Annotated in this window: 46 protein-coding genes (1 of these 46 running past the window's edge); 18 read left to right on the forward strand and 28 right to left on the reverse strand. The window is 64.5% G+C overall.

Features of this window, described 5'->3' with window-relative positions:
- Nucleotides 1-362 (forward strand): hypothetical protein (locus RFA01S_RS23130; protein WP_169879470.1); only part of this gene is annotated, 362 nt, incomplete at its 5' end.
- Nucleotides 363-399: 37 nt separating this feature from the next.
- On the opposite strand, the gene RFA01S_RS23135 is transcribed toward RFA01S_RS23130, so the two are convergent.
- Nucleotides 400-1,050, reverse strand: a complete 651-nt coding sequence (locus RFA01S_RS23135) for a M48 family metalloprotease (RefSeq protein ID WP_032406404.1) — start codon at nucleotides 1,048-1,050, stop codon at nucleotides 400-402.
- Complete coding sequence (locus RFA01S_RS23140) at nucleotides 1,050-1,337, reverse strand: hypothetical protein (RefSeq protein WP_139278519.1); 288 nt, start codon at nucleotides 1,335-1,337, stop codon at nucleotides 1,050-1,052. Before RFA01S_RS23140 ends, RFA01S_RS23135 begins: the two co-directional genes overlap by 1 nt.
- Nucleotides 1,338-1,512: 175 nt before the next feature.
- On the opposite strand from RFA01S_RS23140, the gene mobF reads away from it, so the two are divergent.
- Nucleotides 1,513-7,314: a MobF family relaxase gene (mobF, locus tag RFA01S_RS23145; RefSeq protein WP_162182871.1), complete on the forward strand. Its 5,802-nt coding sequence runs from the start codon at nucleotides 1,513-1,515 to the stop codon at nucleotides 7,312-7,314.
- A gap of 650 nt (nucleotides 7,315-7,964) precedes the next feature.
- Complete coding sequence (locus RFA01S_RS28660; protein ID WP_052060483.1) at nucleotides 7,965-15,344, forward strand: helicase-like domain-containing protein; 7,380 nt, start codon at nucleotides 7,965-7,967, stop codon at nucleotides 15,342-15,344.
- A gap of 20 nt (nucleotides 15,345-15,364) precedes the next feature.
- On the opposite strand, the gene RFA01S_RS23160 is transcribed toward RFA01S_RS28660, so the two are convergent.
- Together RFA01S_RS23160 and RFA01S_RS23165 are read right to left on the reverse strand one after the other, a co-directional pair.
- Nucleotides 15,365-16,441 carry a toll/interleukin-1 receptor domain-containing protein gene (locus RFA01S_RS23160; RefSeq protein ID WP_032406407.1) on the reverse strand — a complete coding sequence of 359 codons (1,077 nt, stop codon included), beginning with the start codon at nucleotides 16,439-16,441 and terminating at the stop codon, nucleotides 15,365-15,367.
- A 35-nt stretch (nucleotides 16,442-16,476) separates the two neighbouring features.
- A complete protein-coding gene (locus tag RFA01S_RS23165) occupies nucleotides 16,477-17,247 on the reverse strand; it encodes a hypothetical protein (protein ID WP_032406408.1) in 771 nt (256 codons plus the stop codon).
- Between the two features lie 119 nt (nucleotides 17,248-17,366).
- Between RFA01S_RS23165 and RFA01S_RS23170 the strand changes: the two genes are divergently transcribed.
- The 3 genes from RFA01S_RS23170 (at nucleotide 17,367) to RFA01S_RS23180 (ending at nucleotide 20,859) form a co-directional block, all read left to right on the forward strand.
- Complete coding sequence (locus RFA01S_RS23170; protein WP_081371410.1) at nucleotides 17,367-17,888, forward strand: hypothetical protein; 522 nt, start codon at nucleotides 17,367-17,369, stop codon at nucleotides 17,886-17,888.
- Between the two features lie 96 nt (nucleotides 17,889-17,984).
- Nucleotides 17,985-19,010: a hypothetical protein gene (locus tag RFA01S_RS23175; RefSeq protein ID WP_139278520.1), complete on the forward strand. Its 1,026-nt coding sequence runs from the start codon at nucleotides 17,985-17,987 to the stop codon at nucleotides 19,008-19,010.
- 430 nt (nucleotides 19,011-19,440) lie between these two features.
- Nucleotides 19,441-20,859 carry a hypothetical protein gene (locus RFA01S_RS23180; RefSeq protein WP_032406411.1) on the forward strand — a complete coding sequence of 473 codons (1,419 nt, stop codon included), beginning with the start codon at nucleotides 19,441-19,443 and terminating at the stop codon, nucleotides 20,857-20,859.
- 4 nt (nucleotides 20,860-20,863) lie between these two features.
- Here the strand turns inward: RFA01S_RS23180 and RFA01S_RS23185 are convergent, their stop codons facing one another.
- From RFA01S_RS23185 to RFA01S_RS27915, 22 genes are all read right to left on the reverse strand, one after another.
- Nucleotides 20,864-21,256, reverse strand: a complete 393-nt coding sequence (locus RFA01S_RS23185) for a thermonuclease family protein (protein WP_238325048.1) — start codon at nucleotides 21,254-21,256, stop codon at nucleotides 20,864-20,866.
- A gap of 188 nt (nucleotides 21,257-21,444) precedes the next feature.
- On the reverse strand, nucleotides 21,445-22,140 hold the full coding sequence (locus RFA01S_RS23190) for a hypothetical protein (protein WP_139278521.1): 696 nt from the start codon (nucleotides 22,138-22,140) through the stop codon (nucleotides 21,445-21,447).
- Nucleotides 22,141-22,187: 47 nt separating this feature from the next.
- A complete protein-coding gene (locus tag RFA01S_RS23195; protein WP_032406413.1) occupies nucleotides 22,188-22,583 on the reverse strand; it encodes a hypothetical protein in 396 nt (131 codons plus the stop codon).
- A 31-nt stretch (nucleotides 22,584-22,614) separates the two neighbouring features.
- Nucleotides 22,615-23,454, reverse strand: coding sequence for a DUF4913 domain-containing protein (locus RFA01S_RS27910; RefSeq protein ID WP_052060484.1), 840 nt, complete (start codon nucleotides 23,452-23,454; stop codon nucleotides 22,615-22,617).
- Nucleotides 23,444-25,408 (reverse strand): TraM recognition domain-containing protein, encoded by a 1,965-nt coding sequence (locus RFA01S_RS23205; protein WP_052060485.1) that lies wholly within the window; start codon nucleotides 25,406-25,408, stop codon nucleotides 23,444-23,446. Before RFA01S_RS23205 ends, RFA01S_RS27910 begins: the two co-directional genes overlap by 11 nt.
- Nucleotides 25,408-25,806 (reverse strand): hypothetical protein, encoded by a 399-nt coding sequence (locus tag RFA01S_RS23210; RefSeq protein ID WP_139278522.1) that lies wholly within the window; start codon nucleotides 25,804-25,806, stop codon nucleotides 25,408-25,410. Before RFA01S_RS23210 ends, RFA01S_RS23205 begins: the two co-directional genes overlap by 1 nt.
- Before the next feature lie 11 nt (nucleotides 25,807-25,817).
- Entirely contained in the window at nucleotides 25,818-26,366 is a 549-nt protein-coding gene (locus tag RFA01S_RS23215) for a hypothetical protein (protein ID WP_052060486.1), read from the reverse strand.
- The gene (locus RFA01S_RS23220; RefSeq protein ID WP_032406415.1) at nucleotides 26,363-27,046 is read right to left on the reverse strand and encodes a hypothetical protein; all 684 of its coding nucleotides are present in this window, start codon (nucleotides 27,044-27,046) and stop codon (nucleotides 26,363-26,365) included. The genes RFA01S_RS23215 and RFA01S_RS23220 overlap by 4 nt, the downstream gene beginning before the upstream one ends.
- A 42-nt stretch (nucleotides 27,047-27,088) precedes the next feature.
- A complete protein-coding gene (locus RFA01S_RS23225; RefSeq protein WP_032406416.1) occupies nucleotides 27,089-28,711 on the reverse strand; it encodes a M23 family metallopeptidase in 1,623 nt (540 codons plus the stop codon).
- Nucleotides 28,712-28,715: 4 nt separating this feature from the next.
- A complete protein-coding gene (locus tag RFA01S_RS23230) occupies nucleotides 28,716-28,985 on the reverse strand; it encodes a hypothetical protein (RefSeq protein WP_032406417.1) in 270 nt (89 codons plus the stop codon).
- A 1-nt stretch (nucleotide 28,986) separates the two neighbouring features.
- The gene (locus RFA01S_RS23235) at nucleotides 28,987-30,762 is read right to left on the reverse strand and encodes a putative type IV secretion/conjugal transfer ATPase (RefSeq protein ID WP_052060487.1); all 1,776 of its coding nucleotides are present in this window, start codon (nucleotides 30,760-30,762) and stop codon (nucleotides 28,987-28,989) included.
- Between the two features lies 1 nt (nucleotide 30,763).
- On the reverse strand, nucleotides 30,764-32,281 hold the full coding sequence (locus tag RFA01S_RS23240) for an SCO6880 family protein (RefSeq protein WP_052058295.1): 1,518 nt from the start codon (nucleotides 32,279-32,281) through the stop codon (nucleotides 30,764-30,766).
- Nucleotides 32,278-34,074, reverse strand: coding sequence for a hypothetical protein (locus tag RFA01S_RS28025; protein ID WP_176580241.1), 1,797 nt, complete (start codon nucleotides 34,072-34,074; stop codon nucleotides 32,278-32,280). The genes RFA01S_RS23240 and RFA01S_RS28025 overlap by 4 nt, the downstream gene beginning before the upstream one ends.
- On the reverse strand, nucleotides 34,068-34,949 hold the full coding sequence (locus RFA01S_RS23250) for a DUF8175 domain-containg protein (protein ID WP_052060488.1): 882 nt from the start codon (nucleotides 34,947-34,949) through the stop codon (nucleotides 34,068-34,070). Before RFA01S_RS23250 ends, RFA01S_RS28025 begins: the two co-directional genes overlap by 7 nt.
- Nucleotides 34,946-35,578: a DUF8175 domain-containg protein gene (locus RFA01S_RS23255; RefSeq protein WP_032406419.1), complete on the reverse strand. Its 633-nt coding sequence runs from the start codon at nucleotides 35,576-35,578 to the stop codon at nucleotides 34,946-34,948. The genes RFA01S_RS23250 and RFA01S_RS23255 overlap by 4 nt, the downstream gene beginning before the upstream one ends.
- Before the next feature lie 26 nt (nucleotides 35,579-35,604).
- The gene (locus tag RFA01S_RS23260; RefSeq protein ID WP_139278523.1) at nucleotides 35,605-35,874 is read right to left on the reverse strand and encodes a hypothetical protein; all 270 of its coding nucleotides are present in this window, start codon (nucleotides 35,872-35,874) and stop codon (nucleotides 35,605-35,607) included.
- On the reverse strand, nucleotides 35,871-36,164 hold the full coding sequence (locus RFA01S_RS23265; protein ID WP_052058297.1) for a hypothetical protein: 294 nt from the start codon (nucleotides 36,162-36,164) through the stop codon (nucleotides 35,871-35,873). The genes RFA01S_RS23260 and RFA01S_RS23265 overlap by 4 nt, the downstream gene beginning before the upstream one ends.
- A gap of 14 nt (nucleotides 36,165-36,178) precedes the next feature.
- Nucleotides 36,179-36,820, reverse strand: coding sequence for a hypothetical protein (locus RFA01S_RS23270; RefSeq protein WP_072692215.1), 642 nt, complete (start codon nucleotides 36,818-36,820; stop codon nucleotides 36,179-36,181).
- Nucleotides 36,817-37,956 (reverse strand): MinD/ParA family ATP-binding protein, encoded by a 1,140-nt coding sequence (locus tag RFA01S_RS23275; RefSeq protein WP_081371413.1) that lies wholly within the window; start codon nucleotides 37,954-37,956, stop codon nucleotides 36,817-36,819. The genes RFA01S_RS23270 and RFA01S_RS23275 overlap by 4 nt, the downstream gene beginning before the upstream one ends.
- Before the next feature lie 25 nt (nucleotides 37,957-37,981).
- Nucleotides 37,982-39,721 carry a cutinase family protein gene (locus RFA01S_RS23280; protein WP_052060490.1) on the reverse strand — a complete coding sequence of 580 codons (1,740 nt, stop codon included), beginning with the start codon at nucleotides 39,719-39,721 and terminating at the stop codon, nucleotides 37,982-37,984.
- A complete protein-coding gene (locus RFA01S_RS23285; RefSeq protein WP_052060491.1) occupies nucleotides 39,721-40,551 on the reverse strand; it encodes a DUF8176 domain-containing protein in 831 nt (276 codons plus the stop codon). The genes RFA01S_RS23280 and RFA01S_RS23285 overlap by 1 nt, the downstream gene beginning before the upstream one ends.
- Nucleotides 40,552-40,610: 59 nt before the next feature.
- On the reverse strand, nucleotides 40,611-41,882 hold the full coding sequence (locus RFA01S_RS27915; RefSeq protein ID WP_155290478.1) for a hypothetical protein: 1,272 nt from the start codon (nucleotides 41,880-41,882) through the stop codon (nucleotides 40,611-40,613).
- Nucleotides 41,883-42,931: 1,049 nt separating this feature from the next.
- Here RFA01S_RS27915 and RFA01S_RS28580 point away from each other — a divergent pair.
- The 5 genes from RFA01S_RS28580 to RFA01S_RS23320 all read left to right on the forward strand — a co-directional run bounded on the left by RFA01S_RS28580 (nucleotide 42,932) and on the right by RFA01S_RS23320 (nucleotide 46,573).
- Nucleotides 42,932-43,375 carry a helix-turn-helix domain-containing protein gene (locus RFA01S_RS28580; RefSeq protein ID WP_032406423.1) on the forward strand — a complete coding sequence of 148 codons (444 nt, stop codon included), beginning with the start codon at nucleotides 42,932-42,934 and terminating at the stop codon, nucleotides 43,373-43,375.
- A gap of 415 nt (nucleotides 43,376-43,790) precedes the next feature.
- Nucleotides 43,791-44,357, forward strand: a complete 567-nt coding sequence (locus RFA01S_RS23305; RefSeq protein WP_139278524.1) for a hypothetical protein — start codon at nucleotides 43,791-43,793, stop codon at nucleotides 44,355-44,357.
- Between the two features lie 18 nt (nucleotides 44,358-44,375).
- Nucleotides 44,376-44,819: a hypothetical protein gene (locus RFA01S_RS23310; RefSeq protein WP_032406424.1), complete on the forward strand. Its 444-nt coding sequence runs from the start codon at nucleotides 44,376-44,378 to the stop codon at nucleotides 44,817-44,819.
- A 48-nt stretch (nucleotides 44,820-44,867) separates the two neighbouring features.
- A complete protein-coding gene (locus RFA01S_RS23315) occupies nucleotides 44,868-45,383 on the forward strand; it encodes a hypothetical protein (RefSeq protein WP_072692217.1) in 516 nt (171 codons plus the stop codon).
- Nucleotides 45,380-46,573 (forward strand): MAB_1171c family putative transporter, encoded by a 1,194-nt coding sequence (locus tag RFA01S_RS23320; protein ID WP_306437492.1) that lies wholly within the window; start codon nucleotides 45,380-45,382, stop codon nucleotides 46,571-46,573. The genes RFA01S_RS23315 and RFA01S_RS23320 overlap by 4 nt, the downstream gene beginning before the upstream one ends.
- Nucleotides 46,574-46,604: 31 nt before the next feature.
- Here the strand turns inward: RFA01S_RS23320 and RFA01S_RS23325 are convergent, their stop codons facing one another.
- Nucleotides 46,605-47,288: a class I SAM-dependent methyltransferase gene (locus RFA01S_RS23325; RefSeq protein ID WP_032406426.1), complete on the reverse strand. Its 684-nt coding sequence runs from the start codon at nucleotides 47,286-47,288 to the stop codon at nucleotides 46,605-46,607.
- Between the two features lie 1,044 nt (nucleotides 47,289-48,332).
- Here RFA01S_RS23325 and RFA01S_RS23335 point away from each other — a divergent pair.
- From RFA01S_RS23335 to RFA01S_RS23350, 4 genes are all read left to right on the forward strand, one after another.
- A complete protein-coding gene (locus tag RFA01S_RS23335; protein WP_139278525.1) occupies nucleotides 48,333-49,913 on the forward strand; it encodes a hypothetical protein in 1,581 nt (526 codons plus the stop codon).
- A 100-nt stretch (nucleotides 49,914-50,013) separates the two neighbouring features.
- A complete protein-coding gene (locus tag RFA01S_RS23340; protein WP_032406428.1) occupies nucleotides 50,014-50,502 on the forward strand; it encodes a hypothetical protein in 489 nt (162 codons plus the stop codon).
- 438 nt (nucleotides 50,503-50,940) lie between these two features.
- Nucleotides 50,941-51,711: a ParA family protein gene (locus RFA01S_RS23345; RefSeq protein ID WP_032406388.1), complete on the forward strand. Its 771-nt coding sequence runs from the start codon at nucleotides 50,941-50,943 to the stop codon at nucleotides 51,709-51,711.
- 440 nt (nucleotides 51,712-52,151) lie between these two features.
- Nucleotides 52,152-53,054, forward strand: coding sequence for a DUF2637 domain-containing protein (locus RFA01S_RS23350; RefSeq protein WP_052060478.1), 903 nt, complete (start codon nucleotides 52,152-52,154; stop codon nucleotides 53,052-53,054).
- A gap of 1,045 nt (nucleotides 53,055-54,099) precedes the next feature.
- Here RFA01S_RS23350 and RFA01S_RS23360 read toward each other — a convergent pair.
- A complete protein-coding gene (locus RFA01S_RS23360) occupies nucleotides 54,100-54,381 on the reverse strand; it encodes a hypothetical protein (protein WP_052060479.1) in 282 nt (93 codons plus the stop codon).
- Nucleotides 54,382-54,581: 200 nt separating this feature from the next.
- Between RFA01S_RS23360 and RFA01S_RS23365 the strand changes: the two genes are divergently transcribed.
- From RFA01S_RS23365 to RFA01S_RS23375, 3 genes are all read left to right on the forward strand, one after another.
- Nucleotides 54,582-55,778, forward strand: a complete 1,197-nt coding sequence (locus RFA01S_RS23365; RefSeq protein ID WP_032406390.1) for a TRAFAC clade GTPase domain-containing protein — start codon at nucleotides 54,582-54,584, stop codon at nucleotides 55,776-55,778.
- On the forward strand, nucleotides 55,775-56,134 hold the full coding sequence (locus tag RFA01S_RS23370; RefSeq protein ID WP_052060480.1) for a hypothetical protein: 360 nt from the start codon (nucleotides 55,775-55,777) through the stop codon (nucleotides 56,132-56,134). Before RFA01S_RS23365 ends, RFA01S_RS23370 begins: the two co-directional genes overlap by 4 nt.
- 316 nt (nucleotides 56,135-56,450) lie before the next feature.
- A protein-coding gene (locus RFA01S_RS23375) for a site-specific DNA-methyltransferase (protein WP_032406391.1) crosses the window boundary here: on the forward strand, nucleotides 56,451-57,671 show its 5' portion. Its footprint extends 798 nt past the window's final position; the window shows 1,221 of its 2,019 coding nt (coding positions 1-1,221); it begins with the start codon at nucleotides 56,451-56,453; the stop codon falls past the right edge of the window.

A 57,671-nucleotide genomic window follows, 5' to 3' on the forward strand; every position in this document is an offset into this window, starting at 1 on the left:
CCCCCGTCTCGCCGCCCGGACAGCCATTGTTCGACACGTATCTGCCTCCTCCGGTGACGGACTACCGCAAAGGCTTGCAACTGGCGGACGCGCCCCTTGAGTGGGACAACACAGATGCCGAGACGATCGTCATCACAATCGACCTGCCACACCTCCGTCCTGATCAGACATGGACCAGCGATAACGAACTGCTGATCCTGCGCGCGATCGATCACACCGCGTCCTCTCTGACTGCCGAGTGGACAGTGACCGCGCAAACCTACGGCGAGTCCTACAGCGGAGTGCCACTCAGCATCCCGGTCCAGGCCGAAAATCTCGGTGACAGCTACCGAGCGGCGGTCACCCGGTCCGATCAGACCTGATGGACACACACGTAGACAGCTTCTCGTCCCGAGCAACCTAACGTCTCTGGGCTTCGCGGCGACGTTGGCGCGCGATCCGCATCCGGTGTGAGGGGTGCGTGTGCGACGGCCAGACGGTCGAACGAGGACCGTTCGCGGCGTACACCGCCAAGCACGCCGCAACACCGTCACTGCCGAACAGACGCGCCGCGACACCGTCGGCGTAGTACTCACGCGGCCAACTCATCACCATGAGCGAGACCACTATGGCAACACCCATCGACGGAATGAACAAGGGGAACCACACCGACCCGGCCAACCCGCCGTTCGCATCCCGCGTCGACGACACGAACGCTGCGGCGCAGCCACCGAGCAGGATCACCACCAGAACGACGTACGCCACGTAGTAGAGCCGGCGGGCGCGACGAAGCTTGGTCAAGTCCTCACGGTGCCCCAATTCGTGGGCCAGTAATGCCGACGACGGCAACGACTGCGGATCCGGCTGTGCACTGATCCATCCGTCCGTGACACCCAACGTGTCGGTGCCGTGGTGGTAGCGAGCACCCATACCCAACGGACCGGGGAGGAACTCGACGGACGGGGGAGGGGACTGACCGAGTAGAGCCGCGATTTCCCCAACACGAGCCACCCACATCTCGCGCTGCTCGGCGCTCGTCGTCGACTGCGGCACCGGTCGACGCACGGCCATCACCCACCCTCGCGTTCAGCGCCATCGGCAGCCACACGCGAGACCAGAGCGCGGGCCGCTCCCGCGTCCAGGCCCACCATCTCCGCCGCCACATCGAGACCGCCGACATGGGCCTGCAACTCGATCAACGCCGCCACCATCGCCCGCTCCGCTGCGACCACCTGAGCTTGCGCAGCCAGAAACGATGCCACCGCCGGACGGGCCGAGCTGGCCGCGCCGGCCACCTTCGCCGCCGCCGCCGCGCGGAGCTGAGTCCGCGTGGAGATCCGATCACCCGACCTACTCACCGCAGTACCCACCTCCACACAGACACGCCAGTCAGCACTCGTCACGACCCACAGGCCCTCTCCTACAGCCCAGTTCTCGCTGCCACACCATTTCACCTCACGAACCCAAGATCAAGCCCTACAGACCTCTTGCATTAAGGATAACGAAAAGATAACAGCAGCTATGATCTGTTTCGTGACCGCGACGATGCACAAGCTGACGGCCGGGGACGGGTACATGTACCTGATCCGGCAGGTCGCTGCGCACGACGCCACCGCACGTGGACGCGACACTCTCGCGGACTACTACTCCTCGAAAGGCGAGTCGCCCGGCCTCTGGATGGGATCGGGGCTACCCACGCTGCGCACCATCGGCGCAGGCGACGAGGTCACCGAAGCGCACATGCTCGCGCTGTTCGGCGAAGGCAAACACCCCGACGCCACCGCCATCGAAGGCAGGCACGCCACCGCCCTCGTCGCCGACGGTGCCAGCAAGAAAGACGCCGCCGCGCTCGCACTGCGAGAGAGCAAGCTGGGCAACCCCTTTCGGATTCACTCCGGCGTCACCGAGTTCCGCAAGGCGGTCGGCGAAGCGTTCACCGAACACAACGCCGCCCTCGGTCTGCCCTCCCACGCGCCGGTCGACGACGACGTCCGCGCGCAGATCCGCACCCGAATCGCCCGCGAGATGTTCGAGACCGAACTCGGCCGCGCACCGCTCGACGACCGCGAACTCAGCGGCTGGGTGGCCAAGAACTCTCGCGCCAAGACCACCGCCGTCGCCGGATACGACGTCACCTTCAGCCCGGTGAAGTCGGTCAGTGCCCTGTGGGCGCTGGCCCCGCGAGAGATGTCCGAAGCGATCGAAGCCGCCCACCATGACGCGGTCAAAGACGCGCTCGACTGGTTCGAGAACAACGCCCTGCTCACTCGGCTCGGCACCGATGGTGTGCAGCAGGTCGACACCGAAGGAATGCTCGCCGCCGCCTTCACCCACCGCGACTCCCGCGCGGGCGAGCCCGACCTGCACACCCACGTCGCGATCTCGAACAAGGTGAAAGTCAAAGGGCAGAACAAGTGGCTCGCCATCGACGGCCGGCCACTGCACAAAGCGATGGTCGCGATCTCCGAGACCTACAACACCCGCCTCGAGGGATACCTCCGAGACCGTCTCGGCGTCGACTTCGCCGAGCGCGCCGGCACTGACCCCGGCAAACGCCCGATCCGCGAAATCGTAGGCGTCGACGCCGATCTGGCCGCCCGCTGGTCCTCCCGCGCCGGGATGATCGACCTGCGCCGCGGAGAACTCGCCGCCGAGTTCCAACGCGAACTCGGCCGCGAACCCACACCCGCCGAAGCCCGCAAACTCAACCAACGCGCCAACCTCGAAACCCGCGAAGCCAAACACGAACCACGCTCGCTGGCAGAACAACGCACTGCCTGGCGCGCCGAAGCAATCGAAGTCCTCGGAAACGAACGCGCTCTCTCGGAAATGATCCGACGCACCACCCACGACCACGGGCCCGTACGCGAACCCGTCACCGTGGACGCACAGTGGATCGCCGAAAGCGCCGACCACGCCCTGTCGGTGGTCGGGCAGAGCCGCGCCCGCTGGCAGGAGTGGCATGTGCGCGCCGAAGCGGCCCGCATCGTGCGCGCGCACTCGGTCCCGAGCGAGCAGATGGAATACGCCATCACCGCCATCACCGATGCTGCTCTGGACCCGCAGCGATCGGTCGCGTTGGGACCGGACGACGACCTGGACGAGCCCGGGGTATTGCGCCGCAGCAACGGGGCCAGCGTCTACACCACCGAAGGCACGCGCCTCTACACCTGCGAGTCCATCCTCGCCGCCGAAGACCGCCTCGTGCAGGCCGCGCAACTGGGCGGGGGACGCAGCGTCGACCCGCTCACCGTCGACCTCGCGTTGCTCGAACACGCCGCCAACAAATTCGATCTCAACACCTCCCAAGCACAGATGGTCCGGGAGCTCGCCACCTCCGGGCAACGCCTCCAGCTCGCCCTCGCACCCGCCGGCACCGGCAAGACCACCGCCATGGCCGTACTGCGGAGCAGCTGGGAAGCAGAAGGGGGCCACGTCCTCGGTCTGGCACCGACCGCCGCCGCAGCCTCCGCCCTCGAACAAGACCTCGACGCAACCACCGACACCCTCGGCAAACTCGTCGACACACTCTGCGAGCTCGACGACGCCGCACCCGGCGAGGTCGTGACAGTCCCGGACTGGTTCGACAGCATCGACCACCGTTCCCTCGTCGTCATCGACGAAGCCGGCATGGCCTCGACCGCCGACCTCGACCTGGCCGTGCAGTTCGTCCTCGACCGCGGTGGCAGCGTCCGTCTGGTCGGAGACGATCAACAGCTCGCCTCCGTCGCCGCCGGCGGAGTGCTCCGCGACATCGCTACCACCACCGGGGCGATCACCCTCACCGACGTCGTCCGATTCAAGGACAACGCCGAAGGCCTCGCCTCCCTGGACCTGCGAGCCGGAAACGCCGAAGCCATCGGCTTCTACATCGACAACAACCGAGTCCACGTCGGAGATCTCGTTGCCGCCGAAGACCAGGCCTACTCGGCATGGCAACGCGACATCGAAAACGGCCTCGACGCGGTCATGCTCGCCCCCACCCGGGACACGGTCCGCACCCTCAACGAACGCGCCCGTATCGACCGCCTCGCTGCGACGGGCAAGACCATCATCGGCCGCGAGGTCACCTTGGCCGACGGACTGCACGCCTCGGTCGGTGACGTCATCACCACCCGTCGCAACAATCGACGACTCGTCATCGGGGCCACCGACTTCGTCCGCAACGGCAACCGGTGGACCGTCGAGGAAACGAACGCCGACGGCAGCCTGAAAGTCCGCCGCATCGGAGACGGTCGTGTGGTGACCCTGCCCGCCGACTACGTCAGCGAGAAGGTCACCCTCGGATACGCCCGCACCATTCACGGCGCGCAGGGCATCACGGCCGACACCTGCCACACCGTCTTCAGTGGACGCGAGACCCGGCAGCTCGCCTACGTCGCCGCTACCCGTGGCCGCAGCGAGAACCACCTGTACTTCGGGTCCGCCCTCGACGGCGACGAACACTCGGTCATCACCCCTGAAGCCGTCACACCGCAAACGGCTGTGGACCTGTTCACCCGCATCCTCGGCCGAGACGGCGCGCAGGAATCGGCCACCACCGCCGCCCGCCGACTCGCAGACCCCGCCGAGCGACTCCCGATCGCCGCAGCGGCCTACGACGATGCCGTCGGCACCGCCGCAGAACAGGTCCTCGGCGACGACGAGATGGAGCGCATCGATGCCGAAGCGGACAAGGTCGTCCCCGGCGTCACCGACGCTGCAGCATGGCCCGTGCTGCGCAAGCACCTGGCCATCCGCGCCGTCGGGGGAACCGACCCGATCGCCGCACTCGCCCGCGCCGCCAGCCACCGCGAACTCGACACCGCCGTCGACGTCGCCGCCGTCCTGGACTGGAGGCTCGACCCGAGCGGAGAGCATTCCGCCGGCAGCGGCCCCCTGCCGTGGCTGCCCGCCATCCCTCCAGCCCTTCGTGCAGACCCGACGTGGAGCAACTACCTCACCGCCCGCGCAGAACTGGTCGACACCCTCTCGACAGCGGTCGACGAACGAGCCCGCGGCTGGACCAGCGAGACCGCGCCGGTCTGGGCCCGGCCCTTCCTCGAACACCCGGACCTGCTCGCGGACCTCGCCGTGTGGCGCGCAGCGCGCACAGTCGACGACATCGACCTCCGGCCCACCGGTCCCCCGCAGTTCGCGGCCGCACACAAACGGCAGCAGAACCGGCTCGACAAGAGGGCAGCAGCGGTCATCGGCTCGCCCGATGCCGCCACCAACGCCTGGAGAGCGCTCGCCCAGAAGATCGAGCCGCGGATCCTCACCGATCCGTTCTGGCCGGTGCTCGCACTCCGGCTGACCACCGCCCGCCGCGCCGGTCTCGACGTCCCCGCTCTGCTGCGTTCGGTCACCGGGGACCGCCCACTACCCGACGAGATGCCCGCTGCAGCCCTGTGGTGGCGGCTCTCGCGCACCCTGAGCCCGGCCGCTCTGGACTCCACGACACCGTCCAAGCACCTCGCACCGCACTGGACGCCGACCCTCGACGTCGTGTTCGGCGAGGAGACCGCGCGCACGATCCGCAGCGATCACGCATGGCCCTCCCTCGTCGCCGCGGTCGACAACGCGCCCATCGACTGGGAGCCGCAGCAGATCCTGGCCTTCACCGACGAGCTGCTCACCCAGGCCCGCGACGTCGACGACGAACTACGCCCCGACGAGCTCACCCAAGCGTTGGCGTGGCGGATCACCGCCCTGAGCCATCACGAGTTCACCCACCACGACTTCCCAGCCGTCGAACACGCACTGGTCGACCCTGCCGAGGACGAGGCAGCAGCAACCGTCGCCGGAAAAATCGACCCGTACGAGTCGACCCCCGCCACCACGCAGAGCCACGCCCCCGAGACCACCACCGCAACCGTCACCGGGACCGGCCCGGTGTTCGAGGCCGGCTTCGACGACTACTACCCCGAGCTGAGCGACGCGGACCTGCCTCCCGACCCGGAGTCCGACCTGCCGCCACCGGACTTCGAGTACGACACCGGGGCCGACTGGGACATGCTCGCGGAGTCGATGGACTCCCTGCGCATGGTCCGCCCCGAACACGAAGACATCGCACCCGCTGCCCGGGTGGCCGCGCTGCACGCCGAGCTCGCGGACGCACGCACCCGCAGCAACGATCTGTGGCGCGCGTACCTCGACGAACGAGGCCCCGCGATGACCGCTGCGATCCCCATGATCGTCGATGTCCGCAGCCGCGCCGACGCCCTGCGCCCGCTGTACTTCGCCGCACAGGACGCGCACGCCCGGTGGCTGGAGACGACCCGCGAACTCGAAACCACCGACGCTCGATGCCGAGACCTGGCGCGAGCTGCAGCAGCCGCGACCAAGGACGGCCGCGACGACGACGCACTCCACGCCCAGGCCGACCTCGCCCTGGTCGAGATACTGCGCGAGCACGCGCACGCCACCGAACGCGACGCCCACCAGCTCTGGCAGCGGGCCCAGGCCGACCTCGAGACCGCAGCCGGGGGACCCGGCAACATCGTGACCACCGCCGATGCCGACGTCATCCGCGACACGGCAGCCAGCATCGACCAGATGTCGGTCGACGACGCCCGCGCCACCGTTCGCGCACTCGAAGGCGAGATCATGCGCGCGGAAATGCACGAGGCCCACCACGATGCCCCCGCCGTCGCCGAACACACCCCCCTGCCGCCGGCACGCTCGCCCGAGCCGGACAGTCGCGGCCAGGTCGCCGTCCTCACCAAGCCCGACGTCGACCGTGCAAGCCCCACCGCCGCACCGAAAAAGCCTGCGCAGAATCGCAGTACACCGGCTCGATCCGACCGCACCACAGCGCGCCTTGCTCTGTCGGATCCAGCGTTCGCGGCGGTCGAGCCCTCCCGAGATCCCCGTGCACTCACCACCGAGTCCGTCGATTCGGAACTCCCGGCATCCGAAGCGTCGGCGATGCCCGACTCCGAGCCGGACCTGCACGGGACATCGCTTCCCGACGAGAGCGCCCCACCGGTGCCGAGCAGTGTCAGCACTGAGGCAACTGCTACTGCCGAACCGACAGAGACCACAGTCGATCCGGACCTGATCGAGGAACGCATCGCCGAGGGAACCAAGGCCATGAAGACCGCAACACCCGAGCTCAAAGCCAAGATCAAACAGACCACGCTCAGTCAACGGCTCAATCCCAGCGAGAGCGGGGCCGCGACGTTGGCTCGCTACCGCGCAGAACTCGAACGCCGCGCCGCCCTCACGCAGGGCGAACGCGCCGCCGAAGACGCGGTACGCGAACGACTACGCAGACAGCAGGCAAAGGGAAGCAAGGGACCGCACCGAGAACCCGAGAGCGGCCCACGAAAGGACCGTGGCCATGAACTGTGAGCACCGAATGAAGGACGGACGACGATGGACGAGCCCGACCAGTCGAACGGCCGCACCGATCCGGTGTGCCGCATGGGTAGATTTTTCGCTTTCACCACACACCGAGCGGGGGCGCAGCGACCATGGCGCGTGACGACCAGGATCAACCGTCCCTGTTTTCGATCGGAGAGGGGACCGACGATGTCGGAACCGGAGATGAACGTGGATCTGCGGATCCGCGACGAAGTGCGCAGGATCTGGGGGGAGTGGATCGGACTCGATCCGGACCTGCCCGAGGCCGTACGCGAGGAACAGATCGAACGCGAAGCGGCGCGACTGACCCAACTGGTGGAGGAAACGGTGGGGGACAGCGCCCACGGCTTCCTGATGGATCGGTGGCGGGCCGAGAACCCGGGAGTGACACCGGACTACCCCACGACCGTGGCGTTGATGACCACGGCCTGGCACTCGGCACGATCGAAGATCCTCGAGGAACACCTGTACCCGCAGGTGACCGAGGAGATCTACCAACGGGTGATCTCCACGGACGCAGTGATCGAGGAGGAGCGCCGAGCGCACCTGCAGAGCGCGCAGGACAAGGGCGACGAGATGCGTTGGACGACACTGTCGGTGGACATCTCGCCGCTGGCGAGCCGGATCGTGGACCGGGTGTGGATGGACCGTCCGGGTCGATTCCTGCTGCTCGCCCAGGCGCTGATCCAGCAACGACTCGACGACAACCAGCCGACGCCGACCACAGCGAGCGATCCGATCGCCGCGGAGCTCGAAACGTTGATCCTCGACGAGATGGACCGGACGCCGGGCGCGACTCCCTTCTGACCCTTCGGGCGCAGTGGGTCGACGCCCACACGGCCACCGCCGACATTCTGCACCGAGGAGGCCGTCTCAGGCAGCACCTCGACAACGCCGAGCGCGCGCTCGAACGCGCACGCCAGCAAGACAACCGCGACGGCATCGAGGCACTGACACAGCGGATCTCGGACCTGTCCTACCGGCGCACCCGACTGCTCGCCGACTACGAGCGCGCCCGCGCGGCCGAAGGGCAGCTCGGCAACGCCCTGCGCGCCGCCGGGATCGATCCCGCCTCGATCAACCACAGCGCCGTCGCCCGCGCCGACGCCGCGCAACGCCGCACGCCGCCGACCTGGGCCAACGACCCCGCCACCGGACGCCAACTCGACACCCTGCGCACGCTGCTCGCCCGATCCGGACTACCCGACGACACCGTCGACGCGCGCCTGACCAAAGCCGAGGCCGACCGCTCCATCAAGGCCATCCTCGCCGGCGAGCTGCCACTGCTGCGCAGCACCGACGATGCAGCGCCGCCGGCACCCCCGCAGGCGTCGGCACACGAGGTACTCACCGAGCGCATCCGCGCCGCCGTCCTCGCCGACGCGGATCTGACCGTCTCGGCTCAGGCGTCGTCGAACACCTTCGCCCAGTTCCAGTCGTGGGCGCTGGCACGGACGAAAACGGTCATGCTCGACGCCGTCGTGGGCGTCGACGACACCGACACCGCGCTCACCGGCGCCGCACAATCGCTGTTGGCCGATCCTGCCCGCCTCGATGCACTTCCCCACGAGCTGGTCGACTTGCTCTGGCAGACCCACCACCGGGCACCCGAGGCAGACCCCACAGAGCCGGACACCACAGGGCCAGAGACCACCGACGAAGCTGCACGTCAGCACCTGGCCCAGAACGAGCTCGACAATGCCGCCACTGCTGCGATCGTCGACTTCGACGATCGCGGCCGCCGCGCCTACGACCCGCGCGCGCCCTTTGCCGCGCCCGATCCCTCCGCCGACCCCGTCGTCGGCGCAGCACTCGAATCCCTGCCCTCCGACAGCGTCGACGCCACACAGATCCGCGCCGACTTCATCCACGGCTACGCCACCGCCGCCAGCACCGATGCTGCCAGGCGCGCCGCTGCGGCCACCGAAACATCGCTTCCCGCTGACGATTCCGCCGACACCGCGACACCCCGCGAGGTACACGCTGCGCCGGTCGAGGTGCCCCAGTACGAGACCGGAGAACCCCTCACCAGCCCGTTGTGGCGCAGCAACAGTCTCATCGCCGCCCAACGCCCCGACGGCTCCACCGTCTACATCAGCGCCGACACCGCCCGCCGCTATGCCGCCGTCTCCGACACCGTCACGCCAGAACCCGAACCCCAGACCGCGACCGGACCGGAAGCGACGCCCGAACCCGAGACCGCCGCCGAACTCGGCGGCGTCGACGCGGGCGGACCGAGCCGGGAACCGTTAGGTAGCGGTGTCGACTCCGCTGACCACTCAGCCCGATTTACTGCTCCCGCAGTCGATTTCGTTCTCGGCACGGACGTTCTCGTCCCATCCGGAGCCAAAGCCCGAGCCCGCGCCAACCTCGATGCCCTCGCCATCGTTCAGCGGTTGGCCACCGAGTCCCGCCCCGCCACCGACGCCGAGCAGGACGCACTGGCTCGCTGGTCGGGATGGGGCGGCGTGCCGCAGATATTCGACACCGCCAAGACCGAATGGGAGCCCGAGCGCGAGGAACTGCGCACCCTGCTCAGCGCCCCGGACTACGCCGCAGCCCGCTTGAGCACCGTCAACGCCCACTACACCGATCCCGCCATCGCTTCTGCCCTCTGGCGCGCGGTCGAACGCGCCGGTCTGCCCGAGGGTGCCCGCGTCCTCGAACCGGGTTGCGGCAGTGGACACTTCGTCGGTCTCGCCCCCACCGGAACGAAGATGGTCGGCGTCGAGCTCGACCCCATCACTGCAGCGATCGCCCATCACCTCTATCCGAACCAGCACATCCGCAACCACGGATTCGAGGCAGCGTTCGCCGGCGACGGCACCTTCACCGCAACCATCGGCAACGTCCCGTTCGGTGACTATCCGGTCTACGACGACATTCACAACCCCAACAGTCGCTCGATCCACAACCACTTCATCATCAAATCCCTGCACCTGACCGCCCCCGGCGGGTACGTCGCGGTCATCACCAGCACGTTCACTTCCGATTCGGTGCGCCCGGCCGCGCGGCGCGAGATCGCCGCCCTGGGTGACCTCGTCGGCGGCGTCCGGCTGCCGTCGGCCGCGCATCGTCGCCAGGCCGCCACCGACGTGCTCACCGACGTGCTGATCTTCCGCAGGCGAGAGCCGGGCCGCGAGGCCACCGAACAGACCACGCTGTGGACCGAGGTCGCCCAAGTCACCCTTCCCACTGGGAACGGAGACAGCACCGCACCGGCCCACCTGAACCGGTACTTCAACCGGCACCGAGACCGCATCCTGGGCACCGTCGAGGTCGGTTCCGGAATGTACGGCTCGACCACGATGAAAGTCGTTGCCCCGCAATCGCAATCCGTACCAGCCCTGCTGACGCGGGCGCTGGAGAACATCGTCGACGATGCCCTGGACTCGGGCCTGGCGATGACCGCCGCGGCTCCAGATCGAACCCAGCATCACGAGCTCGATACCGCCGGCCTGCACACCGACTCCGGGACCGATACCGGAACCATCCCCGGCACACTGCGATTCGACGCCCACAGCTCCCGGTGGGAGCAGTACCAGGTCGGTGCCGGATGGGTTCTCACCCCCGCCAAGGGCCGCGAGATCAACGATCAGTGGCAACGACTGCTCGCCATGGGCGATACCGTCCTGGACATCGGTGAGAGCGCGCGCACCGCCGACTCGACCCCCGAGCACCGACAAGACCTGCGCGAGAAGCTCGATCGGCAATACACCGACTACACCAACCGATACGGCTTCATCAACCGGTTCAAGTGGACCAACCACGCCACTGAGAACAGCCCCGAGAAGACCGCCGAGAACTTCACCGCCCTCGAAGCGCAGTGGCGCATCGACGCAGCCGGGCAGGCCGCCCTCGATCGAGGGGTGGATCCCGACGACCTCGCAGACCTCGATCTACCCCCCTACGGGGGTGAGATGCCCACCGAGGTCACCGAAGCACTGCTGGAGAAGGCGCGCACACCGGCGCAGGGGCCCCGTAAGAGCCGCCATCACCTTCAAGGGGCCATCAGCTTCGACCCCCGCATGGCGATGGTCCGCTCGCTCGAACTCTTCGACGACGAGACCGAGCAGGCCACCAAGACCTCGATCTTCGATACCGACGTCACTTTCACCACCGAAAGCGCCACCAGCGCGGCCGGCATCGACGAAGCGATCGCCATCGCCTTCGATGAACGCGGCAGCATCGACCCCGAACGGGTGGCCGAGCTGCTCGATACCGACGTCGAGGACGTACTAGACCGATCCCGAGGCAAGATCTACCCCTCACTCACCGATCCGAGTACCTACGAGGTCGCCGGCCAATTCCTCGCCGGCGACGTCCGCAGCAAGCTCGCCCGCGCCCGCGTCGCCGAAGCCGAGAACCCCGACGTCTACACCGGTGTCGTCGACGCCCTCGAGGCCGTCGTGCCACCGGATGCCGACCCCGCGCGCATCGGGGTGCGTCCCGGCGCGGAATGGGTCGGAGTCGACAACCACAAGCAGTTCCTGGTCCAGGAGTTCGGGATCGACCCCGACGAGCTGACCGTCTCGTACGCCGCAGTCAACGCGACCTGGCAGTTCGAGACCAGTTCGGCCCCGAACTGGGACGACCCGCAAGGCTACGAGGACCCGTGGGGCATCGCCGGCCGCTACTCCGGGCTCGAGCTGTTCACCGCGATCGCCAACAACAAGCCCGTCGAAGTGCTCAAGACCGAGAGCGAGCTCGACCGCGAGCCCAAACCGCGATTCCACCCCAAACACACCACCGACCTGCGCAATCGCGCGGTACGGCTGGAAGAGAAGTTCGTGCAGTGGCTCTGGTCCGATCCGGCCCGCTACGAGCACCTCACCGAGGTCTACAACGGGCGGTTCAACCGGTTCGTCAAACCCCAGTTCGCCACCGAGCACAAGCAGTACCCGGGCCTGAACCCCAACTACATTCCGTACTACTACCAGTGCCAAGCCGAACAACGTCTGACTCACGGGGAGACGATCCTGCTCGATCACTGCGTCGGATCGGGCAAGACCCTCACCATCACCATCAGCTGCATGGAGATGCGCCGACTCGGACACAAACGCCAGCCGTGGGTGGTCGTGCCGAACCACCTCGTCGACCAGTGGGCCGCCGAGGTTCGCGATGCCTACCCGGCCGCGAAAGTGCTCGTCGGCGGCGACCTGTCCGGGCCCCGCGACCGGCAACGCTTTATCGGCCAAACAGCGGTGACCGACTGGGACATGGTCATCGTCCCCGAATCGGTGATGAAGCTGATCGCGGTCAGCAAGGACACCGAGCTCGCCTACATCGAGACCCGCATGATGGAACTACGCGAAGGCCTCGAACGCGCCAAGGAGACCGGCGGCGAGCACACCGTCAAACAGATCGAACGCGTCCTCAAACGCGAACAAGCCAAACAGCAGAAACTGGTGTCCTCCAAAGCATCCGACACCGGACTGACATTCGAGCAGTCCGGCTGCGACTTCCTCTGGGTCGACGAGGCGCACTACTACAAGAACCTCGCCCGCACCTCCAACTCCGCCGACCTGTCCCTGCCCGAGGGATCGCAACGCGCCTCCGACCTGGAGATGAAAGCGCGCTGGCTACGCGACCGCGCCATCCTGCGCAACGTCGAATCCGGACAACCCGACGCCCCCGCGAAAGCGATCGCCTTCGCCACCGGAACACCGGTGAGCAACTCCCTGTCCGAGCTGTGGGTGATGAACCGCTATCTGCGCCCCGATCTGCTCGACGCCGCCGGAATCGGCCACATCGACGCCTGGGCACAGACATTCGCCAAACAGCGCACCACCGTCGAAATGAACATCACCGGTACCTCACTGCGGCCGATCTCGCGGATGGCCGAGTACCAGAACTTGCGGCAACTGATCGCCATGGTCGATCAATTCCGCGACGTGGTCACCGAGGACCAGATCCCCGTCGAGTTGCCGCGAATGCGCACCGGCAAGCCGCTGGTCGTCGAATTCGACCTCGCACCGCAGGTCCGAGACTTCATGTTCGATCTCGACGAACGCATGGCCGCGACCTCCGGACGCAGCATGGACGTCGACAACGCGTTGAAGATCTCCAACGACGGCCGCAACGCCTCCCTGCACCCGACCCTGGCGAAACTGCCCGAACCGGAACCCGAACACGACCGAGTCGCCGTCGCAGCGGATCTGCTCTGGAACACCCACCTCGAGCACCGCGACCTGTTCACCCCCGCCGACCGGCACGGCCCCGACGCCCGCGGGGTATTCCAGATGGTCTTTTGCGACCGCGGCACCCCCAAGGCCGGCGGGGCGGCGGACAAGAGTCTCTACGCTCGCCTGCGAGAAGCGTTGGTGGACAGAGGAATGGAGCGATCGGAGGTCGTGTTCATTCACGACTACCCGACACCGAAACAGAAGCAGCAGCTCTTCGCCGACTGCCGCGCCGGCAAGGTTCGCGTGCTGATCGGCTCGACACCCAAGCTCGGCACCGGCGTCAACGCCCAACGCCTGCTCAAGCAACTCATCTCCCTCGATCCCGCGTGGACCGCAGCCGACATGCAGCAGCGGTTCGGGCGCATCATCCGGCAGGGCAACGTCCACCGCGAGGTCGACGTGGTCAACATCGTCGCCCGACGCTCCTACGACGCCACCATGTGGCAGATCATCGAACGCAAAGCCCACTCCGTCCAGCAGCTACGCGGAGGCGAGATCCCCGACACGATGGAAGACGTCGGCGGCGACATCGCCCTGTCGGCCGCGCAGACCAAGGCCGCCGCCACCGGCGACCCCGTCTACGTCCGCGCGATCGAGCAGCAGGCGCACGTCGACGCGCTCGAATCCGAACAGACCATGATCGCCAACGCGAACGCCTCCCGCCGCGCGGCCATCGACCGCCTCGACCGCGCCGCCCAGCGCCTCGACGCCGACATGCCCACTATCGAGGCCAATGCCGACCGCGCTGCAGCATGGCTCGACATCGACGACCGCGCCGAGAAGATGATCACTATCGATCACCGGACCGCCGCCGACGACGACACCGAATCGCTCGTCGACGCGCTGCAGAACGTCCTGCGCACCACCTACATCGACATGCGAGCAGTCAAGAGCGGACGACCGAGCGAGTTCGCGGAGATCGCCGGCGTCGCGATCGCCGGCACCTACCGCCCGGTCAACGACCAGCTCGAACTCTCCATACCAGCAGGCCCGAAACGCTACGTCGAGCACCGCAAACTCACCGAAGCGATGTCCAGTACCACCGCCGCACGCGGGATCCTCCAGCAGATGCGCAACATGATCAAAGAGCTGCCCGTGCGCGCGACCGCAGCTCATGCCGACCGCGCACACATCGCCGGGAGACTGACCGAGCTCACCGCGCAGGAAGACCGAACCTTCACGCGCACCGACGAACTCGCCCAGGCCCGCTACGCGCTCGCCGAACTCAAAGCAGACGTCAACGCCCGCGAGAACTCACCCGAAGCGCTCACCGAACGCGGCCGCGACCTCGACCGGCGCCGATCGCAAGGGCTGTACCCGAAATGGAGCCTCGACCTCAACCCCACCCCCGCACACGCGGACGCCCAACACAGCAGCCGCGCAGCACTCGTCCAGTCCGTCCCCGACCGGATGCAGGCCTTCGCCGAAAAGTGGGCCGCAGCCCAAACCGAGCGAGACGCACGCCGCGCCGACGACCCATGGAAGCCGAAATCGCCTGACGGATCACGCTTTCAACGCGGAGCAGACCGCGACAGCGGTGCACCAGGAGCGGCGATCCAATGGACTGACCGCACCTGGCACTGGACCGCATGGACAGGCCCCGACAACTCGACCTCCGGGTTCGAGGAACGCCGCGACTCGGCCCGTTACGCCGCCGAAGGCGCACTACGCGACCTCGAAACCGAGGCATCGAGTCACGAATCGCCTCAGGCCGAGCGAGACGTATCGCCGCTCAAATCCATGCTCAACCGCCAGTCCACCAAGAAGGCCGGCACCATCCGCCCGCCTGCGCCGGAACCGGATCGACACCGCGATCACGGCCTGGACAGGTGAACCGGTCGGCTGACTGGTGGTCAGGGACGCAGCACAGCATCCCAGACATCGGAACTCTTCAAATCGACGGGCAAGTCGAACTGGTCCTCGAACCACCGTTTGAACCCCTCCGTGCGACTAGGTGAATCGAACCATTCGACGAAGGCTTCGACGAGCGCGAGCGCCTTCTTGATCCTTGGGTGCTGCTGATTGAGTGCGACCTCGAGCGGGGGGTCGTTGTCGATCACCAAAAAACCGCGTTCGGCGGCGTCGTAGAACGCGGGATTTTCGTCGTCTACGTCATGAAAGCTGTCGGGCAGGATCAGATCGTCGTTGGAGACATGGAAGCGAATCGCCGTGATTACGGAGCCTGGCATGCGGGATTCTTGAAAGTACTTGACGACCGCACCGGCAAGGTGCTCGAACTGCTCCCTTTCGCCCTCGGGCAATTCCACAGCCGCAATCTGCTCCTGGGTCTTCGCCGCTAATAGGGCGTCATAGCGATCCTCGAGCTCCCCGAACTTCTCAAGCAGAAGGTTGTAGCTTTCCGTCTTTTGCTCGAGCTGAAGTTCGATTTCGGCGACCTGTTCTGCAGAGTAGGTCTCGACCTTCCCCAGCAACTCCTCGTATCGTGAGGCGCTGACCAGCCACTTGTCCCTGTGAATAGTCCAATCTGCGGTATTCGCCTTGAGACCGAACGCTTCGATGACCCTGTCGTGCATTACGTCGAGGTCCTGCCCAGCGGTGGCCTCGTCGAGCTGACCGATCAGCATTGCTTTCAGTGGTCCCGGCAAGTCCTCTCTGGCCAGCCCAGGTGTGAGCACCGGGAGGAACGTCCCTTTCACCCATGCGGCACCCATTTCCGCCAAGCATGTCGGACGGGTGAGGTAAGTAGGGGAGACGATCGCAATGACCAATGGCGACGCCGCTGCTTCTTCCCTCATTTCGGTGAACAGGTCGAGTCCGGATGCGATCCCTGTCCCGCGCTGAGAGGTGTAGAAGACCTGTTCACGAGGGAATCCGCACCCGAGCCGGAGGATCTTTTCCACGAACTTGGAGACGTATTTTTCATCGTCACCTGCGTGACTGATGAACAGTTTCCCGGTCTTCTTGGCCATCGGACCATGCTAGTAGGCGCGTAGTGGTGGCCGAGTTACTCCAGCCTTTCCGTGCTGTCGCTTTCCAGCAATTGCAGAACACGGACCACCGTCACCGTGGCCTGCGCGGCTGCATAGGCCTCCACGTGATCGACGCCTGAGTGGGTCACACGCTGCGCGAGATCCCACGTCGCCCTGACGAAGACGCGCAACTCCTTGTGCGAGCTTCCGGCGGCGTATCGCTTCAGATACAGCCCTATCCATTGCTTCGCATCTGCCGCCTTGGGTTCGTCGTCCCCGTCCGGTACCAAGTCGGGGTCTCGAATGATCGAGGTGGCGTCGATGAGGATCTCGCGGGCCCGTCGGCCTACGTCTTGGCGGTCGTCATCGGTGCGCGCCTGCTCCAGTGCACGCGCTAGACCATCGATACGATCTTGCAGACTTGCCCACGTCGGGTCGGCAGTGGTGGAGGCGGTAACCAAAGCGCCCGACCCCTGAATGCTCGTCAGTGTGGCCGCTGTGTCCGCTACGAGGGTGCTGACGAACTCCCTGCGGTGAACCCATGTGGAGAGATCACCTTTGCTCCAGCGTCCGCCCCATTCCCCAAGCGTGCTGTAGGGGATGGGGTTCGGCACCCCCAATTGCTGAAGCAGTCTCTTTAGCTGTTTGTGGCCCGTTTGGTACTCACTGTCGGCCTTTGCTTTCTTCGTCGATCCAATCCTCGTATCGGTCGTCGACGCCGCGACCAGACGAGCAGCTTGCAGGTCGAGCATCTCAGCGGCTTGTCGAGCGATGTGCTGCCTCGATGGGAGGTCCTTATCGGTCATGAAACCAGGATGCCGGTAGACCTGACGTCGACTGCGGTCGCGTGGCGATTCAACGGTGAGGGGCGCTGTGGCTACACCCCGTAGGTGCGATGCACCCCTGTCGTCTACCGTCTCGAATCGTGCACGCTTACGTCGACGAAACCAAAAGCAGAGGTCTCGTCGTCGTGGCCGCGATTGCCGATGTCCGCGACCTTCAGGCCTCACGCAAAACACTCGTGGCACTGCGCCTGCGAGGGCAGGAGCGCATCCACTTCAAGTCCGAAAGCGACTCTCGTAGACGAACCATCGCCGACGCCATCGCCGGGCTGCCCATCCGCATTCACGTCTATGACGCAGCAGCACTGCCCGAACGAGAAGGTCGCACCCAGGCACTGCAAATGCTCGTGGCCGACCTCGCAGGTATGTCGGCCACCCGCCTGGTCATCGAGCAGGACGACTCCCTACTCAGAGCAGACCGACAAACACTGTTCGCCGCAACTCGTAAGCAACAGATCCAGGATCGCTTGGCCTACGAGCACCTCCGCGCCAAACAAGAGCCCATGCTGTGGGTGCCGGACGCAGTGGCATGGTGCCTGGCCAAAGGCGGACATTGGAAGACGCGAATCGAGCCGATGATCACCACCTACAACACGTTGACTTGACCGAGTGAACTCCCTCCGACCCTTAGTCTTGCGCCTGAGTTCCACACTGAAACCCGTGTAGTTCCCAAATGGGAACCCGAAACGTATGATTCTGAAATGGAGTCCACACTCGATCCCAGCACTGTGCTTATGGCCGGATCCGCCAAGACCATCGCCGACGTACACGTGGCCACGTTCGAGCAACTCGTGGAAATGCTGGTGCTCAACCCCACCGTCAAACAGTTGCTTGCAGCCGGATACACACACGCGCAAGTGGCGCGAACCGTGCACATCAGGAAACAGCAGGTCGGACGCCATGCCCGCACGGCATTTCATCCGGTGACCCTTGCGGATGGGTTGCACTCGATCGACGTGTGGGCGCTCGCCCTCTCGCTGTGGGGGGACTCCGAACAACGGCTGCAGCTCGCGATCGACACCGCATTCGAGTGGGATGCCACGCGGCTGGCCGACGTCGCGCTGCCAGAACAGAATCTTGAGCAATACCGGATCGGTTCTGTAGCCGATGAACTCGACACGTACGGCTGCGCATTCGCTCGATGCGAGGCAGCGCGTCCGTATACGCCGCGCCAGGAGGACTCGAACGCGGCACGAATCGATGCGTTACGCGCCAGAGCAGCCGGAGCGAGCGAACTCGACCTGAGCGACCGCGAGGACGAAATACTCGGGCTTCTGCGCACCCCCGTGGTTCCGGAAGTCCCCGACTTCCTGTTCCGAAACCGGCATCTGCGATACACCAACACTACGTCGAACAGTCAGCCCTGGGCAGTCAAGTACGAACAGCGGCACGTACGCGAGCACACCGAAATGAAACGGTACGGCCAGCTACTTCCCACGCTGCCTGACGACTCCAATGACCCGCGCGTGCTCGCCCGCGACCTCGTGCTGTTGAACCTGGGCGATGCACGAGTGGTGTCCCTACCCTCGTCGGACACTGCCCCGTTCGAGAGCCGCAGTCGGGTACTCGAGCGGTTTGCGGGTGTGCTCGGCGTTCGGCTGGATGAGTCGCAAACCTATGCCGAAGGCAAGACAGTCTCCGAGGTCGAGTCCGAGATTTTGGGTGCGTTGGACAAGTACCTGAATGCTGAACTCGCTGCCCGTTCAAGCACGTCGCAAACGCTGTAGATACGCAAAACCCGGCTCACCAACCGTCCGGAAGGCTGCCGGGTTCACTTCGACGAGGCTAGTGCCTCACGCCAAGATATTATCGCACCGAATCTCGGATACGTCCAGTGCCGAACCCATGCCTTGCCGATGATAGGTGGACGGATCCGTGGCCGGTAGAGCCCTCGGGGTGCGCATCGGTTCAGGCGTCGGTACCGTGGATGGCTCAGTTTCCTCCAGCGAAAGGAAGTGCCCGAATGCTCGGACTCGGCCCGCTCGGTTTCTGGCTCCGTGATTGGAGCGGCGCGATGGGTAACGTCGCCCCCCAAGGCCCCATGGCTTGATTCCCTGTACGCAAAGGGCACGGACAGTCATTGTCCGTGCCCTTTCTCGTCTAATCAAGCTCCGAGGACAGAAACACAAGAGAGTTGCGTCGATGGGCTTCCCGCGGATGTCAGTGCATCACAAGGCCGCGGGCGATCCGCCGGGCCCGTTCGATCAGGGTGGCCGGCCGCTACGCATCGTCCTCGACGTAGCGCCGGACAAGCGCCGGATCGAAGAGTGGATCGATCCCCCCCTCGACATGCCGGACCCGGAAACCTTTCTGTGGTCGCTGACAGAGGACGACAGTATCGACCGCTACTGGATCGGCACCGCCAACGACCCGGCAGACGCCGGCCGGGTCCTCATACCACCAGGCCCCCTCGCCCCGGATGCCCACGACTACCTGGAGTTCTCGACCATCGACGGCCCGGGGCGACGGACCGGACATGCAATCTGGCCCTACAGCACCTACGAAAAGATCGCTCTGCGTGACGCCGGAGCCCAGGGAGTGAGCGCCGGACAGTGGTTGAAGGAACTTCTCGTCGCAAAGGCCAGCAGCACAATGCCCGCCGATCTGCTGGCCACCACCAATCCGCGCATCCTGTCCAGCCAGGCGACCGACATAACGAACGCGCACCCCTATTCCGCAGCCGAGGCCGTAGGGGTCGTCGGGCTGTACCTCCGCAATAAGGGGAAATACCCCGTCATCGGACCGGATCAACTGGTACTCGACGAACGCTCGACGTTCCTTCTGGCAGTCGAGGAACTCCTCCCGTCGTGGCGGGTGTGGGCCTCCGAGCTCAGCCAACACAGTCGCACGACCGGCAACGACACTGCTGCACTGTTGGCCCAGACGGTCCGGGAACGCATCATCCGGATGTTGCGGTGCCGCGACCAACTGCTCATCGCATCCGTGGCTACACAGACCAACAACACCGCGGACCGTACGGTCGAATTCCTGGACTACTTTCTGGTCAATCTCGTCGGGGCTTTCGACGCAGCGGCTAGGGCTGCTCACCTCGTCTACGATTTGCCGAAGAACGAACGTAGACAGGCGGGTTGGCAAAACAGACAGTGGCTGAAGAAACTGGGCAACGCCAAACTCACGGCCCTGTTCAAACGGCGCAGCGACGGCTATCGGATGTTCGAGGTCTGCCGCATTCTCCGAAATACTGTCCACAGCGAAGGGCTGTCGCCTATTGCGTTGAAGGAACCGCAGGTTGCGCACCTGCAGACCCTCGTGAGGCTGCCCCAGGAGGAAGCCGACGACCTTGTCCGACTCTTCACCCAGCTCGGCGGATACAACACTTGGGGATTACGACGCTTAGGTGTCGGGATCGGTGACTACGTCGACGCGGCGACGTTCATCGAGCGGCTTATCCCCTTGGCAATGGCCGTGTTGGATAAAGCTCTTGTGAACACGCCTGCTTCCGCACTGACCGGCATCGTTCAATCCCCGACCGGGCTTCCTCCAACGAACAGTGCGCGCGACAGTCCTGGCACGCGCGCACGTGTGATGCTCCTGCTCAGACTCGCGAAGACGTGAGGGGTCAGCGTCGGGCTGTCTGTCCGTAGCACGGCGAGCCCCAGAGACCGGCACCGTTGCGTTGCGCTGTCGATTGTGCGGCAACGATATTCGCCGCTTCAGAGAGCTGCTGGTTCTTGTAGGTGTAGGCGCGGGCCATACCCGATTCGGCTGCGAATGCGCTGTAGTTGCTCCCATCCGGGAGGACGACGTACCGCAGGGCACGGCCGTAGCGGTCGGTGTCGTCTGCGACCGGATCGCTTGTGAGGGTGACAGCGGCGTTGTCTAGCTGCTGGTGCGCCCACGCGCTCGCTTCCGGCCCCCAGCACTCCACCGGTGCGTCGGGGGCGACTGTCTCGGGGGTATCGATACCGAGAACGCGAACTCGTACCGGGTCACCCCCTGTGGACAGGCGCACCTCCACCGTGTCTCCATCAATGACCCGTTCCACGACCCCGCTGGACACAGAGACAGCCTCATGGGCCGTCTCAGGCGTCGGGGGAGCGATCAGGGGATTGCACCCCGCCAGCAGCGCAGCAGCAACAGGGACAGCCACACAGGCCGTGAAAACTCGGACGGTCGGCCGATATCGTGTCCGTACCCGGCTCATGCTTGTCCAAAGACAACGAGAATGCCGATCAGGTACGCGCCGAGCGCGACGATCGCCAGCCCCGCCACCGCCATGACGGAATGTGCGACCAGGACCGAGCAGTGCCGAAGCGGAGTCCGGCTGCGACGATGCGCCCTCGACGGAATCCAATAGTCGCGCAGCTCCGATACGAGCTTCAGCGCCAAGAGCCACGCTGCAATCTGCACGATCACGGTGGTGCCCGATGAGAGCGCATCCGTCATCCGCTCGACTGGAGTCCCTGCGGGCCAGTCGTAGTACGACAGGTCGGGGGACCAGCCCCGCCATGCCAGGATCGCGAACGCGATCGACACCGCTAATGCAGCTGCCAGATACGCGGCCGTCACGCCGGGGTGAGTGATGCGGCTTGCTGCGCGAGTGTGTGCGTCCGCGATCGAGGCGAGCTGGCGACCGGTGATGACCGGTTGCCGCCCCCGGCCACGCACAGCCAGCCTGCGCTCGACTTCCAGTATTGCCGCCGAATGCGCGGCCGCACGCTCGGCCGGCGTCGACGACAGACCGTGCCGCGCACGGAAACGTTTCTGGTCACGGTCTATGTCGCGGATCCACTCGTCGCGATCGCTCTCGGGGGTGTACCGCACCTCGATGCCCCCGACCGCGCTGACGATCGAGCTGAGCATGGAGCTGGGGTGGTGCCGTGTACTCGTCTTCATGGTCGTTGCTCGCCTTCTTGGTTTTTCGTTGGTAGTCGAGTTGGTGGTCACAGGGGTTGCACTCCGCCGGCGGCGAGAACGCTCACGGCCCAGATGGCCCACATCACGGCGAGGCTGCTCGCCAGGCGTACCGAGTTCTTCCATGCGGTCAGCGCCCAGCGCCGTCCGTTCATGCAGTCGAGGGCGACGGCGATGAGGCTGCCGATCGACAGCGCGGAGACGACGGTGATGATCGCCCACCAGCCCTGTGCCACAGCATCGTCGGCGGCTTCACGCCGGACGGGGTCGGCCGAGCCGCTCGACGAGGACAGGACCCACTCGGCGAAGGGTATCGACCAGGTGAGCCACCAGGTGACGGCCGCCAAGGCAATCGCCGCCAGTAGTTGGGTCCGATCGCTCGGCGCTGTCGACGATTCGATTGCGGGTGCAGGTGCTGTTCTCATGGGAGAGGCCTTCTCTCGGTGACGATGGCGGTCAGGGGGTCAGATATTTCGGTGTCTGCCAGTCCTCGGGTGGATAGGCGATCAGCAGCGAGCCGTGGCCGGGCCAGCTCCCGTCGACGTCGGCGTTGCTCATGGGTCCGGATTCGCCGTCGAGGAGCACACGCATGTGGGGGTCGCAGTGCCGAAGCCACCAGCTCGACATCGCCGCCGGATCGTCCGGTGAACTGCGCGCTTCCTCGAACGCCCACCACAGGGCCTTGAGCCGCGACACGACCTCCTGGTGCTGCCACCAGCGCCGATCCCAGGACAGTCCACGGCCTGGCTTGTCGTCGATCTTGCGGTTGATGACGTGGCGGAGGTAGTTCTTCACGAAGTCCTCGAGCCGCAGAAACGCCGGGGCCGGCAACTCGTCGGCGTCTTCCCCGATCGGGATCGGGTGCTCGTGCGAGAGGTCTGCGAGATCGTCCGCGATCCAACCTTCTGGAACTGGATCGCACGTCAGGGGTCCGTAGCCACCCCAGGTTCCGGTGTCGTCGGCTCCGCTCATCGGCCCGGTGACGCCGTCGAGAAGCATCCGCAGGTGAGGTTCGCAATGCTCGACCCACCATCCCGACATCGCTGCCCGGTCCTCGACCGAACGGCGCGCGGACTCCCAGGCCCACCACAGAGCGGTCAGGCGGGCGACCGCTTCACCGTGCCTCCACCACCGGGCATCCCAGGTCAGTCCGTGACCGGGTCGGTCGCTGATCCGTCGCTGGATCACCCTGGCGAGGTAATGCTGAACCCAGTCATCGACCGACTCGTACGCGGGCTCGACCTCCGGTTCGGCGTCGAGATCCAGTTCCTCGTCGAGGTCGAAATCAACGTCCATCGACGCTCACCGCCGATCGGTCCCAGTCTTCGAGCTCGTACTCGTCGACGTCGTCGTGGTCTGGTTCGTAGTCGATGTTGAACGGTCCGTCGAGCAGTTCCTTCGCCTGTTCGGCGGATCCGCTGTATTCGATGATGGACTGGGTGATCATCTCGGCGTCGTCGGTGTCGGTCCACCAGACTTTCTTGATCAGAACGGGCGGGTTTTCCGGAAAGACCACGATGGCACGGCTTTTCGGGAGGGCCGCGAGTTCGTTGATCGGAAGAATGGGCCGTTCTTGCCAGCTGTGCGACGTACTGCGGTTTCCTTGGCCGTTGCTGCGGGTGGTGGATTGCACTTCGTGCGAACCGATTTGCTCGGACAGGTCGCTGAGGTACTGCTTGTCCTTGATGTTGCCGCCGTAGAAGTGCACGGCACCGGCGATCATCGAATCGAACTCGTCGCGGCCCCACACCCGGGCACCCTGCTGTGGTGACTGGAGAATCGCGATCGGGATGATTCCGCGGCCACCGAAATGCGAGTACTGGTCTGGCAGTTGGCGAAGCAGGACGGTGTTCGCGGCCTCGTCGAGAACGGCAACGAGAGGAACGTCGAGCCGGCCTCCCTGAGTGCGAATGGTGGGCTGCCACATCCTGGTCGGCCACCACCGCGGCATCTGCTTGTCGTAGGTGCGTGCCGGGGTCCGTGAGGCCAGCGCAGTGGCTTCGTCGAAGATCTGCCCCACCAGTGCGGTGGTCAGCGGTGCCGCCGAATCCGGTCCTTCGAGCGAGAGCGCGTAGAGGGTGTCGGTACTGGCCACGAACGCCCGCGGATCGAACTCGCGGCGATCGTGCAGCGGCTCCCCGTACCGCGTGGTCACGCGCGGGACTACGGTCTTGTCCGTCGCGTCGACCTCGATGATCGCCCGCGCAGGCGGTGTGACGGCGCGGGCGTACTCGTCGTCGGAGAGGATGTCGAGGAATCGGCGTGCCATGTCGAACAGGCCGTCGCGCTGGCGATCGGTCAAGCCTTGGGCTTCTCTCACTCGCGCTGCTGCGCGTTTCTTGTCGAACGCATCGAGGATCTGGGCGGGGGTGCCGTCCTGATCGCGGCCGAGCCAACTCACCGCGTGCAGGAGATCTCCGCCGGCCGACGCCGCAGCCAGGCAGTAGAGGGCGAGCAGCTCTTGAGCTCCACCATCGAAGTAGCCGTCGGTCTTGGCGTCTTTCTTCGTCGACGCGGACACGAAAAAGGAGGCGAGCTTGCGGGCCTGGGCGAGGGTGGTGACGTGTTTGAGCGGGTTCCACCAGAACGTGAGCTGCACCGATCCGCTGACCGCCTGCAGATCGAACACCCACACCTGCCCGTACCGTTCGCGGCCGAGGCGAGTCGCGGCATACAGGTCGGGTTTGTTGCTGGTCACGATCGTGGCCCCCGGTGCTGCCAAGGCTGCGCGCACCGCAAGGGCGACAGTCTTTCCCATCCGGGTGCCGGCCAGGGCGACCATCACCATTTCCCACGACAGGTACACCGGCTTGTCGCCTACCACGGTCGTGCCGAGGAGGAATCCCCACGACCGCGGATCGGACTTGTCGAACTGGGGCATCAGGCGATGCGACTCTTTCGGGGAGACTCCGCGAAGCTTGTTCGGTGCGACCATCGTGCGCGCGGCCCGGTCGACTTCGGTACGCCCCTTGGCTCGCCGAACTGCGATCGGCAGTGCGACCGCAACGATCGACACCACCAATGCCACGGCGATGGCCGTCGACTGCCACGGCCAGGGGCGCTGTCCGGTGAAGGACTCGAATACCCCCTGGATGGGGTTGCCGCTGGGGTCGCCGCCGGAGAGGAACGTTCCTGCCCACCACGACAACACGAGGGTGATCACGACCGCCAGGCCGATGCACAGCAGCACCGCCTGCAGAAGGTTCTCCTGTGCTCTGGCACCGGTTCCGGATCTGCGTGTCTGGGCCATCAGAGCGCCTTCCCCTCGATCGCGTCCTGGATGGTGGTAGCGGTCATCGGATCGTCCTTCTGATCGTTCGAGTCGGGTCGGGGGCGAAGGTGCACGAACACGTGCAGCAGGCCGGCCACGCCGAGGGCGAACACGGGCATGACATACGCCGTCGCCGCCAGAGCGGTGTGGGGTGTGACGATCGAGCGTCCGGCGGCTGCCGCACCGGCCAGAACGGCCAGGGTGAGGGCCACCGCTGCCGCTCTCGCCCAGGTGCGGCGGACCGACCAGAGCAGAATGATGACGGAAACGAGCAGAGCTGCAACAGTATTGATCGCCGTGAGCGCTGCGAGGTCGAACACCGATGGCGCTGGACCGATGTAGCCGATCGGGTCCGAATGGATGATGTGCCTTCTCATGATCGACGTCCTCATTTCGGTGCCAAGTTGTATTCGGTCAGTTGCCATGTTTCGGAGTTCTTTTCGACGACGGCCCGGACGCGGTAGTCGCTGTAGGGGGTGGTACTTCCGTCGCGGTGTAGGACGGTCTGGGTGAGGGCGACGTCGAGTACCTGCCGGCTATCGGAGGCGGTGATCGGCTCGCCCGATTGTGCTGTGGCAGTGACGATGTCCCCGGAGTCGCGCCATCCCGCCCACTGCGGTAGCGGCCGGACCCCGGTGGCGGCCGGTTGTGTGGCGTCGGCGGCGAGCGGACCGCCGAGCCAGCGCTGCGCTCGTCCGACAGCGGCAGCGGGGGAGGGGTCGATGGCCGGTTGCCACGAGAACATCGCCGCCAGTGCAGCTTCGGCGACGGCGTCCGGATCGGAGCCGCGGTCGTCGTCGAGGTGCACGTGGGCGTCGGTGGCCGGGTCGTGGCTCTCGTCGGTGCCACTGAACTTGACGAGGGTGACCACAGCGGCGGCGACAACCACGACGAATACCAACACCGCGCTGACCGCGATGAGCTGCCCGCGTTTCATCCTGCGATCCGTTCGTCGTCGACGACGAGGGTGGTCAGGTTCGTCTCTCGCCACGACTTGTAGCCGTTCTCGCGGCACCACTCCGCCGCCGGGTTGTCCTGGTCGATTTCGACACTCACGTGCACGCGGCCACGCAGCGCGGTTCGCTCCAGGGCCGGGTCGTCGGCCGCGACTTCGTGGTTGAGCACGTGCAGGATCAGCCGGACCGCCTCGACGTCTAGTTCCTCGCGGGCCTGACCTGCGACGAACACCGCGTGCTGCGCCACCGACCGGTCGGCCGAGACCTGATCACCGTTGCGGTAGAGCTTGTCGTCGGGGTGAAAGGTGTTGTAGGTGACGACGGCACCTTCGGGTCCGCAGATCGCGAACGAGGACACCTCGTCGTCGGCCGCGGTCCACAGCTCGAGTACCGGGCCATCGGCTGCGGCCGCAGCGATCTGCTCTCTGCGCTGGGCGTAGGCCTGCTCGCGCAGTGCGTCGTAGTCGATCCCGAGCTGTTTGGACAGTTCGGTCTTGAACTTCGGGAACAGGCCTGGGACGGCGAGGTCGTGCTCTTTCGCCCATGTGTAGAGCTCGCCGTGGGTCTCGAGCGCGCGGAGGTCGTCGAGGTGTTCCTTGACTGCCTTCTTCGCGGTCTCCCATTCGGCGACCGAGTTGTGGGTGCTGCGTCGTTTGGCCATTTCGGGTATCTCCTTGGTTGTCGTGTCGGTCGGTGTGTGTGCTCAGGCGATCGAGGCGAATTCGGTGGCGTACTGCTGGATCAGGTCGGCGTAGGGGCGGGTCTGGTTGACGTAGTCCGGTGAGCCGGTGGGGAATCCGCCGGAGGACTGGACCGCGCCGAAACCTGCGTTGTAGGCGGCGAGATACAGCTCGAGCGGGCCGTTGGGGGCCGAGATGGACCCGTTGGCGATCCCGGCGTCGACCTGGCCTGCGATCTCGCACATGTAGCGGCCTTGGGCCATAACTGCGTCTCCGATGTCGTAAGGGGAGACCGAGCCGTTGCCGTCGTCGTCGCGCCCGTAGCCGGGCCAGGTGCCGGGCATGAACTGCGCCGCTCCTTCGGCTCCGTCCGGGCTGACAGCGCGCGGGTTGAAGCCCGATTCCTGCTTGAGCTGTCCGGCGATGACGGGCGGGCGGATCTGCGGGCAGGTGTTGCCGGCCCTGATCACCCACGGCTCGAACTCCGGGGGCACTTTCCCGGGTGCGAGATCGGCTTCGCCGCCGCTCGCAGCCGGATTGACCCCGCACGGGGTCGGGACCGCCCCTGGGCTGCCTGCTGCGCCCGGTGCCGGGCCGTAGTTGGTCAGAGCGTCGGGCATCCCGCCGCCGACGGTGGTGACGTGGACGTGGTCGAAGTGATTCTGTGTGGGGGAGCCGCGGTCCTCCATCTGGTTCGAGGAGCCGTCGGCCGGGATGTAGGTCTGGCGCCAGATGATGTACTCGATGTGCAGCTCGGTCTTGTTTGCCATCAGGTACTCCACGACCCGATCGCCGAGCTCCTTGCCGGCCCCGGTGTCGTAGTCCGGGATCATGATGTCCGCGGCCCGGCCGCTGGGGTGATCGTCGTAGGTGTCGTACGGCCGCCACCCACCGATCGTTTTGATCTCGGGGAACTTCTGCGCGACCGATCGGGCTACGCGAACCGTGTCGACCTGCCAGTGCTCTTCGGACCCGACGGACGGCGGTAGAGGCGGGAGGTCGCCGCCGGGGGCAGGTGTTGTCGGTGACGGCGACGGAGTGGCCGGGCTCCCGGCGGGGGCGTCGGGCTCGGACGCTGCGGCGATCCACGGGGCCGGGTCGACGGCTTCGCCGGCGTCGTGGCCGCCTTGCCAGATCTCGAAGTGCAGGTGCGCACCGCCCGGTCCAGGTGGTGAGACTTCGCCGTTGTAGCCGACTTTCGCGATTTCCTGGCCTGCGTGGACCTGCTGGCCGGGGGTCACCTCGAGGTCGTCGGGAAACATGTGGCCGTAGACGCTCGAGATGATCTGTCCGTCGATGTTGTGGTCGATGACGATCCACTGCCCGAACCCCGTTGCCGGTCCGGCCTTGGACACCACACCGTCGGCGGTGGCGTAGATCGGTTCGCCTGCAGCCGATCCGAAGTCCTGGCCCTTGTGCATGGTGCCCCAGCGAGGACCGAATCCGGACGTCAACTGGTAGGTGCCGTCCTTCATCGGCTTGACCTTGGTGCCGGCAGGGAACGTCGCGGTCGGTGCGCCGCCGGGCAGGCAGTCCCCGACTTTGGGTTCGTCGTCGTCGGGGAAGATCAGCAGCACCAGCGCCAGGATCAGGGCGAGGAACAGGGCGACGCCGACCAACGTCCCCTTGCTGGCGGTGCTTTTCAACGGTTCAGATCCTTTCGCGGCCGAGAGCGCGTTGCAGGATGGCCACTTGGTCGCGGAGCTCGCGGACGGCCAGTTCGGTGTCTGCGGGGAATTGGGTGGTGCGTGCTGCGCCGCGTTCGTTGCGCACCCAGTTACGCAGGGTGGTCACCGGGATCTGCAGTGCGGCAGCGACAGCGACGACGGCCTCTTCGCGTGAGGACGCGGTTTTCATCTGCTCACTGACCAGCGCGAGGCACTTGTCCCTGAATTCGGTGGTGTAGAACCGTTTGGCCATCTCACGCGACCTCGTCGTAGTCGTCTTCGAGGTCGTCGCCGACGAAGGTGAATCGGTGGTTGGTGTCGTGGACACCGGATTCGATCTCCGACGGCATGAGCACGGTCCGGAACGGAATACCCGGTGCGCCTTGCTCACCGAGTTTGACGATGAACTTGCCCTGCCCGGGTGGAGCGCTCAGAGCGCCTGCCTCGCCGGTCAACGCTTTCGGGGACGACCAGGAGGTGATGTCGGCGATTTCGGTGTCGGTGAACGGTTTGATGTCGGATAGTCGGGTCATCTCCTTACGTGGCAATGCACCCACCACCAGCACTCCGGCGCGTTCGACCAGGCCTTTGGCGGTCGCGACGTCTTCGGGGTTGGGGAGGGATTCGAGGTCGCTGATGGTGTGGGTGCACATCAACAGCGCGGTGCCCCAGGCCCGGTTCAGGCGAGTCAGTTCGTCGACGCGGTCGACCATGCCGACGCCCGCGCGCAGGACCTGCCACATCTCGTCGAGGACGACCAGGAAGTTCCGGCGCGGCCCGCATCCGGCGTCGGCCAGGTAGTGGGCGGCGTCGGTGGCGGCGAAGCCGTGCTCCCAGCAGGCGAGCAGCACTGCGCCTTTGAGGGTTTTGTCGGCGGTTCCGATGCCGGAGACGTCGACGCAGACAGCAGCGGCGTTGATGTCGATCGGCACGGTGGTCTGGCCGCAGAACACCTCACCGAACTCACCGTCGATCAGGGCGTTGAGGGTGCGCCGCAGTGTCTTCGAGTCGGCGCGGTAGTCGGCGTCGGTGTCGGATTTGAATGCCCGCCGTACCGGGTCGGGGCCTTCCTCGAGGACGTCGGCGAGGTCGGAGAGCAGCGGTTGGACGTCGCCGGTGAAGCGTTCCTCGAGGAGACGGATCGCGGCACCGAGGGCGGAGATCTCGAAGTCGTCGATCGGGGCGTTGCCGCGGGTGACCTGTAGCAATGTCTTGACCCGGCGCACCCGGTCGCCGGCGATGCGTTTGCGCACCAGGGCCGCGGTTTTGTCGGCGGCGTCGGTGCCGGCGGCATCGAGGGTCGCCAGGATCTGGGCGAGAGGTCCCATGTCGAGGGGGTTGATCTGCCCGCGGCCCAGGCCGAGGTCGATGATCTGGCCTCGATCGCCGAGGGCTTCGACGAGTTTGCGGTAGTCGGGCCGCATGTCGCCCATGATCAGGGTGGACACTCCGGCGTAGATCAGTCCGAGGATGATCTTGCGGGCCAGCGTCGATTTACCGAAGCCGGGCAGGCCGAGCAGCATCATCGAGGGCTGTTGGAGGAATCGGGCGCGGGTCATCCATGAGAGCGGGTCGAAGCACACCGGTGCGCCGGTGTAGAGGTGCACACCGAGTGGGACGCCGACGATCGGCGCTCCGGCCCCGACCGGGAACGGCCACATACCGGCTGCTTGCAGTGTGGTGGCGCGGAATTCGGTCAGGGGTAGGACGGGTCCGGCTTTGCCGCCGCCGCGTCCGGACAGGCCCATGTGGTTGCCGCGCAGGGTCTCTGCGTCGCGGCTGTGCCCCACGGTCTTGGACCGCGCTGCAGCGTCACGTCCGAGATGCAGGCGTGCGCGCCAGGAGACGGCGATGTTCTTCGATTCGGCGGCGCGTTCGAGTTCGCGGCGTTCGTTGTCGTCGAGTACGGCCACCGGTGCGGAATCGATGCTCTCGCAGTGTTGTTCGCGCTGACGTTGCGCAGCGGTGCGGTTGAGGTCGCGGTGGGAGGCGGTACTGGCGGCGCGTCTCCAGGGGCGTTTGATGCTCATTTCATGCTCCCAGCTTCTTTGCGACGTTCTTGGTGTGCGAGGGCATGAGGACGCCGACGCCGAGGGTCGCGGCGAATCCGGTGTCCTGGGTGAACCACAAGCGCTGCAGGCGAAGTGAGGATCGGGTGCCGAGATCTTTGGTGACCGAATCGGCCTTGGGTCGGTCTTCGCCTTCGGGTGTCGTCACGGTCACCAACAGTCCGATCATGGTCAGACCGTGTCCGTGGCCCTGTTCTTCGAGCTGGTCCTCGACACTCTTCAGTCGTTGCTGCGCCTCGAAACTGGGGCCTTTCTTGCCGAGGTTGTTCACACCGCTGTTGGCGTGTTTGAGGTCGCGGCCGATGATGGTCGCCGCTTCGGCCGGCGAGTGGGGGCGGTAGCAGATGGCCACGCGCTTGCGCAGGACGTCCGGGTTGGGGTCGAGCAGTGGTCGCAGCACGGTCTCGACGAAGGCGTTCTTCGGTCGTTCGGCCATTTCCCATGTCGTGGAGTAGCAGCCGTCGTGGAAGAGGTTGGAGATGTTCGCTTTCTGAGCTTGAGGGCCGGCGTCCTCCCAGCCCAGATCGTGCCCGCCCTTCATTTCCGAGAGTTCGAGATCGTCCAATGCGGCCGGGGTGTAGGCGTGTTTGACGAACGAGACGATCTCGTCCGAGGCGAGCAGTCGCGGGTTGAGCTGTGCTTCGTTGAGCACGGTCAGGACACCGCCGATTCGGCGTGCCAGTTCCTTGATCTGCTCGCCCGGGTCCTTTCGTCGGCTCGCGGTCGCGGCCCGGTAGGTGATGGCCACCCGTGCCCACAGTCGCGGTGTGCCGGTGGCGAGGTATTCCGCGGACTCGAGCATCATGCGTGCGGGGAGTTCTCCGCCGTAGAAACCGTCTTCGTGGGCCATCGACCGCACTTCGCGGCGGAGCCGGTTGCCGGACTCGGGGCCGTTCTCGATCACGACGGTGACACCGTCGACGTCGCCGGTCTGGGAGATGAAGTTGACCGCCGCACCCCAGGAGAACACCGAATTGTCGACTGCGTCCTGGTCGATGGCTTCGTTGCCCTGGGGCCAGCATTCGATGACGATGGTGAATTGGTGGGTCTTGGGCATCTCGATGACCCCGAACTTCTGCCGGGACTGATGTTGGACCCAGCCGTCGTGCAGGACGCTGTCGTAGAGCACGCCGGGCAGGCGGTTGGTGCCGCCGGGAACGCGGGAGAAACGTCCGGAGAGGTACAAGTTCTCGCCTTTCGACAGGTGGATCAGCCACTGCACGGACAGGGCGATCCACTGGTAATAGGTTTTGCGTTGGAACCGCAGAATCAGCGGTAGCGCGGTGATGGCCATGACGCCGATGAAGGCGAGGGCGTAGAGCTTGTTGTCGGCGATCGAGAGCACGCCGACACCCATCAGGGCGCAGCCGAAGAGGTAGACGCTTGCGGCGATGTTCAGGCCCAGTAGGAACGATTCCTTCGGGACGGGGCCGATCACGTAGGTCTGGCGGCGACGCATGGGTGCGCTGGTGGTGCTCACTTCATGACCTCGTTCGTTGCGAAGGGACGGCCCGGAACATCGCCGGCGATGTCTTGGGCCATGGAGTCGAGGGAGTGACTGCCGCGCGAGATCCCGGCGCGGGCGGACTGGACGCCTCCCGAGATCGACGGGATCCGCCGCCCGCCGCTGCGGCCTGCGAAGCTGCCCCGCGAGGGGCCGGTGCCAGCGCTCGATGTACGACTGCGAGCCCCACCGCCACCGCCACCGCGGCCGCCACCGCCGCCACCGCCGCCGCCACCGCCGCCTCCGGTTCCCGGGGCTTTGCCGCCGTAGCCGCCCTGGCTGCGGGTGACCACGCCCCCGGCCGATTTGGCTGCGCGGGCCGCGCCCATGACGGCGGCGCTGGTTCCGCCGCTCATGGCGGCCATGCCCAGGGCTGCTCCACCTGCGGCCATGCCGGCCAATGCCATCGGGCTACCGGAGGAGGCGCTCGAGACGTTCAGCACCCTCAGTAGCGCCGGAAGTGCCACTGCCGCAACGGTGAGCAGAATCAGGCCTTGAAGCTTGGTGACGTCGGAGCTGGGGTCTGCGGCCCAGAACGCGGTGGCCATGATCGCGGCCGACGCGGGCTTGAAGAGGATGAACGCGATTGCCCAGTTGCGCATCTTTTCGTAGGACTGCGAACCCATCTCTGTTCCCGATGCTGCCGCGGCGACGGGCAGGACACCGACGATGACCATCAGGAACGCCATGCGGACCACCAGCAGCACGACCTGGACCAGTGCGCCGAGCATTCCGAACAGAGCGATCAGCAGAACCCAGCCCGGTCCCCAGGTCGAGGTGTCGTCGATCATCATCGCTTGGACTTTGGTGCCGAGGTCGTTGCCGCCCGATTCGCTGAGCAACCACAAGCTGATGCCGTCCGAGACCTGGATGGCCAGGCCGATGGCCACACCGAACAGCGACATCGAGGTGATAGTCCGGACGAAGGTACGCACGAGATCCATTGCCGCGGCGTTCTCGTTTCCGGACTGTGCCAGGGCGACGCGGATGCAAGCGACGAAGATCGAAATGACCAGCACCGCACCCTGAATGGGGAGCATGTATGTCTGGAGGACCGTGAGGTAGTTCGCGTCCGACAAGGCCGGTGAGGGTGTGGTGAACCACCAGTTGATCATCGTGCCCCAGCCATCGGCGACGCCGGCGATGAGAGATTTGACGTTCTTCCCGAACGCCGAGTCCCACATCTTCTGCAGCGCATCGCCGGGATGAGAGACGACGTTAGCGAGCTTGCAGACCTGTTCCGAAGGGTTGGCGAAGATCTTGCGCAGTGCGCCCGAGACGCTGGCCCACGATCCCGTGTCCTGCGTCATCGACTCGCACTTTTGGTCGAACCCGAACGTTCCTTCTCCTGGTGCGCCGTTGCCGATTTCGGGCAATGCGGGTGCCTGGGGTGCTTCGGTGGGTCCGCCTTCGGGGACGGCGTAGGTCACCGTGGGGCACGTCTGCGTCGATTGTCCGCCGCCCAGTGGGACCGTGATGCAGGTCAGCTCTCGTTGGACCATCGTGTACCCCGCGGGCAACGGCTTGGGTGTCGTACCTCCGAGACCGCCGAGGGTGATCGATCCTGCGGGAAGGTTGTTCGCCTTCAGATCGTCCGCACCGACGAGCTCGTAGCCCTGCGGTGCGGCCGGAATCGCAGGGCCGGTGGTCTCCTGCGCGGATGCCGGCTGAGCCAACGCGCCTATCAGCGATGCGGCCGCGATGAGTACGACCAGCGCGGCGAGGACAGCGTGGACGATCCGTCCGGCGCGTAGCCGCATCGTCACCATGGGGTCCACCCGCTCAGAGAGGTCGCGGTGCCGGAGAGATCGCCGAGCTGCTCGGGGAAAGTCAGCTTCCAGTCGCCGTCGACCCAGGTGGCCGTCAACCTGGTGGTCAACCACTGCGCGGTGCCGTTGTCCGCTTTCTGTGCGGGACTGGCAGTTTCGATGACGGCGAGATCGGGGGCGTAGTCGAGGATCCGGAACGCGTCGGACTTGGTCTGGTAGCTCAGGGCAGCGTCGGTGGCACCGCGATGGAACGGGCCTTCGGCGTCGAGCTGCGCGTACAGCTCGCTGCGCTGTGCCGCGGTCATGATGGTCTGGTTGTCGTAGATCCCGCGTGCGGTCTCGTTGTTCGCTGACCCCAGGCGCAGCGCGATCTGCACGGCCGCCAGGGCGGCCCCTTGTGGAGTGTGAGCGAATCCGCTGGCGGTCAGACCTTTTACGGTGGACGGGCCGTCCGAGGTGGAGAACGGGACGATCGCTCCGTCGTTGACCTTCTGCCAGCTCACTCCCGCGGGAGCGGGCACCGGTACGGCCGGGTTGTAGGGGCCGTAGTCGACAGGTGACTGCGGCAGTGCCCACCCGCCGGGCCATTTCGGGACGTCGACCCGGCGGCCGAGACGGTCGACGGTCGGGGTTGCCAGCCCTTGCATCGCGCCGTCGGTGTTCGGGACGGCCGTGGGGCCGGTGGAGGGAGGCGCGGTGACCGTCGGTCGAGGCGTCTGGGCGGTCGGCGACTCGTCGTCGGAGTCGCCGCTCACTCGAAGGACGACCGCGACGACGGCGCAGATCACGATGATCGCAACGACGAGCATCGCCGCGCCGGTCAATATGCGGTGCTCTTTGGCGGGCTTGTCGGCTCCGGGGGTTCCGGTACTCATGATGCCGCCGCGAATTCGGTGAAACCGGCGGTGTCGGTGAGTGTTTCGGGCTCGGGGATGTCGTCGGGTGCAGGCAGCAGTAGCTTCCAGTCCTCTCCCGACCAGACCAGGGTGTGGGTGGTGGCCATGAGCGCACCGTCGGGGCGCTCGACCGCCAGTCGAACTACAGCCCGGGTGTCGGTGAAGTCGGTGACCTCGAAGCCCTGCAGGTGTGCTTCGGTTCCCTCCGGTGCCGGATCGGTGATGGAGACCTGTGCGCGGTTGACGGCGTAGGTGTCGCGGCCGACGCCGGGTGCTGCGACCGCATTGACCACTTCGGGCCAGGAGTTGTCCGGTGCCAGACGCAGTCTGGTGATTCCTTGTGCTGCGGCCAGGACCGCGCCCTGAGGCGTCGGGGTGTAGCCGGTTGCGATGTCGCCGGCCACCTCACGCGGACCGTCCGTGCTCGAGGTCGGCAGGGAGGCACCCCGCCAGCTCTGCCACTGCACGTCGGCAGGCGCGGCCGAGGTATCGACGGCGGCTGCGCTCGTCGAGGTTGTCGTGGTGTCGGATGTGGGTTCGGCGGATCCGCATCCGGACAAGGCCAGGACCGCGGCGACGGTGGCTGCGGCGATGAGGTGGCGTTTCATATGAAGGGTCTCCGATTCGAATTGCGTTATGAGAGGGCGAAGCCCGCGAGTGCGCCCGCCGAGCTTGCGGCGATCGCGGCGGCACAGATCCACAGGATCTTTCGGACGGTCCGGTTCAAGGGTGTCGAGGTGGCGAAGTGCCACCACAACATCCCGGCGGCGACGATCAGTGACGTCACCAGTACTGCTCCGACGATCCACATTCCGTAGCCCAGAAGTTGATCGAGTGGTCCGGTGACTTCGGGTGGGAGTGGTTGCGACGGTGGTGCCGGTTGGGCGAGCGGTGTCACGCTCACGTCATCACCCAGGTGATCCATGACGCTGCGAGCGACATGATCAACGCGCCGATCACAGCGCCGATGACGATCTTGATGCCTTTACCCCTCATCGCTCCGTCGCCGGCGGCATGGTCGAACCACATCACCCCGCCGCCGACGATGATTCCCAGGACGGCACCGGCGGTCAGAATCCACAGGGCGACGCCGATCATGCGCCATATCCGGTCGCCTCCGGGCGGGGGTACGGGATCGGGCTGCGGGACGGCCAGGATGGTGGTGTGGACTGCGTCGAATGTGTTGATCAGCATGGTGTTTCGCTCTCTTATGGGTTGGTCTGAAGGATCGAGATGATGGTGGTGCGGATGGCGTCGGCAACGTCCGCGACCTCGCGCGGTACGGCTCGGTCGGGCGGTTCGCGTTTGCGTCCGGTGGGAATGGGATCTCCGGGAGTCCAGAACGGGAGCTCGTCGGGTGTCAGTTCGTTCCAGGTGTCGATCCACGGGATTCGCCAGTGATGGTCGTCGACGAGCCCCGCGACCACTTCGAGGCGTTGGCGCAGCTCGCTTTTGAGTCGGCTCGGTGATGCTGCGACGGTGACGAGCCCGACCAGAGTGGTTGCGCCGCCGTAGCCGGACAGATGCTGCGTGAGCAGATCGTGAGCTCGGGTGATTCCCCATGCGGATTCACGGGCGACCACCACGACGAAGGGTGATTCCTGCTCGAAGCCGGCCGGGAACGCGCCCATCGCATCGCCGGCGATCGACCACGAGGCGGTCAGCATCGACACTCCGGCTCCTCCGTGGCCACCGACGAGCCACCACGAGGGCACAGCCCGGTCGGTGGGTGCGTAGACCGGCTCGGGCCAGACGTCGATGCACCGCTCTGCAGGCGGCGGGGTGATCAACCCGTGTGAGCGTCCCGGCTCCCGGGAGTCGTCGGCGGCCGCCCATGCCGTGGCGCTCACAGTGCCGGCCCCTGTGCTTGGTTTCGGTTCTGCCATCCGGCGGCGAAGTCCGTGGCCACCAGCTGAGCGAGATCGCGATACGCCGCCCGTGTCGCGGGAAGCAGCCGATCCCAGTAGATTTCCGCGCCCTCGTCCAGATGCGGATCGAACGGGATGGTCACCACTGCGCGGACGCGGTCACCGAAGTACTCCTGTAGCTGGTGGTCGGTCAACGGTGTCTTCGAGCTGCTCGACATCCGGGAGACGACGATCACGCACCGCTGCACCAGGTGCGAGTAGTGATGGGCGTCCAACCAATCGAGCAGCGCGTTGGTTCTGGTGACCGCCGAGACGTCGAGCTTGGTGGGCGCGATCAGAGAGTCGGTCAGGTCGAGCACTCCCGCCATCGCGGGGTGGGTGATGCCGGTGCCGCAATCGGACAGCAGCACCTGGAAGTGGTCTTGGAGGATCTCGATCACGCGCCGGTAGTCGTTCTCGCTCAGCGCTTCCGAACGCTCCGGATCATCGTGTGAGGCGAGAACTTGCAGACCGGTCTCGGCTTCGAGGGTGTGTTGGCGTACGTCCGCGTAGCGATCGGTACGCGGGGCGGCGAGCAGGTCGTAGATCGTCGGTGGATGCTCGGTGCGGGGCGCGATCGCTGCGATGCGTTCGGCGAGGACACCGGCATCGGGGTTGGCGTCTATGGCCAACACCCGATCGGTGCGCACGTCCGCGAAAGCGTGGCCCAGCACGACCGAGACGGTCGACTTTCCCACTCCACCTTTGAGCCCTGCCACGGTGATCTTGTGATCGGTGCGCACCGGGGCGGCGATCTGCGCGTCGAGCTCACGTGCACGTTTGTCCGCGGGCGACTCGCCGGCGTTGATCGTGCGCAGAGACAACGCGTAGAGGGCGCGTCGCCACCCCGATGTCGGAGCAGCTCGGACACCGTCGATCTCCAACGCGGACGCCGTCGGGGGGCGCGGCGGCTGCGTTCTGTCGCCGCGCCCCAACATCACCACCGCGGTGGTGTTGCGGTCCAGATCGATTTGCCCGAACGCCGGTCGTGGGCCGACCGGTGTGGACGTCGTGTCGACGTCGTCGATGTCGGGACTCGTCCGATCGGCCATCAGGCCGTCTTTCCAGTCTGTGCTCATCGGGTGGTCCTTACTGGGGTCGCCATCAGTTGGACGGGGTCAGCCACGAGGAGTCGTCGGGAGCGGCAGCGGGGAACTCCATCGGGAACGCATCGCCCGATGGGGCCGACGACGTGGTCGCAGTACTCGTGCTGTCGGCGTCGGTGGCCGTCTGCGGGGTGTAGGTCGGCGTCGTCAGCGTCGACGAGGACTCGGCCCAGGGATCGAAGGCGGTGGAGGTCGAGGCCGGTTGTGCGCCGACCTGGAACTGAAGACCGGGAAGGCCTTGGTAGGAGCCCTGCCCGTCGACGGGAACGGTTCGTGCGAAGGCGTCCTTGTCCGCAGCGGGGGCGGTCGATCCGCTTTCGAGATCCTTGACCAGCGCGGTGATCCAGTCCGAGGCGAAGCTCAGCCAGGTTCCGCCCGACGGTGTGACCGCATCACGTTGGTAGGACTCGTGATTGGCGCGCACCGCCCAGTACTTGACGTCGGTGGCCATCTTGATCAGGCCCTTGTTGTCTGTGAGTTCGTTCTGCACGATCTTCGACACGGCCGTGGTCGTCTTGTCGGTGATGTTCGCCGGAACCAGCTGCAGAGCAGCCTCGGCTGCTTTGGCTCCCAGTAACGCCAGGGCTGCCGGCGGATTGGTCAGGCCGACGGTGGCCAGTTGCGCGATGTTGTCCATCGTCAGGACTTTTTTGGCGAACGTGACTGCGGTGTTGATTCCGATGCCGAGGACTTTGTCGATCGCGGCGAAAGCATCGACCTGGTGTGTCGGGTTGGAGGCATCGGCGGCGCGGTTGCTCAGGGAATCTCCCGGCCGGTAGTCCAGGCCGCGGGTGGTGCCGTCGCTGCTGGTGATGTCTTCGTTGACGACGTCGACGCCCATCTTGAGCGCGGTGGTGCCCATGACCTGCGCGGCCGACCACAGCACCCCGATGGGATCTTGGGCGTCGAGGTTCATCTGGCCGCTGACGTTGGTCACCAGACGGGCCAGCGGGGCGTCGGCGGGTGTATCGCAGGCGATGTCGCCGCTCGCGCAGGCCGATGCGACTCGGCCGGTCAGGGACCCGAACGAGGCCGGGGTCTGCGCGGCGAGAGGTGCGATGCCGCCTCCGTCGGACGGCGGTGTGGGCAGCGTTTCGAGCTTGGTCACCTCCGCGCCGCGGGTACCGGGTGCAGGTGCGGGGTGTTCCTGGGAAGGTGCACCGGGGAAGACGCCGTCGCCCTGCTTACGAGTGGGATCGGAGTAGAGCATTCCCATCGCGACCCGTGCGGGCGGGATCGGACCTTGGCCAGCGCCGATCAGCCGGAGCAGCTCCGAGGCAACTCCCGCGCCCTGCGAGTACCCCAGCAGCCCGAACTTGGTGTTCGGGCAGCGAGCGGCTTCGTCGGCGATGATCTTCGAGGCGTTCTCGACTCCGCGCGCGGCCGAGTCCTTGTACGAGGTTCCGGTGAAGCCGTAGTCGGCCGGGTACGGCACGTAGGTGCGGTCGAACTTGTCCGAGGTGGTTCCACCGAACTCGGCCAGGACCGGAAGGATCGCCGCCGACAGCGTGCCCGAGTCCTGCTTGGGCATGGACCCTTCGGTGGACTCGGTGGTGCCCTGCGTGACGACGACGTGCAGCAGCGCGCACGGAGCGTTGGTGGTGGAGTCGGCCGAGGGGGACGTGGTGTCGGGGGGCGTGGTGGTCGGTTGCGCTGCAGCCTGGGTCCCTGCGCTCACTGTGATCGCGACGGACCCCAGTAGAGCCATCGCGACGTAGGTGGATCGGTTGGCCTTCATCAGTTCTCCGTTTCGGTGATGTCGACGATCGAGGTGATGAGGGTCCGATCACCGTCGGTTCGTGTTCGTACGATCTGGGTCCACGTCACCGGCTCTGCGCCCGGGACGGCATGGGTGAGGTAGACGGTGTATTCGTCGGGGCCTCTCGGGGTGATGCGCAGGCAGTGCGTGGTCTCGGACGGGAAGGTGTCGATTCCGGCGCTCTGCAACAGTTCTGGGCTGCCGACTGCGGCGTCGGGGGTGGTGAACGCACGCGCGGCGGCTCCGCTGCGCTTGACGTAGTAGGCGTAGTCGAAGCCGAGGATCGCGTCCGGGCCCGAACCGAACCCGCCCGGTCCGGCACCGGTGACTTCGCTACTGGTCCTGGACTCGACACACGGCGGCGGCGCGGCCGGGGCCGGGGTGGTGGACGTGGGCGGCTCGGTTGTGGTCGCGGGTGCCTCCGGGGTGGTGAGCATCGACGACATTCCGGCCGCGAACGATGCCTGGTCGTTGGAGTCGGGGGACAACACCCACGACACGGCACCTATGGCCACACCCAGCAGCAGGCTGGCCGCGGCGAGTGAGCCCCAAATCGCCAGCCGAGAGCGCCGGCCGCGCTTGTTCTGCGGGATCGGACGCGGTACCGGTTTCGGCACCGGCTTCGGTGAAAGACCTGCGACCGCAGCCTCTCGGCTGGTGTGTGCCGGTGGGGCCTCGCTCGCCGGCCGCGGAGGAGCGGCCGGAGTGCGCGGGTCAGGCGTGCTCGGTGTGTCGGTCAGTGTGGCTCGCTCCCACGGTTTGCTTCCTGGACGGGAGGTGCCGGGACTGCGATCAGACAGCGATGCCATGGCTGCTGCTCACTCCTTCTGGTCGACGAAACGCTGGAACACCGAGCACGCCTGCTCCTCTAGACGGGCTGGCTGGTGGTCAGGGCCTGCCACGCCGCATTGGCCTGCGCGAGGGCCGGACCCGCAGCGGCTACCGCGTCCGCGACGGCGGGCTGTTCGACGACCGTCGAGGCGAAGCCCGCCGCCGCGTTAGCGGCTGGTGCAACCCACGTGCCTGCGTCGCTGACGGCCTTTTCGACGACCGGAGCAGCATTCTGAACGGCGGTGTTCGTCTGAGCGACCAGGTCCGGTCCCGCCTCCGTCGCCAGTGGTGCCGGGGTGACCGGAACTGGGCTGGTGGCCGGCGGTGCGGGTGCCGCATCGACAGCGGGAGCGGGTGCAGGCTCCTCGATCGTCGCCGCTTCGCCGCCGGCGGCCGCGCCGCCGATCAGAGCACCGGCTGCAGCACCGACCGCGGTGGTCGCCGCGACGATCGGTGCCGAAACCGCCGCTCCGACACCGGCTCCAGCGAGTGCCGCTGCACCGGGGACGAAGACGTAGCCGACCGGGCCGGCCCAGACGATCGCCGGAGTCAGGACGGGGGTTGCGGCCACGCCGAGTCCGGCACCGATGGCCGCGCCGCCGGCGGTGATCGCTGCGCCGGGGACAAGTCCGACACCGAGTCCGACAAGGCCGCCCGTCACGGCACCGGCAGCGGTACCGGCGGCGATACGGTCAGCTCGCGGGGCGGTCGCAAGGCCGTTGTCTACGAGGAGGTTTCCGCCGTCTGCCTGGATGGCCTGGAAGGTGTTCGAGACCTGGCGGGCGAAGACACGGTCGACGCCGTCGGGGATTCGATACGGGGTCGCGCCGATCAGGACGGAGTCGTCATCGACCTCGATCGGCACGATCGTCGGCCGCTTGACCGTCGGCACCGGCGCTGGTGCCGGTACCGGTGCGGGAGCGACGGTCTCGGGACTATCGCTGATGCCGGGGCCCTGGATCGGTGCCGGGCTGCTCTCGTAGACGACCGGTTCGGAGTAGTAGGTGGTGTCGTAGGAGGGCCGCTGTCGACCTGCGTTGTAGTCGTCGACGGTGCGCGTCTCGGAGTAGTCGTAGATCGGGCTGTAGCCGGCGATGTACGAGTCCTCGGGAGCGGGCGGGGCGGGTGCCGGAGCGGGCTGGGTCACACCGGGCTGCTGGCCCGGCGCAACGGACACACCCGGCTGACCCGGTGCAGCCTGAGCGACACCGGCGCACGCGATGCACAATGCAATGGGGATGGCGCATGCAGCGGCGATCCGCGTCGAGGTACGCCGATGCCGACCCCCACTACCAGTCGATCTGAACATTTCTTCACCTTTCATTGACGAACAATGCGTTTGGGTTACAGCGAGTAGATCCAAGAAGGGAGCTGGTGCTCTCGGCCCGTCCTCGATTGGTTGTCAACCAATCATGCTGAACAGCAGTGTGATTCAGGTTCTAACCTCGTAGCTCCGCCGACGTGCGATTGGGAGTGCGGGTGATGCCGAAGGTTTGCGGGTCCGATCACCCACACCACCACTCGCTTTCGGCATCAGGAGGCGAACTGCGATGAGAGGGAGTTCAGAAAGAGAATCCACTGAAGGAAGAACGGCACCTGTCTAATCCTTTCTCTGAGAGGGGGTTACGGGATTCTGGTGATGTCCCGGCGGGGCCGCGCAGCACCGAACATGATGAAATGCGCTTACTGCGCGACCCTCGCGCCGGTCCATCGGTCGAGCTGCAGGGCGTCGGGGAGCTCCTGTAGCTCACGACTGGGTGTCAGAGATGACCCCAATCGAGATTGAGGGCCAGATCAGGCCGCATCGCCGAAGTTGAGAGGGCAGGCGCGGAACATGGTCGTCGAACCGTCCACGGGTACACGGAACGTCGGATCACCGTCGGTCCACTCGCCCATGAGATCGCCAGTCTCTTCGCACAAAAGCGCGTGAGTGGAATGCGGTGCGGAGCCAAGAGAGCACACGGCGAGACCGAGAACCCGGTCGTTCACTGCGCCGCACCGGCTCTGCTGCTTACGCACGGACACCGCGGGTGTTTCGAGGATGGTTGAGTTGCTCGACAGCACAGTTGCGCTCCGTTTCCGGGGCGCTCTCCTAGGCGACGTCCGATAGGCTGTAAATGCCCATGTGGACGCGACTAAGTCGCACCCCTGTCTGCTGGGTCGGCCCTCGTGGATGCGCTTTGCGGACGCCAATCAGCTACGCGCACCACGGGGGTTCTTCTTTGGTCGGGTCGTGTGCTAAACCTTACTTGGAGCGTCCGGTTTAAACAACCCGTGGTAACCAATCTGTTTAATCACTGCATCATGTGCTACCAGGAATAGGCGGGTGACATTGTGAGTCACCGTGGAGTACCAGCGATGAAGCGCCGCCTCCGCGGCTTCGATCCGAGCCGCCTGCGGGACGCCCGAGCGAGGGCGCGACTCAGTGGCGCGGAGGTTGCCAGGCGAAGCGGCATCGGTGCATCGACCTACTCCCAGTGGGAGCAAGGGAAAGCCGATCCGGGCATTGCTGCGCTGTCGCGCTGCCTCGCAGTGCTGAATACTGCTGTGACTGACGTGGTGATCGTGGATCCGAGCGAGGAACACCTCGGAGACTTGCGAGTAGCTCGAGGCCTCACTCAGGGCGACCTCGCTGGACGAGTCAAGGTAAGCCCCCAGCACATCGGCGCACTCGAACGCGGACATGTAAAGCTGTCCGATGCAATGGCTCAGAAAATCGCGAGTGCTCTTGGTTTCGAGGTGTCGCGCGTGGTGGCCTCCTTTGATCGAGTTAGGAATCGACCGCCGGACGTCTTGCCCTGACGATCGCCTTCGATAGCTGGCCTTCATGTCGCATGCAGTGCAGTCCAGTGGCAGCTGAACGGGATCGACCTCGTCTGTAACGAGCCGGCCACCTTCCGGCTGCGAGACGTTCCGCAGCTGGAGTCTTGTCGATCCACGAAACACGACGCCCGATCGGAGCGCGTCGCCTTTCGTCATCACGCGTGGAACACTATGGCCCCCCCTGAGCGATGGGCAAGTAGAAGTCAATTTCGAATAAGTCACACCGCGCTGACCTGCCAATTTAGGCCAACTGCGTTTCTTTACCGCAATTCGATTATTGACCACATATTGACCTCGACCCTAGGATGGTTCAGTGACGCAAACGGGACACCCCCTCTGGTTTGCCACCTGCGTCAGCTCTCGCAGAAGGCAGCGGAACCTCACGATCGTTGGGTTGCGCGATGCCGGCGGCCCACCAAAACCCGTCGTGTTGATGGCAGAGCGCGGAGAGCTCAGTAACCCGCGGCCGAGTACCTTGCGAAAGTTCGATACAGGACTGAGTTGGAAACCGGGAAGCGCGGCGAATGTCTATTGGGAACGCGCCCAGCCAGTTGTTCTAGGCCGAGCACCGTACAAGTCCGGCACGGGCAATATTGCCGTCGGGCTCGACCCTCTAACTAAACTGCTCGCTGCTCAGCGGGACATTCACGGGAAAGTCGCCGGCCTGGAAAACCGCACATCAAGTCTGGATGACTTGAGGACGGCCCTTGGCCAGCTCGATGTTGCAGTTTCGGCCATCGCCGGGTCCTTCGTCACCGAGACGCTGGAACGCAACCACGGGCAGCACAACAAGGCAATCGATTCCGCCATTGCGGCGCTACTGGAGCTTCCTGTCAGTGACGACGATCCGGAGCGCGAGGAAAAACTGTATCGGCGTTGGCTTTACGGCAATGCCATAGACATAGACCAACCAACAGCCAAGCGATTTTCACGCCGGCTGAAAGACAGTCGAACCCGCTGACGAAGAACGGAAATGGATATGTCGAAGACGACCCCACCTCTCCACCTGAGAATCAACAAACTGTTCGAGGCAACTCACACGGCCGACGACCCGGAACTCAGCAATGCCGCGGTCGCCGAAGCGGTTTCTAGCTCCCTGGAGCGGCTGGTTCGCGACACGGAAATTGCGGCGTTACGTGCCGAGTCCGGTCTGCGATTCGTCGATAGCGACCTCGTCCAAGCTCTCGCCGCCTACTTCGAGGCTCCGACATCCTTTCTCGCGAACAAGTGGGACGCGGTTGCGGAGAGCTACGACCGCGAGCTGTCGGTACTGATCCATCTCCGTGAATCTGGGGTCCAGCTGCTCGCGATGCGTGACGGAGGCGAAATGAGCGCCGACGACCTCATGAACATCCTTCAACAGCTTCCTGAGCAGCAAGAACGCAGAGAAACTGATGCAGGCGGTACCAGGAGTAACGTGTAGCGGCGTTCGTTGTTTTTAAGTAACAAAGGTCGGAGGGAGTCGGGACCCGTGAGCCAGGAGAGTCAAATTCGTTCGGCTGTACGGCGTATCGCAGAGAACATGCCGTCAGACGAGCCGTGGTCGCGTCGTAGATTTATCGACCTTGTCGCGGAAGAGCGCAACCGGCCGATTGTTCTATGGCCAGTTGAGTCGGCACTCCTGAGCCGTGTAGGCCTGACCGGGACGCTTTGCGGCTTATGGGTTGCACGCAAGCAAGACGACTTCATCGTGTACGGGTCGGACGTGGCTGAGTATCAAGCAGATCAGGTGATCAGTCATGAGGTCGGGCATATGGTGCTATCTCATACTGGACTGCCTGAATCGCAGCACAGCAAGGCGATGCTCAGGGTGTTGTTGCCGCACATACCGGAGCGGACGATCGAAATTGCGCTGGGCCGCGACAGTTTCGAGGACGACCAGGAGGTCGCTGCCGAGTCCTTCGCAGACCGCATCATGGTCGAGGCAATGGTCAACCGGAATCGCCGCCAGTCGCCCCTGCGATCAACATTCTTCAGAGCGAAATGACGTCCCCCGTCCCGGCCTGGATCTCGTGGCCAATCATCGTACTAATGGCACTGACTTTGGTAGTGCGCGTCGCTTGGCTGAACTCGTCGTTCATCGATCGGCTCACTACGCGCTCGCTGATCATCGGATGGTTCGGCTTGGTTCTTCGAGAACGAGCGGTTCAGGATGCGATCAGGCACCTGCCCAAACCGCTCGGCGACGTCGCACTATTCCAGCAGCTCACCTTCTGTTGCATTGTCATGATCGTGATGGCTATCTACGGCATGTCCCGATTGTGGATCGGGGCTGACCCTTCCACCGTATGGAAGCGGCAACGGGTCTACGACGCGATCGGTCTGGCGCTCAGCGCTGTCATCTTGGTAGCCGGCACACCATCACGGAAGGCCGGTGAGCTGGTCGATCAGTACTTGGGGTGGCCAGCGGTTGTCTTGTGGACCGCCTTCTACGCCCCCATCCTGTATGTCGCCGTCGCTGTCATGCGGATCTTTCTCCGAGAAGCCCGGCACCCCGATACCGCAGTGCGGGAGAAGGCCCTCTACAGCTTGGCGATAGTGATTGCGCTCGGGCTCGCGGTCGTTGGTGTAAGCACCCCGATTCTCACGCTCCAAGAGGTCCTGACAGGTTCTGGGTCGGCTGACCCTGAGATGCATGTGAAGGCCCTGACTTACTTCCTCGCGGTCGCTGGATCGTTAATCATGGGTGCGGTTCCGGTTGCGGCAGTACTGCGGGCGAAGCTAGGGCAGGATCGAATCAGTAAGAATCTGAAAGAGATTGAGCTTCTTTGGCGCGACATGACAGATCTGTTTCCGGAGGTCAGACGGCCTGAGGCGAGACCAGAAACAGACAGTTTCGATGAAGCGGACCGTGACGAGGAGCTCCCCGACGCCGCGAGGAAACTACACCGCAGAATTATTGAGATTCACGATGCTGCACGCCGACTCAGCAAATGGAACGCAAGCCCATCGAACGACACACCTTCGACGGAACTCAAGGCCGAAAGGATCGCCGCCGAGCTCGAAAAGGCTTATGTCGCCAAGGTGTCGGGGCAAACACCCCCCGAACGCTACGACCTTTTGATGTTGCTGGCGCAGCGATCGGGGGCCTACGACCTCACCGCGACGAGCGATGAACTGGTCCACGTGGCCAGGGCTTGGCGCAAACTACGCCAACAGCAGACAGTACGGCCCTAACGGGCGTCTCTAGTGCTTGAACCAGCTCGCCTCATTCGCCTCGGTTTTCACGCTCCAGGCCGCGTGGATCCCTGGCGACAAACAGCGCTACGTTCCCCACCATGTTGACCTCTACCTGCTTGAATCGGATGTCGAGCGCTTTTTCCAAGCCCGGCAGATCGTCGTGCCAATTTCCGAACGCACCGATCTTGTTGTACGCCGTCATCAGTGCCTTGCCGAATAGGGTGTACCGCTGGTCAACTCCGATCACGGTCGATCCGAACAGCACGCCCTGAGGCTTCAGTAGGGCAGCGAGGTTATCGAACGCCGCATCTTTGGTCGACCAATCGCCTGGTAGGCAGTGCAACACATAGTTGATCGAAATTGAGTCGAACTTTCCGATGGTGTCGTCGAACGGTTCGAGCACATCGTGCTCGATCGACGTTGTGGGGATATGAAGTCGAGATGATGTGTGCTGGAGTGAATTCGGACTGAGATCAGTGAGTGTGAGATCGACGTCCTGGGGTAGCTGCGCGTTGGCGAGTAGCCAGCCTGAGCCGGGGCCGACCTCAAGGTGTCGCTGCCCGATGCGTCCGTTATACAGGTCAAGGAAATTCTGTCGGTTGCAGCGCCAGGCGTAGCTGTTCGATAGTCGCATGACCCAGAGGTCGTACACATTCAAGAACAGATTGCTGCTGTATGGAGCCGCCCCTGCTTGGGTCGAGTCAGATGTCATCGAGCCGATGTTCCTTTCGGAGTGTGTGAGCCATTCCCCCGCGTGGCTACCACGCGGTCTAAGAGTCTGCCTCATCTGTTTGCTTGTTCGCTTAGGCGGATCGGCCCAGGAGTTGAGGCGGAGTGCTACGGCTAGCGCTCTTCCATCGGGCCACTGGGGCGTAAGTGAATTGCTCTTGCAAGCCAATGCCCGAATCTTGTTACAGCTTCACGGCGTGTCAAACCGCCGCTGGGCGCAATCTGTTACAGAATCCGGGGATGGATTGGCGTCCGGGAAAGGTGTCAGCGATGGCCATGCAGAGCAAGGGGTCGAGGCGTATGTACGCAACTCGCATCCCTGTGGAGGTTGGTGACCTGATCGAACGGCGAGCACTTGAGGCGGGCTGCACGTCTACGTCGCAGTACCTTGCGGATCTGCTCGCAGTGGTTCACGGACGCCCCGACCTGGTACGCGAACTGAACCAAGAGGTGATGCCCCTAACCGCATAGCAAGGACAAAATGAGGCGGGTTTGAGGACGGTTAGCCTCTGCCCCCATTTGCACATCAAGTGCAGACCGAAAAAATCGAGCCCCCGACTGGCAGGTCGAGGGCCCGAGGTGAAACGGAGAGCCAATCTTCGTTCCGGTACTGCATTCCCCTGGAAGGGACAGACTATTGCTGGTCTTGTCTCAGGGTACCTCGCGCCCTGATGAAGGTTCAAGAACTGATGCTCGTGTCGGGTCGACGATGTCGACGCCCGACCACATTTGGAGACGACTGTCTCCATTAATGACCGCGCGTCGGTCCATGCGGGTGTGGAGTGCCGCTAGCGGCAAGTTCGATACGTCGCGGAGTCTGACGAAGCACCTACCGTCCGTGCCGGCCGCGCTGCCGATCTATGCGCGCGGCCGCACGAGCCTGCTAGCGCTGGACTTCGACGCAAAACACCACACGCCAGAGCAAGTCGACGTTGATGTCGAACGTGCCTTGGGATGGCTCCACGAATGCGGCGCGCGCACCGTCACCGACCGCTCTACGAGCGGTGGCCGCCACGTCCTGGTGCCCATGGCCACCGACATCCCTCTGCGCGTCGACGACATTAAAATTGTGATGCAGCTGCTCACTGCCCGCCTGGTCACCCTGGACGCCACTCCGATGCTCAACGCGGACTGGGGATGCATCACTCCCCCTGGCTCACCCTGTCGAGAGGGTGGCTACCGACTCCTCGACGGCACTCTCGACGCCGCGATCGACGCCTTCACCGTTCGGTCCGATCGCGGCGTCGTCGCACGACTGATCGCTCTGCTGGGCGGTGCAACCACTCCTCGACATCGAACTCCCACTGCGGCTGTCGCCGCCTCCCTGACCCAGGACGAGCGCCTCGTCGGTGTCGGACGCGATCGACGCCTGGACCCGCGTTTCCACCGCAACACGCCCGTGCCAGAGGCCGTCGCGACGTACGCGGCCACCGGCAAGTTCACCAGAGCCCACAAAGCCCTCTGGGAATCCCCGTCGGAAGCACGCCAGTCCGTCATCAGCCACGCAGTCCTTCGTGGTGCCAGCGCTGCGGACATCGAGAAAGCGATCGCCACCACGAAGTGGGCCGGGCTACGTCGCGCCTACATCGACAAGTACGGAACCCATTCGGTCGCAGCATTGCAACGAGACGTGGACAAAGCCCTGAGCTGGGCGGCGACGATCGTGCGGCCACTCCACGAACTCACGCACAAGAACAGATACACAGGGGGGGATGGTTCCTTCCTGAAAGATCGAGTTCGTAGACAGTGGCTTGCGCACGCGAAGCTGTGGATCGACGCAGAATTTCTCGGTACCCGCCAACGACCGGTCTTACTCGCAGTAGTCCAGGCTCTCGCATACACGTCCGCTTTGGCCGGCGAACTGGTCGAGGGAGTGCCGGTAGTCGCAGTTGGCGGTCGAAGCCTCTCGCACGCAGCGGGACTGATGTCGGAATCGACCGTGTGGAGTGCGCTCAGATTGCTCCGAGAGACCCCAGGCTCTCCCCTGCTGCTGGTTGCACGCGGTGCAGGTCGAGAGGCGGATCGCTACGCCTTGACCACAGCAGCGACGACGAACGGGCCTAGACGGTCGGATATCGACCGAGCACGGGTTGAACCGATACACCCGGCCTGGAGTGTGTTGGGCCTTCGCGGCCGAGCACTGTACGAGCTGGTCGAGGCCGGGCTCGCCACCAACGTCGACGACACATTCGCTGCCGCCAAGCTCAGGCCCTCCAACGGGTACGCAATCCTCGCGGATCTGATGACCGCCGGGCTCATCGAACGGGATAGCGCAAAGCTGACCCTAGGACGCCGCACGCTGGACGACGTAGCGGCCGCTCACGGACTAGGAACCATCGCGGCCGACCGTATCGTTCGTCACCGAGCTGAAAGGCTTCTGTGGCAGGTCTGGCTTGAGCGACGTTTCGAGCCGCAAACGGGGCTCACTGCCAACGTGGGCGCAAAAAGCAGCTGGTTGCCAGCGATGTATCCCGCTCCCCCACTCGGCGACGACGTCGAGGAGCTCTGGGCAGCCAGGATGTCAGCGGGCCCACCCAGAAGAGACCCGGAACTGGAAGCGATCGAGCTTGTTAGCGACCAACTAGGTGCCGTGATCGTGGCAGGGTGAACGCCGTACGTCGGAGGTAGATCTCCGACGCATTTGAGGCGTCTCACCAGGGCGCATACAACGAGATTCGATATAGCGAGCCTCTCGATACCATCTGCCTATGGGCTATTACCGAGACGCTACGGAAGAAGAAATCGCACGCGGAGAAGCTACGAGCTGGAGCTTGCGCACTCCTGACGACGCCAAGGATCTGCCTATCGACGAGCGCTTCCGCCGAACAAGCGAGGCGGACATGCGGTACGACCACAAAGTGTGGGTGTCTGAGCCGAGCGACGATTGGCTAACAGCCGTGCAACTGGTCAGTGAGAACGGGTACAGACCCGAAGCGCTCACAGGCCTCTTCGGCCCCGCGACTAATGGCCCGGATGGGATACGAGGCTGGCTGGCAGTGCACGTCGACCACATCGAAGAAACCGTGATCAATCGGGCTGTCGAGTTGCTCAAAACGAGTCTGTTCAATTCCCGCCTCGAAGATCTGTTCCCCGTTGTCGCCGGCCCCGAAGACTGGCCATCAGAAGCAGAGGCCACGGACATGATCGCCGGCCTCGCAGCAAGCAACGAGAACTCTGACGGTGAGGCGGGCGTGTAAATGACCCATTCAAACGCGCCGCGGAGTTCAGTGCGGTTGGCCGTAGTGGCGGAAGAGCGGGGGGGGGGGGGGGCACGAGGATCCGGTTATGCCGAAGTGCAAAGGAGGGTTCGCGTGTCAAGCCCTCGGTTGTTGTTCTAGTTGGTTTGGGCGTCCCCGACCCAATGACCAGGAACTTCGTGGTTGCGATGTTCATGCAAGCATTAATTAATTAATGCTTGCATGAACTAGTGCGTTCTGTCTTTAGGTCTTGCACTCACGCACGCAATCACGCACGCACGCAATCACGCACTCATGCACGCATGCGTTAAGTAGTTAGTTATCTAGTGAGTGACTGAACGCGTGAGTTAGATAACTAGTGAGTGAACGAACGCGTGAGTTAGATAACTAGTGAGTGAACGAACGCGTGAGTGAGTGAGTTAGTGCTAGCATGAGTTCATGAAGGTAATCATGGTGTATAGCGAGGCCGGGGGCGTCACGAAAACCACCACAGCTGTATCGCTGGCGATGGTTTCGGCGGCGGCTGGAAATTCCACCACCTTGATAGATCTGGACCCTAGAGGTGCTGCCACCAAGTGGGTCGGCAGTTATCCAGACGAATCCTGGAAGCATGTGGGAGCGATCCTTGCGGACTCGAATCCGGAGGGGTGGGCTGATGACCTGGCAATTCCCACCGAGTGGTCCGAACGTCTGCGAATTCTTCCTTCAGCGCGGTCCCTCTCGAATCGCGAAAAGGACTACGAAGACCATGCAGAGCTACGCCTCGCCGTGGCATTAGAGGGACACTCCTCGAATGTCGTAGTCATCGACTGCCCAAACCGGCAGGGTGGTCTTCTGACCCAGAACGCGCTGGCTGCTTCCACGCTTGTTGTCTATGCGGCCACGGCCAATCAAGACGGACTCGACGGGGTCGAGGGGGCGCGAGAGAGTGTCCAAAAGTTCCGAGCAAGCCGCGAGAAGATCGGGGCGACGGTCAACCTCCACGAAGCAGGGATTGTCGTCGGAGCTGTGAAGGACACGGTGATGACGAAGGTGTCCACCAAGGCGCTTGAGCTTCTACATGAAACAGGACTTCAGCTCAGCCCCATCATCCCGAACCGGACGATCGTTGACCAGTCGCGAATGACAGGGGAGTGGTACGGCAAGTTCGACAAGGGTTCCCCTGTGCTTGCCGCTTACCAGCAGGTATTTTCAAAAATCATTAATTAATGCATGCGTTCACGCATTCGTGAAAGGTAGCGACAGTGAGTAGCGAACCCGACCTGAGCATCCCACGCAGAGGGCCCCGTCCCGCCGCCGATGAAGCCGTTGACTCCGCTGAGGTCGCACGGGCAACGAAGATCCCGCCCCGACCGGTGGGGCGACCCCGCCGTCAGAGGGCCGAACCAGTCATTCAATTCTCGACGCGTTTGGGTATGAGCTACCGAGAAGCCATCGACTCGGTCATGGATGAAACCGGCGACACCATCCGCGAAATCATCGAGCACGCTCTCCTAGAGACCTACCCAGGCCACTTCAAGCAAAAGTCGTCGAAGCAGCGGTAAGACGGCGAGCTGAAACGCCCAGGCCTGACTACCACCTGCAGGGCCCCGGCAGTGCTGACACACCACCGGGGCCATCGGCCACAGACAACCAAGGAGCTGTGACCTATGAACCACCGTAACTCGCAAGCCGCCATCGAAGACCCTGGGAGCCCCTCTGAGGCACCTTCGGTCGAAATACACCCTGCTGTCATCGTGTGGGCGCTCGTAATCGGGCTTATAGTCGCTTTCGCGGTCACAGCATCAAGCTTCGCTCTCAGCTTCGTGACGCTTTATGACCTGGCAGCTATGGCAGGCGCGCGCGATTTGGCGTGGGTAATCCCCGTAGTGCTGGACGGCCCGATCCTCGCGGCCGGCATCTTCCGAATCGCGCTGTCTCAGCACTCCGACCGGCGAACCATCGTTGGTCGAAGATTCATTATCGCGGTCTTTGCCCTTACCGGCCTGGCCAGCATGGCGGGAAACGCGTACCACGCAGTGTTAACGGTGACAGATCTCGATGCCTCGGTTGCAGGGGCGATCGGAGCGCTTGCCCCCCTCATGGTGATGACGATGAGCGAGATGATCTCCATCGTCATCAGCGCGCCTCGGCTCCGCGCCTCGGGCCCACCCAACACCACCGCCCCCGATGTCGAGGTGCCGCCTAAGGCCGAGAGCGCGCAGACCAACGAAGCGACAGCCCAGCTCATCACTCTCTTCGACGAGCGTGGTGGCCTTGATGACGCTGTCTGGCTAACCGCCCACATGTATCAGAACCATCCAGACACTCAAGGCAACTTCGCCGCCGTCAGCAGGCACTTAGGCGTAACGGCTACGGCCGTGTCAAAGCGCTACGACAAGTGGGCGACGCTGATGAATGCGGTGACCGCAGCGAAAGCAGCGGAAGCCGAAGCTCGAAACTCGGCGGACCGCAACCAGGATCGCCTCAAACGCGACGCGGCGGATGATCCTTTAGTTTCCAGCCCAAGTTCCGACACTGCGGCTCCCGAGTATGCGGAGGCGACACGGTGACACAGCAACGAGCCCATTAAGACCCCGCGGCGCTGTGATCACCGCGCGGACGCCGATGAGTTTACCGACCGCGGTTACGCCGGCGCATCGATCAAAAACATCATCGCCAACTCATTCATCGAGCGAGCAAAACCACTTTCGCAGGACTCGCCTCGTAGAGGCGAGTTTCGGTTGCGCTCACCAATCACCCCCGAGCGACCGATCTGAAGAGGCGTCGGGCCCGCTGTGACCGAAACCCGCGGCGCAGCAGCTTCCTGCGGGTTTGGGTGTGCGTTTTGACCATCGTCATAACGGACGATCGAGAACGGCCTTCCAGGGCCGAGTCTGTCAGTTTCAGAAGTAGGCTGCACGATTTGCTGGGGTTTTACCCGTGATTGCAGTTGTCTTCTGACATTCTGAGTGCAGAAGTGAACTGCACAATCGGCACCACAGGTCGGGGTGTTCAAGGCTGTGGTGGGGGTGGGCGGCCGATGTGCGGACGGTCGATACGTCGACCAGAATCATCGGTATGACGGAAGAGCGGTCGGCAGAGACTTTTGTGGGGTTCGCGGTGCGCTGGGAACCCTATGGAGGTGCCGATGACGAAGACATCTTCGTGGCGTTCGGGATTTCGGGTGCGGAGTATCGGCGCCGGTTGTGGTGGGCCTTGAATCTGCCCAGTGGCCCAGACCTGGACGACGATGTCCGTGATCGACTCCGTGAGTACTCCCATGCGTACCACACGCCTACGCCATCGTCGGGCCGGTAGCGAAGTTCGCGATGCACTCAGTGGCGTGTGGAAATGGGGTGATCGCGACGTGAATCGACTTCCATCAGCGAGGGCGATCAACGCGAGGATCAGTAGTGTCGATGACGTTTGTCAGTGTCAGAAGTTGGCTGCACTTCGTGCTGACACCGGGTGTTGGCCTGGGGAACCCTTGGTGCGGTTTCGCAGCGCTCGCGTGATGTCGATGATCGTCATGGCCAACAGGGCTGGTATGGCAATGCTTAGTACGGCCGCGGACCCGATAGCCGAGGCGACCAGAATTGAGTAGATGTCCACCGGTCAGGTCTTGTCGCTGACGTCTGTCGGTGCTGTCGTCGATGGTTCGGATTTGTGGTGCTCGATGATGTCGGCGTCGTCGGCGAAGATCAGCGTTCCGTCCTCCGACGCGATGGCCCATCGATGGGGCATGGCCCGGTCTCGGCCGGCGGCAGGGACGGTCAGCAAGTAGTCGGCGAAGTCCTCGACTACGGTCCCGGTAGCGGTGCCGCCCTCTAGGCGTCGCACTTGGAGTGTGTCACCAATGGTGGGTGGTGTCGTTGTGATCTCTACCGGTTCGGTCATGATGGAATTGAAGCAGACGAATTTTCGTGGCTAATTATGCGTCTATCGATTCTCGAAGTCGTAGATGTACCCGAGACCGGTAGGTTACGGCCGAGAGGTGCAGCTCTGGGTACCGAAGGTGGCGGCACTGCGTGCACGTTTCACCTGCGGTCTCTTGTCGCAGCAGAGGCGCTCACGCCGTGTGTTGTACCTTCCCTGCCATGGCCAAATTTCCCAGGGTTCGAGAGCAACACATCGCTGTTTTCGGCGAGAGCGGTTCGGGCAAGACTGTTTTGCTGTCGTCGTTTTTCGGGCCTACCCAGGATGGGGGCTACGCGAACGATCTCTGGGACCTCGTTGCCGATGACATCGGCCAAGGGAATCGGCTCTACAGGAACTACCTCCGCATGCGGGATCTCGCGACGGCACCGAGACAAACCCAGTACAAGGCGACGACTCATTACTTCTCGGTCAAACTCAAAGGCGCAGACACCGACGCCGCCAAGAAGCGGCCCTTCGACGTCCTCCGACTCGCATGGCACGACTATCCAGGCGAATGGTTCGAGACCGAGCCCAGCAGCGCGATGGAGAGCGAGCGCCGCACCGACACCTTCCGTTCTCTACTTCGGTCCGACGTCGCCTTCCTGCTGGTCGACGGACAAAAATTACTCGACCACCGAGGCGACGAAGAGCTGTACCTGAAGTCGTTGATGTTCAGCTTTCGTCAGGGGCTCTTACGAATCAAGGGCGACTTGCTCGAGGACGGGCCCATCGTCGAGTTCCCTCGGGTGTGGATCCTGGCGCTCTCGAAAGCGGATCTGTTCCCGGACTGGGACGTCGACACTTTCCGCGATCTGATCATTCTCAATGCAGCAGCAGACATCGAACAGCTCCGATCGACTATCGCCGAACTCATCGACACCCCCGCCGCCCTGTCCATCGGGGAAGACTTCCTGCTGCTGTCCTCCGCCAAGTTCGAGCGCGAGTCCACTGGTTCACAGACGCTTAATATCGACATGACCCGGCGCATCGGTCTCGATCTCGTACTCCCGGTGGCGTCGATTCTGCCGCTTCAGCGCCGTGTGCAATGGCAGGAGAAGCACGACATTCCCGGCAAAGTGCTCGACTCGCTCGCCGACGGCGCAGAGTTGCTGGCAGCAGGTCTGACAGGTCAGAAATTCGCGTCGATCGAAAAGCTTCTGGCACTGGTCAACCCAGGTAAGGGCGGAAAGGCGAAAAAGATCGCCGCCGTCGCGCTGCCCATCCTGGCGGACGCGGCGCGGTTGGTGGGACCGAAACTCAGAGAGATGAATTCGCAGGCCCGCGCTCAGCACGATTACCTGCGAGCGACACTGACGCAGTTCAAGCTGGACCTCGAGCAGGGCGTCGACGACAAGGTGATCAGGAACCCGAAGTGAGCACCAGTTCCGGACCCTCGGACATCATCTGGTCCACTCGGGGCCGTAATTGGGGTTTTCGGTTTCTTCTCGACGCCGGACTCAGCGACCCACTCCCGGACTACGAACGCGCGTTCGACGACGCTGGAGACGCGCTGACTGCGTGGCACCGCCGAGATGGGCGTGTTGCGCTTCGCATCGAGGATCCTCTCGGGCGCCGAGACTCGGCTGGCCGTGTGATTCCCCACGAGTTCGTGATCTTCGGCGACCTCGCCCAGGTCGTCGGCTCCGTCGAGGACGGTCTTCGCCAGGTGTGGCCATTGGTAGCCGAGATATACGCGGCCATTTGGGACACCCCCACCGCGCCGGGTGGTTGACAGCGTGCACCGGATCCGTCGCGACGCCGACCTATCGAGCTGACATCCCACACCTTCACCGGCGCGCCCAGTAGGGACCGCGCACGTCCCCTAAGGCTTCGCTCAGGCTTGTTCGGTCGGTAGGCCGAAGTCCTCGGTCATATTCGACACTTCGAGCGACGATGGCGCACCCCGACGGCGGTCAGCGTTCGTCGCCACCTCACGGTGAACACGATAGGTTCGCACAGAGTTGACCTGGTGGACGATTAACAGGAGACCCGGCGATAAGCTCCGGCAATGGACCAGACCCCCGCAGGCGGCGCCGCCAAGAAGTGCCATGTCTGACGAATCCAACGTCCTCGACCAGCTCATCGCCCGCATTGATGACGACACCCTTCGAACCCGGCTTTCCTCCGAGGTCGAACTTCTCCGCGGGTCCCGCCGCTTCGGCCTTGTTTTCGACCGCCATCTGCCCGAGTCCGTTCGCCTTCCCGACCACCCCGTCCGAAAAGGGATCCGTGTCGCACTACGCGACGAAACGTCCCCCGAAACCTGGCTCGTCGACCACTTCACCGACCGAACCCGTGAGAGAGCAGTCCTCAGTGGAGACGGAGGTACGCGCCACGTTGCCGACCTTGTCGTTGTCCGAGAATTCGACGAGCCAATCTATCCAGGACTCCGTACTGTCGAACGGATCGAAAACGGGCCATCAGACGCGCCGTGGCACATCGTCATCAACGGCGAAAATTTCCACGCCCTCCAGGCCTTGCGGTCGACTCACCGCAACAAAGTCGACCTGATCTACATCGACCCTCCCTACAACACGGGGAATGATGGCTGGATCTACAACGACCGTTACGTCGACCAGAATGATCGGGCCAAATCCTCGAAATGGTTGTCGTTCATGGAACGGCGTCTGCTGATCGCCCGAGACCTCCTCAAGTCGACCGGGGTCATCATCGTGGCAATAGGTGACGAGGAGCACCACCGACTACGCATGCTGCTCGACCAAGTATTCGGAAGTGCAAATTTCATTTCGAACGTCGTATGGCAGGGCGGTCGTAAGAACGATTCCCGATATATCTCCAACGGGGCCGACTACATGTTCTTCTACGCCCGCGACTTGGAAGCGTTGAGCGCTGCTGGGACGCGGTGGCGCGAGGAGAAGGTAGGCGTTCACGCTGCCCTGCAGAAGGCTCAAAGCATCTGGGAGGCCAGCAGTGCCGACATCGACAACGCCAACACCGAATGGAAGCGTTGGCTTCGTGCCAAGAAAACAGGCGGGGAAATCACCGATTCGGTAGCGCGTTACGACCTACTCGACCCGGCAACAGGACGCCCCATCAACACTTACCAGGACATCACATGGCCTGGCGGTGGCGGTGGAACCTACCAGGTCAAACATCCTGTGACCGGTAAGCCGGTGAAGTCTCCCTCCAGAGGCTGGCTGTACAAGGACCCAGCGCGCATGGAGAGAGAAATTGCTGAAGGGCGCGTCTGGTTCGGAGACGACGAGTCGACAATTCCCCGCAAGATAACGTTTTTGGACGAAATGGAT

Origin of the sequence: Rhodococcoides fascians NBRC 12155 = LMG 3623 (assembly GCF_001894785.1) — a bacterium.
Lineage (GTDB): Bacteria > Actinomycetota > Actinomycetes > Mycobacteriales > Mycobacteriaceae > Rhodococcoides > Rhodococcoides fascians.

Bases quoted from the DNA above. Each gene is read 5' to 3' on its own strand.
- RFA01S_RS23135 (WP_032406404.1), bottom strand. From the start codon at position 1,050: ATGGCCGTGCGTCGACCGGTGCCGCAGTCGACGACGAGCGCCGAGCAG.
- RFA01S_RS23160 (WP_032406407.1), bottom strand. From the start codon at position 16,441: ATGGCCAAGAAGACCGGGAAACTGTTCATCAGTCACGCAGGTGACGAT.
- RFA01S_RS23165 (WP_032406408.1), bottom strand. From the start codon at position 17,247: ATGACCGATAAGGACCTCCCATCGAGGCAGCACATCGCTCGACAAGCC.
- RFA01S_RS23175 (WP_139278520.1), top strand. From the start codon at position 17,985: ATGGAGTCCACACTCGATCCCAGCACTGTGCTTATGGCCGGATCCGCC.
- RFA01S_RS23180 (WP_032406411.1), top strand. From the start codon at position 19,441: ATGTCAGTGCATCACAAGGCCGCGGGCGATCCGCCGGGCCCGTTCGAT.
- RFA01S_RS23190 (WP_139278521.1), bottom strand. From the start codon at position 22,140: ATGAAGACGAGTACACGGCACCACCCCAGCTCCATGCTCAGCTCGATC.
- RFA01S_RS23195 (WP_032406413.1), bottom strand. From the start codon at position 22,583: ATGAGAACAGCACCTGCACCCGCAATCGAATCGTCGACAGCGCCGAGC.
- RFA01S_RS27910 (WP_052060484.1), bottom strand. From the start codon at position 23,454: ATGGACGTTGATTTCGACCTCGACGAGGAACTGGATCTCGACGCCGAA.
- RFA01S_RS23205 (WP_052060485.1), bottom strand. From the start codon at position 25,408: ATGGCCCAGACACGCAGATCCGGAACCGGTGCCAGAGCACAGGAGAAC.
- RFA01S_RS23210 (WP_139278522.1), bottom strand. From the start codon at position 25,806: ATGAGAAGGCACATCATCCATTCGGACCCGATCGGCTACATCGGTCCA.
- RFA01S_RS23215 (WP_052060486.1), bottom strand. From the start codon at position 26,366: ATGAAACGCGGGCAGCTCATCGCGGTCAGCGCGGTGTTGGTATTCGTC.
- RFA01S_RS23220 (WP_032406415.1), bottom strand. From the start codon at position 27,046: ATGGCCAAACGACGCAGCACCCACAACTCGGTCGCCGAATGGGAGACC.
- RFA01S_RS23230 (WP_032406417.1), bottom strand. From the start codon at position 28,985: ATGGCCAAACGGTTCTACACCACCGAATTCAGGGACAAGTGCCTCGCG.
- RFA01S_RS23235 (WP_052060487.1), bottom strand. From the start codon at position 30,762: ATGAGCATCAAACGCCCCTGGAGACGCGCCGCCAGTACCGCCTCCCAC.
- RFA01S_RS28025 (WP_176580241.1), bottom strand. From the start codon at position 34,074: ATGGTGACGATGCGGCTACGCGCCGGACGGATCGTCCACGCTGTCCTC.
- RFA01S_RS23250 (WP_052060488.1), bottom strand. From the start codon at position 34,949: ATGAGTACCGGAACCCCCGGAGCCGACAAGCCCGCCAAAGAGCACCGC.
- RFA01S_RS23255 (WP_032406419.1), bottom strand. From the start codon at position 35,578: ATGAAACGCCACCTCATCGCCGCAGCCACCGTCGCCGCGGTCCTGGCC.
- RFA01S_RS23265 (WP_052058297.1), bottom strand. From the start codon at position 36,164: ATGCTGATCAACACATTCGACGCAGTCCACACCACCATCCTGGCCGTC.
- RFA01S_RS23275 (WP_081371413.1), bottom strand. From the start codon at position 37,956: ATGAGCACAGACTGGAAAGACGGCCTGATGGCCGATCGGACGAGTCCC.
- RFA01S_RS23280 (WP_052060490.1), bottom strand. From the start codon at position 39,721: ATGAAGGCCAACCGATCCACCTACGTCGCGATGGCTCTACTGGGGTCC.
- RFA01S_RS23285 (WP_052060491.1), bottom strand. From the start codon at position 40,551: ATGGCATCGCTGTCTGATCGCAGTCCCGGCACCTCCCGTCCAGGAAGC.
- RFA01S_RS27915 (WP_155290478.1), bottom strand. From the start codon at position 41,882: ATGTTCAGATCGACTGGTAGTGGGGGTCGGCATCGGCGTACCTCGACG.
- RFA01S_RS28580 (WP_032406423.1), top strand. From the start codon at position 42,932: ATGAAGCGCCGCCTCCGCGGCTTCGATCCGAGCCGCCTGCGGGACGCC.
- RFA01S_RS23310 (WP_032406424.1), top strand. From the start codon at position 44,376: ATGTCGAAGACGACCCCACCTCTCCACCTGAGAATCAACAAACTGTTC.
- RFA01S_RS23320 (WP_306437492.1), top strand. From the start codon at position 45,380: ATGACGTCCCCCGTCCCGGCCTGGATCTCGTGGCCAATCATCGTACTA.
- RFA01S_RS23325 (WP_032406426.1), bottom strand. From the start codon at position 47,288: ATGACATCTGACTCGACCCAAGCAGGGGCGGCTCCATACAGCAGCAAT.
- RFA01S_RS23335 (WP_139278525.1), top strand. From the start codon at position 48,333: ATGGCCACCGACATCCCTCTGCGCGTCGACGACATTAAAATTGTGATG.
- RFA01S_RS23340 (WP_032406428.1), top strand. From the start codon at position 50,014: ATGGGCTATTACCGAGACGCTACGGAAGAAGAAATCGCACGCGGAGAA.
- RFA01S_RS23345 (WP_032406388.1), top strand. From the start codon at position 50,941: ATGAAGGTAATCATGGTGTATAGCGAGGCCGGGGGCGTCACGAAAACC.
- RFA01S_RS23350 (WP_052060478.1), top strand. From the start codon at position 52,152: ATGAACCACCGTAACTCGCAAGCCGCCATCGAAGACCCTGGGAGCCCC.
- RFA01S_RS23360 (WP_052060479.1), bottom strand. From the start codon at position 54,381: ATGACCGAACCGGTAGAGATCACAACGACACCACCCACCATTGGTGAC.
- RFA01S_RS23365 (WP_032406390.1), top strand. From the start codon at position 54,582: ATGGCCAAATTTCCCAGGGTTCGAGAGCAACACATCGCTGTTTTCGGC.